Source organism: Desulfocurvibacter africanus subsp. africanus DSM 2603 (genome assembly GCF_000422545.1).
GTDB classification, from domain to species: Bacteria; Desulfobacterota; Desulfovibrionia; order Desulfovibrionales; family Desulfovibrionaceae; genus Desulfocurvibacter; species Desulfocurvibacter africanus.
This window is the reverse complement of sequence record NZ_KE383873.1, coordinates 285,576-343,246: the sequence shown is the minus strand read 5'-3', so window position 1 is coordinate 343,246 and position 57,671 is coordinate 285,576. Positions and strand designations below refer to the sequence as shown.

Here is a 57,671-nt window from a genome sequence, read left to right as displayed (position 1 = left end):
AGGATGCGGAAGCGCAAGGGCGGCGTGAGCCAGGTCAGCTCGCCGTCCAAGGTCGCGCGTACCCGGCGGCGGTTCACGCGCACCGCGCACTCGGGTACGAGGATGAGCCGGAAATCCTTCTCCGGGTCCAGGCGTCCGCGAAAAGTGCGCAAGGCCGAGGCCATGAGACCCATGCGCCCCAGCCGCCGGCCAAGAATCAAGGCCAGCAGTCCGTCGCTCAGGGAAGCCAGATGAGTCGGCACAGTCAAGGGATTCAGGGCGCTCAAGCTGTTGCCGGCCATGACGAAAGGAGTGCGCAGGACTTCACGGCGGCCCTCGTGCAGCACTTCCACCAGGAGCACGGGGTAGCGCACAAAGCTTTTCATGAGCGCCCACACGATGGCCAGCGGCTTGAACCAGCCCCGCGAATGCTGAAGCCGGATGCGCTCTCGCACGAAGCGGGGATGAATGCCCAGGGTGCAGTGGCTGACGAAGAAGCGGCCGTTGACCTCTATGGCGTCCACGGGGCCGAACCGGCCGGCGGCCATGACAGCTACCGCGCCATCGAGGTCCAGAGGGATGTTCAGCAGGCGGGCGAAATAGTTCCAGGTACCCATGGGCAGCACGGCCATGGGTTTGCCCGCTCGGGCCAGGATGCGCGCGGCGCTGCCTATGCTGCCATCGCCCCCGCCCGCGGCTACGGCATCCCAGGGGCCGGAGGCCGCGCGTTCCACGGCGGCCTCGAATTCCTCGGCCTGGACCAGTTCGATCTCGGCCTGCAGACCGTGCAGGGCAAAGGCCTGCTCCAGGCTCCCGGCGATATCCGCGCGTTTGCCGGCCGGCGTGATGCCGGCTCCGGCGTTGACCACCGCCTTGATATACAAGGGGCGCACAGGGTGCGTGGCCCGAGGGTCGAGCGCGGTCTGCTGCTCCACACCGTCCTTGTCCATGCTTAGCCTTTTCCGTCGCCCATCTGGCATTTGGTCTGACCCAGCATGTCCGCCACCTCTTCGCGGCTCAGGTCCCGCCAGTTGCGATAGGCCGAGGCCACGGCAAAAGGATAGTAGTCCTGGATGCTGATGCAGTAGACGGCGTCGCTGATATCCGCCATGCGCCTGGCTGTTTCCAGAGGAGCCGTGGGCACGGCCACGGTGATGCCTGCCGCGCCACGGGCGCGCAGGTCGCGCACGGCCGCCTGCATGGTGTAACCCGAGGCCAGTCCGTCATCGACAATAATGGCCGTGCGGCCATACATGTCCGGCAGCGGCCGGCCGCCGCGCAGCAGGGCGTTACGCTCGGCCAGCTCCGCCTCCACCCTGCCCTGCTCCGCCTCGATTTCGGCTTTTGTCAGCCCCAGGCTCGATACCAGCGGCTCGTTGAGCAGCACCTCGCCGCCCATGGCCATGGCCCCGAAGCCAGCCTCGGTGTTGCCGGGGATCTGCAGCTTGCGGGCTATGATCAAATCCAGGGGCAGGCGCAGCCGCCTGCATACCTCCAGGGCCACGGGCACGCCGCCCGAGGGGATGGCCAGCACGAGCCCGCCGGGCAAGCCCACATACTCCGAGGCCAGCATCTCGGCCAGCATCTGTCCGGCCTCGGCGCGATCGGCAAACACCCTGTCGCGGTTCCTGTACCCCTCACTCTCGAAGAATCGCCCCGACATTATTCACCTCTTTTACAGCAGGCTCTTGCAATTTGTCGCTAAAACGGCAATCCATCGATACCATACCGTACGCTGGAATAAATAACAGTAGCGGAGACATGATGCGATCAGGGAAGCAATCTACACCGCCAGCCGAAGTGCGGCTCTCCGACGAACCGGGCGGAGCCAGGCTCGTGCTGCAGGGGCGCCTGGACAGCCACGGCGTGGCCGCGGTCTGGAGCGAGTCCCTGCGCCTGGTCGGCACTTTGGCCGGCAGGAGCATCGTGGCCGATACAGCAAACGTGGACTACCTGGACGGCTCCGGCGCCTCGCTGATCCTGCGCCTGGAACTGGCCGCGCGGGATGCCGGCGGAAAGCTGGAAGTCCGGGGACTTGCGGGGGAACCGGCCAAACTCCTGGATCTCTACCGCCGGGAGATGCCCACACGGCCGCTGAACAACGTCGTGCCGGAACAGCACAGCTTTGTAAACGAGGTGGGCCGCAGGACCGCCCTGACCGCGCGCAATTTCGCAAACTTCCTGACCTTCGTGGGCCAATGCACGGCCGCCTTGGCTGCCGCCGCGCGCAACCCCCGGCTGGTGCGCTGGAAGGACGTGCTGGCCGTGGCCGAGGAGGCCGGGGTCAACGGCCTGCCCATCGTGGCGCTCATCGGCGTGCTCATGGGCCTGGTAATGGCCTTCCAGTCGGCCGTGCCCATGAAGCGCTTCGGCGCGGAGCTTTTCGTGGCCGACCTGCTCGGCCTGGCCATGTTCCGCGAGCTGGGCACCCTGACCACGGCCATCCTACTGGCCGGCCGCTCGGGCTCGGCCTTCGCGGCCGAAATCGGGACAATGAAGGTCAACGAGGAGATAAACGCCCTGGCGACCATGGGCATCAGCCCTGTGCAGTTCCTGGCTATTCCGCGCATCATCGCCGCACTCGTGGTCACGCCCATCCTGACCACCTTCTTCAACCTGTTCGCCCTGGCCGGCGGCTCGTTTGTGGTCATGGGCTTCGGCTATCCCTTCATCACCTACGTAAACCGCATCCTGTACATGGTCACGTGGCTGGACATCGCCGGCGGCCTGATCAAGGCCGCGGCCTTCAGCATCATCGTGGCCGCCGTGGGCTGCCAGAAGGGGCTGACCACCGGCACGGGCGCAAGCGCGGTGGGCAGCTCCACGACCTCGGCCGTGGTCACGGGCCTGGTGCTCATCGCCGTGGCCGACGGCCTCTTCGCCGTGGTCTTCTTCGCCCTGGGGGTCTAAAGCATGGCAGGTCAGGAGCAAGGCAAGGAGATCATCAGGGTCCGCGGACTCGACGCGGCCTATGGCGGCAAAGCGGTGCTCAAGGCTATCGACTTCAGCGTGCGCCAGGGCGAGGTGTTCGTCGTCCTGGGCGGCTCGGGCAGCGGCAAGAGCACGCTGCTCAAGCACATCATCGGGCTGTACAAACCGACCGCGGGCGAGATTCTCATCGACGGCGACGATATGGTCACGGCGGACGAGGCCATGCGCAAGCGCATCCTGGGCAAGATCGGCGTCTCGTACCAGTCGGGAGCCCTGTTCGGCTCCATGACCGTGCAGGAGAACATGCGCCTGCCCATGGAGGAGTTCACGCGCCTGCCGCGCGAGGCCATGGACTTCATCGCCTGCATCAAGCTGGCCCTGGTCGGGCTGGCCGGCACCAACCAGCTCATGCCCTCCGAACTGTCCGGCGGCATGCAGAAACGCGCGGCCATTGCCAGGGCCCTGGCCCTAGACCCCAAGATCGTCTTCCTGGACGAACCCTCGGCCGGACTGGACCCCATCACCTCCGCCGGGCTAGACCAGCTCATCCTGCGCCTGCGCGACAGCCTGGGCATCACCTTCGTAGTGGTAACACATGAACTGCCTTCCATTTACACAATTGCCGACAGAGTGATAATGCTCTCCTCGGAAACAAAATCCATCGTGGCCCAGGGTACTCCCCGTGATCTGCGCGACAGCTCGGACAACGAGTGGGTAAGACGGTTTTTCAAACGCGAGCCCGAGCAAACCTAAATGGCCAGGGATAGCAAATACTTCAGGCTCGGCCTGTTCGTCCTTACGGGCCTGTTGCTCATGGCCGGTCTGGCCATCGCCTTCGGCCTGGGCACCCTGTTCACCGAGACCATTCCCGCCGAGAGCTATTTCAACGAATCCGTGGAAGGGCTGGAGCAAGGCTCGCCGGTCAAGTACCGGGGCGTGACCATCGGCAGCGTGTCCGAGATCGGTTTCCTGGTCGATGCCTACCCCGGCGTGCAGGGCGCAGCCGAGCGCTATGTGCTGGTGCGCATGGATATACGCCAGCATGTGGCCGAGACCTTGTCCGCGGAAGACGTCGGCAGAAACCTGGAAGAGCGCATCGCCCGCGGCCTGCGCATCCGCCTGACCACGCAGGGCTTGACCGGCGTGGCCTACCTGGAAATCGACTACCTCGATCCCCTGCGCAACCCGCTCCTGCCCACGGACTGGCGGCCCGAGACGTTGTATATCCCCTCGGCGCCCAGCACTTACAGCCGTCTGGAAGGGGCCATCGAAAACATTTCCACCACCCTGGATGAAATCGCGCGCGTCGATTTCGGCGGACTCGTGAATTCGATCAACTCGGTCATAACCACCCTGGACCAGGCCCTCAAGGACGCCGACGTCGGCAGTCTCGGGGAACTTATGGCCCAAAGCCTGACCGAGTTGCGCGAGACCATTCGGCAAGCCAATAAGCTGATCTCTGCCCCCGAGACTTCGGCCATCATCACCGATGCGTCCAAAGCCATGGCCAGCATGCGGCGCATGTCCGAAGGAGCCGAACAGGACGTGCTGACCCTGGCCCGCAACCTGCGCCAGAGTTCCGAGAGCATAGGCCAGGCCTCCGAAGCTTTGAGCCAGTTGATGGCCAACCCAGACTTCAAGCGTGGTCTGGGCCGATTCCCTGAAGTCATGGATAGCATCCTGGTCACCACCAACGAGTTCAACCGTACGGCCAAGCACCTGAGCAGTGTGGCCGGCAACATTAACGACCTGACCCTGAGCCAGCGTCAGAATCTGGAAGCCGTGCTGGGTAATCTCAATACGCTTATGGACAACCTCAACGCCCTGGTCGAGGACCTGAACCAGAACCCGTCGCGCGCCCTTTTCGGACAGCCGCCGGCTCAGGTCCAAAGCCCCTTCGAGAACAGATGACACAGCCACGCGGCCTCACCCACACCCTGCTCGCCCTTGTGCTCTCCGTCTCGGCCGTCCTGCTGTCAGGCTGTCTCGGAGCCTTGCAGCAGGACCCGGAGCCCAAGAGCTACTACGTGCTCGAAGCCCGCCAGCCGGAGCAGCCCCTGCGCGAGCCCGCCCTGAAAGGCACGCTGCTGGTGCGCGACATCCGCGTAGCTCCGCCCTTCAACACGCGCAGCCTGACCTACCGCTCCGGCCCGTCGGAATACGCCGCCGACTACTACCACCTATACCTGGCTCAGCCGGGCGATCTGGTGACCCAGCAGGTGCGCACCTGGCTGGGCCAAAGCGGGCTGTTCCGAAACGTGGCCCTGCCCGGCAGCGGCCTGAACGCCGATTTCATTCTCGAAGGCCTGGTAACCGAGCTGTACGGCGACTTTCGGGACGGTAAGAATGCCAAGGCCGTGGTCGCGGCGCAGTTCTTCCTGCTGGATGAACGCGGAGCCGGGCGCGAGATAGCCCTGAGCCGCTCCTATCGCCGCGAGGCGCAACTGCCCGAGCGCACGCCCGAGGGACTCATGGCTGCCATGAACCAGGCTTTCTCCGCTGTCCTGCGGGCCTTGTCAGCCGACCTGGGCAGCCTGGACGCTGCACGCTGAAGCCGCGCCCGCCCAGGCCCTGCTGCCGCGCGCCCAAGCTTACCGCAGGCGCGGCCCGGATCGCCTTGCCATCGCCCCGAGTTGTGCTAGGATAGTCAAAAGCCTTCCAACCCTTTGCAGTAAAAAGGAGACTTTCATGGCCAACAGCGGCGAGACCTACAAGTGTGACGTGTGCGGGCAGGTGGTCAAGGTGCAGACGGGCGGCGCGGGCACGCTCGTGTGCTGCGAGCAGCCCATGAAGAAGGTAACATAGGCAAATCCCGGCGAGGGGCGCAGCCCCTCGCCTCCTCCCCCCGCACCCGCTCGGGCTGAATCAGCACAGGAGGGATATAGTATGAAAGCCACACAAGAGCTGCGCAACGAGCATGAAGGTATCCAGCTCATGCTCAAGGTGCTCACGATCCTGGCCCGGAAGGCAAGCAGCGGCGAGCCTTTCGACCGGGGCCAGGCCGGAAAGATCATCGAGTTCCTGCGGGTGTTCGCCGACAAATGCCACCACGGCAAGGAGGAGGACGTCCTGTTCCCGGAACTCGAGAAGGCGGGGATCGCCAGGCAGGGCGGGCCGATCGGAGTTATGCTACACGAGCACGTGTCCGGCCGGGAATTCATCCGGCGCATGTCGGAGGCGCTGCCGGCCAGGAACGACAAGGAATTCGCCGAGGCCGCGACAGGCTACATCGCCCTGCTGAGCGCACATATTCAGAAGGAGAACGAGGTTCTCTTCGTCATGGCGGACAAGGTCCTGCCGGCCGAAAAGCAGGAGGAGATGTTTCGGAGCTTCGAGCGGATCGAGGAGGAGCGGATCGGCCCCGGCGTCCACGAGTCCTTCCATAAGCTCATGGACGATCTGGCGGCGCAATACCTGGCCGCAAGCCCGGGCAGCGGAGCCTGAGCGGCATTGACCTCAAGGCCTGATTCAGCATTGCTGTTTTGGCTCCATAGCCATTGCCTGATCGGCTGATATCATACCGCCATGTATCTGCCTCGTACCTGCCCGGAGTCCTGACGCAGCATGCTTCGCCGCGGCTGCCCTGCTCCCGGATGCCATGCTGCTCTTATAGTGAGGGGCTAGCCCCATCCCAGGCAAGCCGTCATGGCTGCCACCTGTGCAGTCGACTGCACACAAGCAGATTCATGTGCATCGGACTGCACATAAACTTGCACATCCTGCCCCCACCTATACTAATTACCTTAATTTGCGTGACTTATTTCCTTGGACCTGTTTTTGCTCACAGGGGGCAGCTTCACCTCTAACCCGGAGTGCGCCCATGGCCCTCATTGAACTCAGCGACATCTCCAAGTCCTACACCATCGGCCACGTGTCGCAGCAGGCGCTCACGCACATCACCATCACCATCGACCAGGGCAAGCTGGTCACCTTTGTCGGCCCCTCGGGCAGCGGCAAGACGACCCTGCTCAACATCATCGGCTGCATGGACAAGCCCACGCAAGGCGAGGTCCGCGTGGCCGGAACGCGCGTGGACACCCTGGATCGCCGCCAGGCGGCCAGGTTCCGTGGCGAGCACCTGGGGTTCATCTTCCAGTCCTTCAACCTCATCCCCGTGCTGAGCGTCTACGAAAATGTGGAGTACCCGCTGCTCATGATCAAGCGCGTCTCGGCAACGGAGAGGGAGGCCAGGGTCTGGCGGGTGCTGGAGGCCGTGGGCATGATGGCCTTAAAGGACAAGATGCCCGACCAGATTTCCGGCGGCCAGAAGCAGCGCGTGGCCGTGGCCCGTGCCCTGGTCACCAACCCCGAAGTCGTGCTGGCCGACGAGCCGACCGCCAACCTGGACCAGGCCACCGCGCACAAGATCATCACGCTCATGCGCGAGATGCGCGACAGCTTCGGCACGACCTTCGTCTTCTCCACGCACGATCCAAGGATTGTCGAGCACGCGGATGTGGTCCACACCATCGAGGACGGCAGGCTCGTCCAGGACTCCACCTTTCTGAGCGGAGGTCTGTCCCATGCGTAGCATGTTCAAGATCGCGCTGCGGAACCTGCTGCGCTACAAACGGCGGACCATCCTAACCTCCCTGCTCATCGTGCTGGGCGTGACCATGGTCCTGCTCTTCTCTGGGCTAGCCGGGTCGTTCAAGGCCATGATGGTCGGCATCATCACCGACTCGACGCTCGGCCACCTGCAGATCCACCGCAAGGGCTACGTGGCGTCCATAGACAGCCTGCCGCTGAACCTGAACATGAGCGCCAAGGGCTACGAACAGCTCGCCGGCGTGCTCGACAAGGACCCTGACGTGGCTGCGTACGCGCCTCGGATCAAGCTCGGGGCCATGCTCAGCAACTACGCCGAGACCACCAACGTGCGCGTCACGGCCGTGGACCCGAGCAAGGAAACGGTCGTATGCCCCGCGCTGCCTGATCGCCTGCTCGACAAGTCGGTCCTGGTCGCCGCACCTCTGGTTTCGCCAGGCGAGATCGTCATCCCGCAGAGGGTGGCCGCTGCCATGGGCGTCAAGGCAGGAGATTCGGTGGTCCTGATCGCCACAAACAAAGACGGCTCGGTCAACGGCATGCCGTTCACCGTCGGCAACCTCATCGAGGACGTGGCCGGGCCAAGCGGCAAGGACGCCTACCTGCACATCGAGGATGCCCGGGAGCTTCTGCGCATCGACAGCGCCGAGGTCTCGGAAGTAGTCATCCGGGTCAAGGACTTCGGCTCCCTCGACAAAATTGCTGGCCGCATCAATATGCAAATCCAGCAGTTCACCAACAAGCAGGGCAAGCCGGCTTTCGAGGCACACACCTGGGCCAAGCTCTCCCCGTTCGCCAACATCGCGGGCATGATCGACCTCATGATCGTCACGGTGAAGATCATCATGATCGCCATCGTGCTCATCAGCGTGCTCAACGTCATGCTCATGTCCGTGTTCGAGCGCGTCAGGGAGATCGGCACCATTGCGGCCATGGGCACAACGCCGGGCAAGATACTAGGTCTGTTCGTGGTCGAGGGCTTTGTCCTGGGCCTTTTGGGAGCAGCCGTGGGCAGCGCCCTTGGCCTGGCCGGACTTTTAGCGGTCAAGTACGCCAACATCACTTTCTCCTTCGCCCGCATGGACAACCTGGCCCTGCGACCGACGATCGATATCGGCGAGTTCCTGGCCATAGCAATCATCGTCCTGGCAGCCTCGACACTGGCCGCGCTGCAGCCCGCCTGGAAGGCCAGCCGCATGGAGCCGGTGGAGGCCCTGGGCCATGTCTAACCGCCAAGGAGAATCACTCATGCGCAACGCCCATAAGTTCATCCTGGCGCTTATCCTGGCACTGGGCTTGGCCCAGCCCGCTTGGTCCGCCCAAGCCATCGATGGTGATGAATTGCTGCGCACCATCGACCGCAATCTGGCCCCGGAGAGCTACGAGTCCTACCGCAAGCTCATCAACATCGAGCCGGACGGCTCCAAGCGCGAGTACACGCTCTACACGGTCAAGAAAGGCCAGGACAGGATCGCCTCGGTCTTCCTCGCGCCCACCAGCGACAAGGGACGCGCCACGCTGCGCCTGGGCGAGAACATGTGGCTGCACATCCCCAACGTGGGCAAGCCCGTACGCATCACCAGCCTGCAGTCCGTGACCGGCGGCATCTTCAACAACGCCGACATCATGCGCCTCGACTTCCATGTCGAGTACACGGTTGAGGGCGTGGAGGACAAAAGCGAGTCCCACCTGCTGCGCCTGAAGGCCAAGACGCGCGAAGTGGCCTATGACCGCCTGGAGATGCTCGTGGACAAGCAGGCCCTCCTGCCCACGGAGATCAGGTGTCTGGCGGCCTCGGGCATGCTCATCAAGACCCTGTACTTCAAGAAGCCCACCGACTTCGGCGACGGCTTCATGCGGCCGGCGGTCATCGAGACCGACAGCCCCCTGCACAAAGGCTACAAGTCCGTGATGATTTTCGCCAAGGTCCAGCGTCGGGATTTGCCCGACGAAGTCTTCACCCTGAACTACCTGCCCAGGGTGGAGAGCCTTCGGCAGTAGCTCCCGACCTGTCCGCTTGCGGCCCTCCTGCACCGCCGGGAGGGTCGCCGAGCCAATGCAAGTGCGTTCCCAAGTGCGTTTACAAGGACGGAGCCATGCGCAGCGCTTTCTTCACGCCCATTGCCAAGCCGCTCATGGCGACCCTGGCGGCCCTGCTGTTCCTGGCGCACGCGCTGTGCCCTGCGACAGCCCTGGCCCAAGGTGCCCAGAATGCCGAAGGCGACGAATACGATCTGGACTTCGAGATTCCCGAGGCCGAGACTCCCAACCCCTTCAATCTCTGGGGCCGGGTCGAGCAGCGTTCGATCGCGCGCTTCCTGGACACGGACGCCTTGCTCTACAAGCAGCGCTTTTATAATGAGCCGCAGGACTCGCTGCTGGCGGACTTCCTGCTCAGCCTGAAGCCCGAGGTTTCCTACAAATGGACCGAGGTCGGCCTGTACGCCCGCCCGCGCTTCGATATTGCCTGGAGCGAGGCTAAGCGCGGGGGTACGGCCCCGGACGAGCCGTCGGAGGAGTTCCTGCGCGACGAGGAGCACTGGGCAAGCCAGGTGCTCCTTGAGGAAGGCTTCGCCACCTGGCGGCCCTCCCACGCGTTCACGCTTGAAGCCGGCAAAAAGGTCCTCAACTGGGGCAAGGGCTATGCCTGGAACCCCGTGGCCTTCGTCAGCCGGCCCAAGGACGTCGATGATCCCGATTATGCCCGCCAGGGCTATGTCCTGGCCTACGCCGACTACATCAAGAGCTTCCAGGGTCCATTGACCAACGTGGCCTTCACCCCGGTGCTCGTCCCGGTAGACGAGGACGTCAATGCCGACCTCGCCGACGATGGTTCCCTGGTCTATGCCGGAAAGCTGTACTTCCTGCTCATGGACACCGACATCGACCTGCTCTTTGCAACCGGCGAGGACTACGACACGCGCTATGGCCTGGATTTCTCCAGAAATCTGAGCAGTAACCTAGAGATCCACGGCGAGGCGGCCCTGCGCCTTGATTACGACAAGACGCTCACCGACGAGCAGGGCAACCTGCGCACGGAGCGCTACGATGCCTATAGCTTCCTGCTGGGCCTGCGCTACCTGAACGCCTACGACACGACCTTTATCCTTGAATATTACCACAACGGCGAGGGCTACTCGCCTGGCGAGATGGACGACTACTTCACGCTCATTGAGAACGGCTACCAGCAGTACCTGGAGACGGGCAACGACCGGCTCCTGAAACGGAGCACTCTGGCCGGCCAGGACTTTAACCAGAGCAGCGTGGGCCGGAATTACCTCTATTTCAGGGTTTCGCAGAAGGAGCCGTTCGACATCCTTTACTTGACGCCCACGCTGACGGTCATCGCCAACCTGGGCGACCACAGCTTCAGCATCAACCCTGAGGTGTCTTACCTGATCCGGTCCGACCTTGAGCTGAGGACCAGGCTCATCATGCCCTTTGGACCTGAGAAGAGCGAGTTCGGGGAAAAGCTGCAGGACGCCCGCACGGAGTTCTGGATCACGTACTTCTTTTAGAGCATTTTGCTTTTGAAAATGCTCTGCGAGCCATGCTTCGGCATGACTCGCCGCCGCGTAGGCGTAGGCGCAATTCACTTGCGCCGTCAACGCCGGAGCGGGCGTCTTAAAAGCAATCCGCACTAGGAGCCAGTAACAAAACCCAGCCGACAATCTCTACGGGCTTATGGTTCCCGGTGGAAGGAGCCATGAACCCGCCGAGTTCGAACGTTTGTGGGCCGTCATCCGGCCCCTGCTGCCCACGGAACCGCCAAAGAGTCCAAGGACGGACGGCTGCGCGTTGGTGACAAGGAGACCCTGCGAGCTCCTGTTCATCCTGGAAACAGGAACGCTCTGGGAGAGACTTACCAGACAGATGGGCTGCTGCTCGGACATGATCTGCCGACATCGACTGCGGCAGCAGGCATCCGGGACAGACTCCCGGGATTTTTCCGGCCACGCTCGACACGGCGGACAGCTTCGGCTGGCCGCGCTTTTCCGGCAGGACTGGGAGAGGGCGCTGCCCTCTCCCAGCTGATTTGCTCAACGCAGGCTGGGGCTCTAAGCCGGGTGGGCCTCAGCCCATGCGAGCTACTATCTCGTGATGATTGACCAGAATGCGGCTGACGTAGGTCACTGTGGATTCGATAGGCGGAAGTCGGCCGTAGGGCTCATAGCAACCCACGTCGCGGGTGCTGAACAGGCCGGCGTGGTAGCTGGCGGCTGCAGCTATGATGTTGCCACTGCGGGCGCGCAACCCCTCGGCCAGCATGCGCACCATAGACGAGCAAGGCTCCCGGTAGAAGACGCGGCCATCAAATGCCTTGAGGAAGTTGTTGTCCTCCTTGCGGAAGATGTCGCGGCCCTCGAAATTGGCGCGCATGTAATCCGTGAAGTCGTTCCTTGCGGCGTCCAGTTCCTGATTGTGCTTCTCGGCCAACTCCAGGTACTCCAGGTAGCGCTCTGCCTTGCTCGTGCCGCCGTCCAGAATCTCCCGGAGCGTTTCGCGCCAGGACTTCTCCCCGGCCTTTTCCGGGGGCAATATGCCCTCGGCCGCGTATGACCTGCGCAAGTCGCTCAGCTTGCTCCTGGCCTGCAGGTAATCCTTGTAGCGCGGGGCCAGCTCGGCCTTGGCGTATGGAGAGGCGAAATGCTCGGGCTTGTCGCCGGCCACGAGCATGCCGTACCCCCGGGCTGTGTCAGGAATGAATTGGCACGGGCCCACGGCAAAGGCCCAGGAAATGGCGAATTCATAGAAGAAGGACTCGGCCATCATCTGGGCCATGACCCAGGCCGGGTCCATGGGCCAGATGCCGGCGTGCTGCTCCACGCCAGCCAAAACCCAATAGGCGAGGTTGGAAACCCGCTTCTCCAGGTCCACCTGATCGAGCCGTTTGCCCCAAATGGGCATGTTGCGGCCTCCATAGCCCTGCTCCACGAATCTGAGCGTGGCTTTTGTCAGCTTGGCGCGGTAGGTGGTGCGGGAAGTACGCGCGAAGGGGTCGTAGTTGTCGGGGACGACGATGTTCACCCGGCCGCCTGTATCATGAAGCCCCCGTGAGGGCCCCTTGGTGGCCAGGGCTGCGGCGGGCGAAAGCAGGGGAGCCGCGGCGGCGATGACGAGAGTGGTGATGACCTGACGCCTGGACAGACCGGTCCCGACGCTTGCAGCTGTAGGCTCGATGTGCGAAGGCATGAACTTTCCTTGAGGCATTGCGCCCCTGCTGCCCGACGCTCGACGCACCTTGATACTGGCCGCAAAGCAGCAACGCTTCACGGTACGCCCGCGTGCCGGTGATGACTGATGATATGGGCAGAGCCGGGAACATGGGTACGATCCGCCAAGGACACCCATGCATGAAGGCCCGTCGACCTAAGGCCGTTGAGGGCAGGAAACGAAGCAGAACCGGGACGGCCGTGGAGAACGCATTGCGAGCATGAACTGCCGGAACCTTCTCTCCCTGATCACACCTGCCGATGCAAGCCTGACCGATTTGGCCGCACCGGTCAAGACTTTCCGGACGATCGGCTACTACAATCCGGCGCATGCCGCCTTGAAACCCAGCGCGGTGTCGAGTACACCATGCAGGCCACAACCAAAGCCAAGGAGTTCGTCATGGGCAAGATGATCGCCCGCAGAATAAAGAGCAATCCGCACTTCGACATGATCTACTACATGGAGTTGGCCGGTCAGACCCGTGTGGAGCAGAACCTGCTGGTCCAACTTCAGGAACGCTGGAACCGCTGGCGCGACCAGTATCTAAGCGTCTGGAAGCTCCTCCCGGAATTCGCCAAAGAAGACAAAGGTTACTTGCTCGTGTGGCTGGACAAGGCCGTGGAGGACGAGGTGGAGGTTGATTGGCAGAAGTCGCCGGCCCTGGGTTTGGCTTCGCACAACCTGGCCATATGTCTGTGCATGTCCACGGTCCAGAGCCTCACGCCGGAACTCCTGGACGGGGCCTGCGCCCCGCTGCCCAGGCCGGACAAGACCATGCGCTCGCAGCTCAAGCGCATGGGCCTGGAGTGGAACCCCGAGGGCCGCGTGGACCGGACCTATGCCGTGCTCACGAATCATCCCTACTCCGGTGGGTGCGAACTGTGCCTCATGCAGGAGAGCTGCATGAACAGCACTACACGCGGTGTCGCGCAAGGCGCTGAACCTGGAGCTGAACAAGACGGCCCTGAAGCCGCCGCACCCGCGGAACCCAAGCCCGAATAGAGCATTCTGCCCAGCTCTGTCCCGGACGAAAATGCAGGCAACTGCACCTGTAAAGCCGCAGCAGCATGTGCTCTATTGCCTATCCGCAAAGGCGTTTTACGCATGTGCCGCCGAGCGGGGTCTCGTGTGCGTTTTTCAGCGCTTTCCGCCGGGTCGTGACCGGATTGTGCCTGACCGGCTAGGCAGTTTGGCTGCGCCGGCAATGCGCGCCAGCGGGGACCGGTTCATCAACCTGCCGACCAGCACATAGGGGGCGGGCCTGGCGCAAGGAGACTCAAGTGAGCTTCAGGGATACTCTGTGGGCCTTGCTCGTCGTGGTGCTGTGGGCCTTCAACTTCATCGTCATCAAGACAGGCCTGGACGAATTTCCGCCGCTGCTCTTCTCCAGCCTGCGCTTCGTGGCCGCCGCGGTGCCCGCAGTGCTGCTGGTGGGCCGCGGGGGCATTCCCTGGCGGGTCATTCTGGGCGTGGGCCTGACACTCGGAGCGGGCATGTTCTCATTCCTGACCCTGGGCATGGCCCATGGCGTGCCGCCCGGGCTGGCTTCTCTGCTCATGCAGTTCCAGGCCCTGATCACACCGATTTTGGCTTTAGCAGTGCTGGGGGACCGGCCCTCAGGCTGGCAGAAGGCCGGAATCGGCGTGGCCGTCGCGGGCATCGCCTTCATCGGCTGGGAACTGTCGGCTTCGGCTTCCGTCCTTGGCATGCTGCTGGTTCTGGGCGGAGCCGCCTCCTGGGCCATGGCCAACATCCAGATCAAACAGGCCGGGAACATCGACGCTTTCCGGTTGATCATCTGGATGAGTTTGGTGCCGCCCGTGCCCTTGGCCCTGCTAAGCCTGTTCTTTGAGACCGGGCAGGCCGAAGCCCTGCGCGGACTGACCTTCACCGGTGTGGCGGCCGTGCTCTACACCGGCCTGGCCTCCACCGTGCTAGCCTTCGGCATCTGGAGCCGGCTCATCCGCAAGCATTCGCCGACCGTGGTCGCGCCGTTCTCCCTGCTGGTGCCGGTGTTTGGAATGGCCTTCGCGGCGCTGCTGCTGGGCGAGGATTTCGGGCCGTACCGGCTCACGGCGGCTGCCCTGGTCTTCTTCGGAGTTTTTCTGGCCGTTTTGGGACCCCGCCTGTCTCCCCTTCTGCAGAAAACCCGTCCGGCCAGACCCTTGACGACCAAACCATAGGTGTAAATCATTTCTTTAAAAGCAAGAGGCCCGGATGACCGGGCCTCTTGCTTTTTAGCGCCAAGCAGGAACAAACCTGCTGGGCCATGCGCAAACGTTCTTAGAGCATTTTGCTTTTGAAAATGCTCTGCAAGCCATGCGTCGGCATGGCTTGCCGCCGCGTAGGCGTAGGCGCAATTCACTTGCGCCGTCAACGCCGGAGCGGGCGTCTTAAAAGCAATCTGCTCTAAAAGCGTACGATGCCCATGACGCCCAATATGATAAGATACAGGGCCACGATGTAGTTGAGCAGCTTGGGCATGATGAGAATGAGAACGCCGCATGCGAGTGCGATGATCGCCTGCATGTTGTGCAAGTTGATGTACATGCCGCCTCCTGGCTGGGCTGAATGGGAAACGAGTTTGAACGTCAAACGCAGAATGTTTTGCAAAAGGCGTTCCCTTCAGCAAATTGAACTTATACGCCAAGTCGGCGGATTTAAACCTGCCAACACACAGCAAACCTTACGCAACTACTTCCAGCCCTTCGAGGCAGGATCAGGCCGGCAAACGTACACTGAGGCCCGAGCCGGGTGCGCCGGGCAAGGCCTCACCCGTCTCATCCTCGGGATTGCGGCGCAGCATGCCGAGCAGGTAATCGGCATCGATGCCCCGGCCGAGCTCGACCTCGCGGGCATGGTCCGCGTTCTCCGAGCCGGGCACCGGATAGGACAGGTGCAGGTTGGCGCCGGCCTCTATCTTGTAAATCTCCACCTGGCCCAGGCCCGACTCCAGCACCCGGCGGCAGACGCCGCGGGAGTAGTAGCGGTTGAACTCGTCCGCGGCCATGTTCTCGATGACATCTGTGGGGACCGCGTCCGGGCTCCTGCCCATGACCTCCGAGTTGGGCTTCTCTATGCGTTTCCTCTCGTGAGTCCCGTACCGCTTGCGTTGTGTCAGGCCCACGGCTCCGGAATCGGCCTCTTCGATGCGCAACAGGCCCGGCTTGTCCAGGCCGTGAGCCAGCCAGGCGTCATCGTGATGTTTGAGGGCTTCGCGCAGCAACCATCTGTACTCCTCGCGTCCTCGGTCCGTGAGCAGCGGGGGATAGTACAGGACGCCGCCCTGCTCGTCCTCGTCCAGTTCCACAAGCATCCAGCGCCGGGTCTCCTCGTCCAGGCTGTCGTAAGCATTTCCAATCCTGCGTGTGACCATGGCTCCTCCTTAATGGGCTCGCGTTGTGGGTTCGCGCCGCACACAGGCTGCGAAACTCCATGTTAGGCCATGATCCGCGGCAAAAGGCAAGGAGGAGCAGGCGATCAGGCAGCTCAACGCGAGCGCAGCTCGGGCGGGATATGCGCCATGGACAAGGGGCTGAGCACTGGAACCGCGTTCTCCTCGGACAGAACGATCCTCATAATCGAGCCATTGGGAATGAACAGCCCCGTGCGCAACCCCAGAAACATGCTCATGGCCCGTCCAGTGTCCTGGCGGTAATCAAGAAAGCCCTCGAAGAGCAGCATGAAAAAGGCGCGTATGATCTGCCCATGGCTGAAGAGCAGCGTGAATCCCTGCATTTGCCTGAGCCGCTCCCAGGCGGCTTCCACCCGATCGAGCATGCCCAGGAAGCTCTCGGTGCCCCGACCTTCCACATAGGCTGGATCTAGCCTGCTCCAGTATTCGTTTTCCATGGGCCTGCGCTGCTCCAGAGTCGTGCCGTTGTATTTCGCAGGCAAGAGGTAGGTGAACTCCTGCAGCGGCCATTCCTCCACGGCCGTGTCCGGGAAACGCGCCATGCTCGGCCTGGCGGTCTGGCGGGTGCGATCATACGGGCTGACGATGATACGCTCCGGCTTCCTGGGGATGGCCTTGGCGATCATGGCGGCCTGACGCCTACCCAGATCGGTCAAGCCGGCCGAGCCTGGAGCAGTGGTCATCTCGCCCGCATTAGCCATGCTTTGGCCATGGCGAATGAGCCAGATCTCATGACCTATGTTGTGCATTGACCGCGTCCGGCAGTATCCCGGAGCATTGCTGGCAAGCAGCGTCCAAGATATGCTCTCGCGAGGGCATGGTATGTTGCAGGATGATTTTTGACATGTCCTTGGGCTGCTTGTATGGTTACTACACAATAAGAATCAAAGCTGACAACCCCACGGGAGGGACGACATGAGAAAGTCCATTGTGCTCTTTGCCGCGATCCTTGCGATGGTGCTGACGACTTGTCCCGCATTCGCCCAGGTCCTGGTTGTCGAGGCCGCTCTATGCGAGGATGTTGTGAATCGAGAGCCAGTGGACCTCATCACCTCAACCGACCAATCCATGCTGCCCGTGGTGGAAGCAGGCAAGACCGGACAGATTTTCTTATGGACCAAGATCAAAGCATCCGAGGAAACCGTGGTGGTGCATTCCTGGTACAAGGAGAATCCTGACGTGGCCGAACTCGGACCGGATCTGCACCCCATGACCGAAATCGAGTTGCGGATACACCCAAGCGACGGATTCCGCACCTGGAGCACCACAAGCCTTATGCCCGGGGTCTCCGAGGGTATGTGGCGCGTGACCGTGACCACTGCCGCCGATCCGAACAATATCCTTTACCAGGAAGCCTTCCAGGTAAAGTAGTCCTGCACTCGGGTCGATAAGGCTGGTGCGGCGCCAGGGTGGTGTAAGATACGCCCCGCCTGCACGCTTTGCGCTCCGTACAGGCCATGATAACGAGCATGATACCAATTTAGGGTTTCCCGACTTGACCTGTCACAGGGCGGACACGGCATACCCGGACTTCATGAACTTATTGCCAAGGCTCCCGGGAAGACAAGTCCAGGCGGCCGATTAGCGCACTATATCAAGAAGGACATCATGAACAAAAAGCGACTTGTGGGCGTGGGAATCCTTGTGGCGATCATCGGCATCCTCGGCCGCTTCCTGGCCGAGGATTACCTGCAAAAACATCCCGGCAGAGGCATCCTGGGCACGGTTCTTGGCAAGCTGGGCAGCGATGTGCCCTGGCAGACGCAGCTTGCGTTGTTCTTCAACGAATACGGCTTTATTCTTGCTGGCGTGGGCGCAGCGCTCTTCTTGGTGGGCTTCGTCACCAAGCGTTAGAGGTTGTCACGAACCGCCGCGATGTGACGATGTGGCGGCTACGAATTCCTTCCGCTGAATTTTGTCGCTACTACGAATCACCGAAGGGGCAAGGTTATTGCCAGATCACTGATGGAATGGAGTTTCTGGACTCGAGTCTCAAGCCATGTAGTTGAGCACGCCAAAATATTGCAGCATACCGATCTACCATGAAAGTCTCCTGCGTGATCGTCAGCTTCAACAGCGAAAAGTGGCTGCACAAGGCTATTGCCAGTGTTGTTGCGCAAAATTTCGACTTGCATGAGATCATCATAGCCGATGATGGCTCCACGGATTCGTCCAGGGACATAATCCAGGCCTGGGCCAGTGCGAATTCCCGCGTAAGGGGGATACTCAGGGAATCCAATCTCGGGACATCCGCAAACAGGGACTTGGCTATTCGTGACTGCCAGGGGGATTTCGTCAGCACACTGGATGGCGATGACTATTACTACCCGGACAAGATCTCTTCCGAGGCGGCATTGGTCAGGGCGCATGGCGGGCAATGCGTGGCTTGTTCAGCATTTCATTGGGTGGACTTGGAAGGGCGGGTGCTCAAGATTATGGATTTCGAGTTCCTGAACGCCCTGTCAAGATTGGACCAGCTTTCCGGATTCGTGCTGCGAGCCTTCCCCCTGCCTCGGGACATGCTGTTTTCAAAAAAAATCTATCTCGAGTCGGGTGGGTTCGACCACAAGGCGGCCCTGTATGAGGACTGGGATTTCAAGCTGCGGCTGTTTCGCGCGGGCGCCATATGGAAAGCCAGCAACGTCCCGGGGCTCGCCTGGAGAAGACATCCAGGTGGTGGCTCCAATACGGGTCCCGAGGATCATCTCTATTGGACGCTTGCCACGCTGTATAAGAATCGCGACTGGCTCGAGAAAGAGCTAGGACGCAATCTGGTCAAGCAGGCAGTCGTGGCCAGATTCGCCCCTTTCCTGCCCGCCTGAAGTCAAGGATATCTGATGGACCATTCCCCGTATTCCGGGTTCTCGGCGGCCAGCTCGGCGAAGCGGTACATGAATTTATGCTGATTGGGCCCGGTGTGTGCGTAGTGGGTCTCGAATGAAACAGTATTGATGTTTTCCGTATCGCAAAAACACGTCTTTCTGGTGCAGGGCCTCGGAGCGTCGTACAAACGCAAGCCGGGGCTTTGCAGGAAGTTGCCGAGCGATTCCCCTCCTCGCCCCATTCCGCAAGGCCGGACCTGGCCGGTGATGTCCACGAAAACGCTTTTATGGCCGGCATTGCAAAGCCCTGCGCGTTTAGCCTCCACGAAATATGCATAATCGTGGCGAGATGTCGAAATCGTGCGCAGGATTCTCTGCTCCTCCGCGCTGTATGAAAACGGATACTCGCGGTCATTGAATTTGCCGACAAAACCCTGCACGAAGGCGTGTATACCGAGTTCGCCAAGCTTGGAGACGAGGGTTGGCAGTGTGGGGATGAGCGGGGGGTAGGCGACCAGCGCGACAGAGAAATCAACAAGCTCGTTAAGACGCCGCGCCGTATCGAACCAAGCCTCGAAATCCTTGATTTCAGTCGGATGCAGGCTGGCCACTAGGCCCAACTTGGATTGATCGAAGTTCTTGAGATCGTCGGAGTATTTTTTGAATGGAAAGCTGAGGTTGGTGATCAAATTCAGGGTCTTAATATTGGGCGCGTGCGAAAGCTGTTCCGCAACGCCCACCAACGCCGAGCTCAGGAAGAATTCGCCCAATACGCCCAATCTGATGTTAATTCTGCTTTCGATTTGCGTAATATGCGTGGCAATTCTGCTTAACGCGTTCTCATTGAATACATCATATCTCGGGTCACCTTTCATGGACCCGACAATGCAATAGGGACAGCTGTAATTGCATTTGATATAGTTGGTAAGAAACCTGATGTTCAGGTCCGGAAGCAAGCTCATTGGCATCCTCTCGCCCAGATCTAGAAAGTTCTCGCGGGCTCACTTGGAGCAAGCGAGCAAGCGCGGTCTCGCACCCCCTTACCCTGCAAGCCGCGAAATCGCAAAGGTGACTAGAGGGTTGCTCTCTCTAAGCTCAACAGCCGCGCGCGCCTTGAAAATCGGAGAAAAGCGCGAAGATCTGCCGCTCGACCCGGAAGGTGCAGCGGTCCAGCTCGAGGGCCTCGTCGTCGCCGATGCGAACCAGGCCGCTTTCAAAGCGCAGGCGCAGGGGCACGGGATCCACGACGTTCTCTTCGCACAGGTTTTGCCGCTTGCCCGGAGCAAAGCGTCGGCCTTGGCCGCCGCAAGATACAGCCACGGCGCAATCCACACTGGCCAACTCCTCCAGCTTTCCGTCAGGGGCGAAGACCAGTGAGTTCGCATCGCCGCTCACGCCCAGCGCGTCGCTGTCGAAAGCTCTGAGCGTGCCGATGGGCGTGGGCACGGCCAAGGGTTCGGCCGGCTCCAAGGAGCGCAATGCGCCATTTTCGTGAAAAGCCAGCCCCAGCCGTGCCTTTACCCGGCCCAAGGGGCTGTCCACCTCCACTTCCTCGCCACGCCACAGGGTCAGGCTGCGTAATGCGCCGGACGGATGAAAGTGCACGCAAATCAGCCTGGCCTCCACGCGACCGGCGGGAGTTTTCAGGGCCAAAGGCTCGGCCAGCCGCTGCTCGTCCTCCCAGGTCCAGGGGCCCGAGAGTTTGCCGTTGAGCGGAAAGACCCGCCGCACGGTCCCGGACGGATGGAAACTCACCAATTCCGCCGGGATTTCGCCCAGTGGCGTAGATACGCGCGTCTGAGTTTCCAGCGGCAATGATCTGAGCGTGCCGTCCGGATGGAACGTCACCGGCTCGACCCTGGGCTTGCGCAGGTCCTCGCCCGTGTGCTGCGGCACGAGACGGCCAAGAGGCGTCTCCAGAGGGCTGGCCTGCCCCGGCCAGATCTCGCTGGGCGAGCCGTTGCCATGAAAAACCGCGAAAGTCGCGCCTAACAGCGTCCCATATCTCGTGCGTACATCCTGGGCCATTGTCTCTCCGGATTCCAAGGGATAAAGGGGCATGAAATCGGAGCATACGGCAACCCCGCGCGAGTCACAAGAAGCGCCGCCGCAGACTATTCAGCGCGGCGGCTCTGGGCTATGCTCAGCACCATGACCACGTGGCCACATGGCCACATGGCACCTCAGGTCAGGGAGTCGCGCCATGCCAGCCATTTCCCGTTTCAACGTCAGCCTCGTCTCGGCCCTACTGCTCGTCTTGGCAGCCTCTGCGTCTGCGCCGGCCCTGGAGTTCGCGCCCGCGCCGGGCTGGGAAAAAGACGGGGTCTACGACCGGCACTATAATCCCGCCAAACACGAGACCCTGAAGGGCGAACTGCTCGGTTACGAAAATATCCGGCCTTTGCCGGGCATGAGCCCAGGCTTGGCCGCCAAGCTGCGCACCAGGGACGGCAAGACCGTGACCGCGCACCTCGGTCCCGAAACCTACGTAGGTTTTCTGCCCGAGGTCATCCATCCTGGCGCGAACCTCAAGCTCAAGGGCGCGTTCGCCACCATCGCGGGCCAATCCGTGTTCATGGCGTCCAAGGTCCGCAACGCCGAGATCTTCGAACTCAAGCTGCGCTCCACGAGCCACGGCGCGCCCTACTGGGATCTTGATCGCGCCGAAATGATCGAAGAGACGCTGGAGGACTAAGGGGCGCGCACCTAAGGGCGATACCCGCTCAGCCCCTCGTGCCCAAGGGCTTGCGGGCGATTGTCTTTGTTTCGTAATTTTATGTCCGCCGCAGGCCTGGATTCTCTCCGAGGCCCCTCGGCAACAACTTAAATTATACCAGAAATCCATCCAAGTCCCAAGCTTACCGCCATGGCCCGCAGGGCAATCACAGCGCACATGCATAAGAGCCGGAAATCATTCTCTGCTTCCCCATTCAGTTGGCACGCAGCTTTACTATCGGCCATTCGGGCCTCTTGCACGAAGACCGACCCGTGTAGGTAGCTGGCGGCCTGCCACTGATGGGCCGTAAGCCCTCAGCATTCCCGGCGCCGTACACGCTAAATCAGTTTGCAAATGAAATGAGGTTCCAGGGAAATCATTTCCTTGGCGAGTGGACCTGGGGATGGCACCGCCCTCTCTTAGTTCAAATGCAAGCTGCTTTAATATTAAACACTTCTAATGGAAGGGCTTTCCTGAACAGCGAAAGGCCCCACGATCGATCACCTGGAGCCGGAATCCGCGGATTCCATAGGCAGTCTGCGACCAGATCTATTCTATAGACGTTCAATTTGGCCGGCAGGTGGCACAAGTTTCACATTCCACTCCTTCGTTAATAATATATCCTACCTTGCTATACGGCGTTCGGAACTAAGTGGGAGGTAATTTTAATAATTAGATTGCAATTGAAGGAGGAATTGTAATGCATTGCAAGAGTATATTTTCTTATCTCTCTGAACCTATATTTACCGCCATAGACCTGTTTGGCGGCATTTACCATCCGGCCTTCAACATGTCTTATTTGCGAATGATCCTCACAAGAGGACTGATAGTTACCATATGGGCCATCCTTGCTCTGATCTTGGCTGTCCAGGCCCATGCAGGCGGAGTTCAGGGGACTGCACATAAGCACTCGGGAACGTCCACCGAAGAGGCGCACGCCTCCAAGGCGGCGCTCAATGCGGTTCGACACTGGAATGCCATCGCGCTCGATGCCGTGGTCGTCGACCACTCCTATGTCGAAGAGGAGGAGGATCTTGTATTCGGGGATCAGTTCGGGCCGGCGCGAACGAGTCGGGCCCTGGCCATCGTGCATATCGCGATCTTCGACGCGGTGAACGCCATCATGGGCGGCTATCAATGCTACACCGACCTGCCCCCAGCGCCCCGCCATGCCTCTGCTGGAGGCATATCCCTGGAGGCTGCCGTAGCGCAGGCGGCGCACGACACACTCATCGCCCTCTACCCAAGACAACTGGAGCGCCTTGACGCGCTGCTCGCCACAGACATCGAGGGGATCAAGGACCAGGACGGCTCCGCCAAGGCGGCCGGTATCGAACTCGGACAGTGCGCGGCCACGGCGATCCTGGAGGAGCGGGAGAACGACGGCTCGCAACATGACGAGCCTCTCTACGGGGAGGACTACAAGCCGGGCCACCAACCGGGCCAGTGGCGACAGGATCCCATCAGCCAATTTCCGTACTGCATAGGCATGTATTGGCATCAGGTCAGGCCGTTCGTCCTGGCCTCGGCCGACCAATTCCGGTCGTTGCCGCCACCCGCGTTGGATAGCTGGGAGTATGCGCAAGCTTTCAACGAGGTGAAGAGTTTGGGCGGGGACGGCGTCGTTACTCCCACGCAGCGAACCGAAGACCAGACCCTTGCGGGCATATTCTGGGCCTACGACAAAACCCCTGGACTGGGTTCGCCGCCACGGCAATACAACCAGATCGCTCTGACCATTGCCGAGACCATGAGTGCGGACGGCATCGAGCTCGCGCGCCTTCTGGCCCTGGTGAACGTTGGCTTTGCCGACGCGGCCATCGCGGCTTGGGATTGCAAGTGGTTCTACGAGTTCTGGCGTCCGGTGAACGGAATCCGCGAGGCCGATCCGGGCACCGGCCCCAGCGGCGCCGGCGACGGCAACCCCGAGACAAGCGGAGACCCGACCTTCACCCCGCTTGGCGCTCCGGCGAGCAACCTCCCCGAAGAGCCCGACTTCACGCCGCCCTTCCCGTCCTACCCGTCCGGGCATGCCTGCTTCGGGGGAACTCTCTTCCAGATGTTGCGCCATTTCTACGGCACCGATGACATCGCCTTCACCTTCGTATCCGATGAACTCAACGGCGTGACCACGGACAACGACGGAAGCGTACGGCCGTACGCTCCGCGGCACTATTCGTCGCTTTCCGAGGCCGAGGAGGAAAACGGCCTGAGTCGGATCTATCTTGGTGTGCACTGGGGATTCGACAGTACCGAGGGCATTGTCCAAGGCAGGCAGGTGGCGGACTATGTGTTCGAGCGCACTCTCAAGCCGAGCGAGTGACGAAAGTTCGATGCGCACAAGAATCGGGGAGGCAAAGGCCTTCCCGTTTCTTGGGGCAAAACGCCTTCAAGGCTGAACTGTCCGACTTGGACCCGTCAGCATAAGGTAGACATAAGGCGCAGCCACCTTTCAGCGACTGCGCCTTATGCTTTTTCCGCTTCAACCGAAGCGGCCTATTTGCCTCAGCTACGTCCGGGCTGCTCCGCAAGGGGAGCCGCCGCGATCCCGAACGAATCCGAGGGTTCCGAGGGCCCCACTACCGCCTGGGTTACGCGCCCGAGGGTGTTGCGGATGCGTGTCGCCTGGATCGTCATGGCCACGGCGGCTGTTTCATCAAGCTCATCCTGGGAAGCTCCGGCTTCCTTCGCGCCCGCCAGGGCAAATTGCGCGCAGGGATCACAGCCAGCCGCCAGCGAGGCTCCAAGGGCGATGAGGAACTTCGTTTTCTTGTCCAAAGCGCCACTGCCGTAGGTGGCGTTGAAAAAGCTTTGAAACAGTGCGGACAGGTCCGGCATGGCATTCTCCTCGTCCGTGCCCTCAATGGGGCCGGTCTTTCTCAGGTACACGGTGAACAGGTCGCGGGGAAGACTGCCCTCCTCCATGCGGCCGATTTGTACGATTTCAAACCCTCGGGCAAAGCGGCGGATCATCTCCTCGCTGAAGAAGTGAACGACGAAGCCGCCTATCTCGTATATCTGCTCGCCCAGATGGCGACCGACTCCGTAATGTTTGTCGAAGATACTGCGTACCGAATAGACGGCCAATCCGCCCGCACGCAGCACGCGATGGATTTCCCGCAAGGCAAAGGCGATTTCCTGCCTGCTCAGGTGCATGCACAACAGCATGTGCGAATAGCAGGCGTCGAAGCTCCCATCCGGGAAGGGGATCGGCTGGCGCACATCGTGGGGCTGGGCTTTGATGCGCGCTGAAAGCGCCCGCGCCTGTGCCTTGGCGCTCAACTCGGCGACGGACTGCTGCGAGTAGTCCAGGCCCACGACTTCCAGGCCATTCTCCGCAAAGAACAGAGTATCCCGCCCCTGGCCGGGACCCAGCTCCAGCACGCTTTTCACGCCGTTCTGCCGGAAGATGCCAAGCGCCTCCTGGCCAAAACCGCTCGGCTCCTCCCCGAAGAACTCCTCGTTCTTGCCGTAAACCTCATCCCAGTTTTGTTGCTGGTCTGTTACCGCATAACTTGCAAACACCGCTACCTCCAGCCTCGGGCGAGGACTCTTTTCATCTCATGGAAAGCTTACTTGCTGATATCGCCGCTAGCTTGCGCTCGCTGGCCATGGCCGGACTTCATCTTCCGTCTTTTTCGTTCCCTTGAAAAGCAGTCCCTTAGAGCTACAGGGGGGCAATAACGACCCTATGGCAATACCGAAGGCTCGTTCACAAGCAGATCCCGCAGCATACGCATCGCGCGTTCCGCAGGGCCCCATGCCATGGAAACAGACGCTTCCTGGGAAGGTCGTGAGCCTGCGGTTCTTCCTACCCGGTCAACTCCCCGGCCAGCCTGCCCAGGGTCTTCAGCCCCTTCTCCATCTCCTCGGACCAGATGTTGCCGCAGCAGATGCGCACGAAGCTGCGGAAGCCATCCCGTGCTGAGAAGATGCTCCCTGGACATACGCCGATGCGCTCGGCGCGGGCGCGGCGGAAATATTCGATGCCGTCGGCCTCGCCCGGCAGTTCCAGCCACAGCTGCATGCCGCCGCGCGGACTGGTCACGCGCGTGCCGGGCGGAAAATGGCGGCCGATGGCCAGACGCATGGTCGCGGCCTGTTCAGCCAAGCGCTGGCGCAGGCGACGCAGATGGCGGGTGTACGCGCCCGAGCGCAAGTATTCGGCCACGGCGATCTGCATGGGGCTGGCCGTGCACACGTTGGTGGTGATCTTCACGGCCAGGGCCTGCTCGTGGAAGCTGCCGGGCCGCAGCCAGCCCACACGGAAGCCCGGGGCCAAGGTCTTGGAGAAGGACGAGCAGGTCAGTACCAGACCTTGCTTATCGTAGCGCGCGCAGGAAGGCGGACGGCTGGGACCGAAGTGCAGCTCGGCATAGACCTCGTCCTCTATGAGCGGGATGGAGCGCCGGGCCAGCAGTTCCACGATCTCTGCCTTGGCCTCCTCGGAGGTCAGGCTGCCATCGGGATTGTTGAAGTTGGGTGTGAGCACGCAGGCGGCCACGGAAAAGGAGCGTAGAGCCTGGTCCAGGCTGGCTGGATCAATGCCGCCCTCGGGGCAGGACGGTATCTCGATGGCCCGCAGCTGCAGGCTTTCCAGCAGTTGCAGGAAACAGTAGTAGGTGGGCGACTGAATGATCACATTGTCGCCCGGCCGCGTCACGCAACGCAAGGCGATGTGCAGGGCCTCCATGGCGCCGTTGGTAATGACCAGTTCACCGGGCGCGGCCGGGCCATTGTCCATGTCCAGCATGGCGATCTGGCGCAGCAACTCGGGGTAGCCGGTCACGGGCTCGTAGTCCAAGGCACGGCTTGCGCGCGAGCGCATGACCTCGGTCAGGCAACGCGACAGAGCCTTGATGGGCAACAGCTCGGACTGGGGCAAGGATACGCCGAGCGGCAACAGGTCCGTGCGGCCCAGGGCGTCGAGCACGCTACGGATGAGCGCGGCGCGCGTGACCTCGCGCGGGGTCGAGGCCAACGACGGGCTGCACACCGGAGGCTTCGGCTCGCGCATGGCCGGACGCACGAAGTAGCCGGAGCGGGGCCTGGCTTCGACCATTCCTTTGCGCTCCAACTCGGCATAGGCCTGGGACACGGTCGCCAGGGACATGCCCATGCGTCTGCTCAGGGCGCGCAGGCTGGGCAGGCGCTGACCCGGCAGGAGCGCGCCACGGCGGATGCGCTCGACGATGGCCTGCTCGACCTGGGAATAAAGGAACTGTTCACTGCTCATGGCCGATCTGTCCTGGTCGCTTTTTTAAAAAACTGCATCTGTGCAGGTAGCAGATTTCATGGTTGATTCCAAGCCATGAACGCGGATGTCATGCATACGACCGTATCGACGGAAACAGCTCGCCGTAGCGCGGCCTTCACGGCCGGCGCGCGTGCCAGCTTGGGGGTGGGAGTCGCCGTGGCTGTCTACGGACTGGCTTTCGGCATCCTGGCCCGCCAGGGCGGACTGTCGCTCACCGAAGGCGGGCTCATGAGCCTGCTGGTGTTTGCAGGGGCCTCGCAGTTCGTGGCCCTGGACATGTGGGGGCCGTCCATGTCCCTGGGCGTGGTGGTGCTCACGACGCTGGTGGTCAACCTGCGCCACGTGCTCATGGGCGCGTCGGCCGCCAGTTGGTTCGAAGGCTGCTCCAGGGGCAAGGCCATGCTGGCCTACTTCGTGATGATCGACGAGAGCTGGGCCATGACCGCAGCCTCGCGCGTGCCCGTGCGTGACAAGGCGTCCTTCCTGCTCGGCAGCGGCGTGCTGCTCTACCTGTGCTGGGATCTGGCCACGCTGGCCGGCTTCCTACTGGTGCCCGAGATGGACGATCCGGCGCGCTGGGGGCTGGATTTCGTGTTCTGCGCATGCTTCCTGGCCCTGCTGGCCGGCATGTACCGGGGTCGCGGCGACCTGCCGGCCTGGGCCGTGGCGGCCTTGTGCGCGGTGGCGGCAGCGGAGTTCCTGCCGGGCAAATGGTACATCCTTGTCGGCGGAATGGCCGGCGGATTCACGGAGGCGATCAGGCATGGACGCCGCAATTAAGCCTTTCCTGACTATTGTCGGCATGGCCCTGGCCACCTACTCGACACGGGCCCTCGGCCCTGCCCTGGCCGCGCGCCTGCCCATGGGCGGCAGAGTGGAAGCTTTCCTCAAAGGTCTGCCCGGCGCCATTCTCGTGGCCCTGGTGGCTCCCACCGTGTTTACCGCCGGCCCGGCCGAGGCCTTGGCTTCGGCGGTCACGCTGGCCGTGGCCTTCCGCTTCGGCGGACTCGTGCCCGCCCTGGCTTCGGGCCTGGGCAGCGTACTCCTGTTCCGCTGGCTGCTCGGATAAGTCTCGCGTAATAACCGGGCAGGGCAAAGCCCTGCCTGGACCCCACCCGCTGGGGCCATTCCACCAATTCGCCAGTCCACCAGTCCGAACAGGGTACGCCCCTCGACCCGCTGCAAGTGCTTCCCTGCCTGACGCAGCTGGTTGCCGGCCTGAAGCACCTTCCTCATTGCAGTTCGCCCTTGGTAAAATGCCATACAGCTCATACTGTATCGGCCTGAGCTGTTTACCGGGGGAACGCCAATGGCCGAACAGGAGCATAAAGACCACATCATCGAGGATCTGCGGGCAAAGCTTGCGGAGTACGAGCGCCGGGAGGCCGAGCGCTCCACCTTCGAGCAGGCCCCCATGGGCATGGCGCACCTGGACCTTGAGGGACGTTTCCTGCGCGTCAACCGGCGCCTGTGCGAGATCCTCGGCTACTCGCCGGACGAACTGACGCAGCGCACATTGCGGGAGATCACCCATGCCGAGGATCTGAGGAAGAATCTGGCACGCATTGACCAGCTCATGCGTGGGGAAATCGACCGCTTCAGCATGGAAAAGCGCTACCATCGCAAGGATGGACGGATCATCTGGGCCATGCTCACAGCCACCCTGACCAGGAACGAGCACGGCGAACCCCTCTTCCTTCTGGCCGTGGTCGAGGACATTACGCGGCGGAAGCAGGACGAGGCCGAGCTACACCTCCGCGAAGATCTCTTCCGCACCCTGGCCGAGAACTCACCCGACGTCATCTCGGTCTATGACCGGGACCTGCGCCGCGTCTACGTAAGCCCGGCTATCGAAATGGAAACCGGGCTCTCTCGGGATGATCTCGTCGGCAAGACCTTGCGGAAGCTGCAGGCGGAGAGTGCGGTCTACACCCAGGAAATGGTCGATTCGTTCGAGGAAGGGGTCCGGCGGATCTTCGAGACGGGCGAGCTGGTAACGGTCGATTTCACCTATCTCACTACGGCGGGCAAGAGGAAGTTCCACCAGTTGCGCATGGCGCCCCTGCGCTCCCCTGACGGTGAGGTCAGGCAGGTCATGTCCATCAGCCGGGACATGACGGCGCTCAAGGAGACCGAGGCCGACCTGCACATCCGGGAAGAGCACTACCGCGCCCTGGTCGAGAACTCGCCGGATGGGATTGTCCGTTATGACAAGGACCTGCGCTACCTCTACGTCAACCCGTGCTTCGCGAGGATGACAAGGCTCCCGGCCCAGGCCATCGTCGGCAATAAACTTGGAATATTAGGCTTATCTCTGGAGATGCAACAGAGAGTCGCAGGGGCAGTCCGTGAGGCCTTGGCGACCGGCCAGGAGCAGTCCTGCGAAATAGCCTGGGAGGGGCCGCAGGGAATCAAGCTCATCGATATCAGGTTCGTCCCCGAGGTCGGGCGGGATGGCGAAATGAAAACCGTGCTCGCGGTGAGCCGCGATATCACCGACCTAGCGCAGGCCAAGCGGGAGGCCGAGCGGGCCAACCGGGTCAAGAGCGAATTTCTGGCCAGCATGTCCCACGAGATCAGGACACCCATGAACGGCATCATCGGTCTGACCGAGCTTGCGCTCATGCAGAGGCCCAAGCCCAAGGTCCGCGACTACCTCGGCATGGTCAAGCAGTCAGCGGACTCGCTACTTGGCATCATCAATGATATTCTCGATCTGTCCAAAATCGAGGCGGGGCGCATCGAGCTGGAGAAAAGCTTTTTCAGCCCGCGCGAAATGCTCGAAGGACTCTTTGAAACCATGCGTATCGAGGCCGAGCGCAAGGGGATCACCTTCTCGACCAAGATCGACCCACGCGTCCCTGCAAGTCTTTTTGGCGACGAGGGGCGTCTACGACAGATCTTCGTCAATCTCATCAGCAATGCCCTCAAGTTCACCGAGGCCGGGAGCGTTTCCGTGCAGGTAACTGCAGAAGATCATTTGGATTTGGCCAAGCCTGGACCAGTGGAGATCATTGCTTCCATCCGCGACACAGGCATCGGCATCCCGGCGAACAGGCTGGAGTCGATCTTCGAGCCCTTCGACACCGGGACGCGAAGTACCAGGCATGGCGGTACGGGGCTTGGACTGACCATCACCAAGGGGCTCATCGATCTCATGGGCGGCCGGATCACAGTCAAAAGCCGACCCGGCAAGGGCAGCACGTTCAGCTTCTCGGTCATGCTCGAACTTGCAATACCGGAAGAGAAGCCCGAGATGGCCGCACAACCCGCTGCCGAGCCGGAACTCCGGCCGCTCAAGATCCTGCTTGCAGAAGACAACGAGATCAACCGCTTCCTGGCTTTGGAGCTGCTTAAGGAGCGCGGGCACGTGGTCACGGCCGTGGAGAACGGCAGGGATGCCTTGGATATGCTGGCTAAAGAGCGTTTCGACCTCGTGCTCATGGACGTGCAGATGCCGGAGGTCAACGGTGTGGAGGCGACCCGGCGCATCCGAGCAGGCAAGGTTCCGGGCACTGACCCGCGCATACCCATCGTCGCTCTGACCGCCTATGCCCTCAAGGGAGACCGGGAGAAATTCATGTCCGCCGGCATGGACGATTACCTGTCCAAGCCCATCGATATGGAAGAGCTGGACCGGGTGCTGGAGCGGATCGGGTCGGCTGGAAAAAGCGTAGAATAAGTTGAATAGGCGTTGCGCAGAAAGGCCCCAGGCGAGAAGTGATATGCCCCCCGTCAAGAGCCAATCTTCCTGGGGTTTGCGCGGATCGTGTTGAGCGAACTGTTCGCAATTCTTCCGGAAGAGCGGAAGAGTCTATTCCCCTTCTCGGACAGGAAAACCAAAGGCTACTTCAGCCAAGAGCAACCTTCCAGTTTGTCAGGTATGTCCGAAGGCGCGACCCTAACTGTCCAATAGCAACGCTTTACAAGCACCCTAAAACCATTACTTATGCTATCTTTGATTTTTTTATAATTTGGTGCTCATCTCCATGGGCAACCCCAAAGCGATAGGGATTGGCCGCTCACGGCCAAGGCAAACAGCGACGCGTAATGGCAACAGCTCTCCATTGAAAAGGTGTCTGGATAACTTTTACAGGCAGGATAACTCAAATTGCGATGCAAGGCCCTAAGCAATGCTTGTAAACAGATGGGAATCCTGAGCTTTTCCATGTTGGTTCTGTCCCTGGGGTTCGCTTTTAGCGGATGCCAGGGGGGACAGGAGGCGAAAGAAGAGCTCATCAAAATCTCTCTGGCAACGACTCCCGTAATCTACACAGGGCTCATTGCCGTTGCCGATCAAGAAGGCTTTTTCAGGCAATCTGGCCTGGATGTGTCGATCCGAAGCGACTATCCAGCCGGGCTGCAGAGCATGCAGGCGCTTGAACGCGGCGAGGTCCAGATGGCCACGGGGGCTGCTTTTGTCTTCTCGGGGATGATGGAGGATGACCCCTCCCTGCGCGTCCTGGCCTCTGTCGGATCCACGAGCGACCATGAGATCGTGGCCAGAAAGGACAGAGGAATCCTCAGGCCGTCCGACCTGCAGGGCAAGCGGATCGGCGTTGTCTTGGACACGGTGAGTGAATACGCCCTGTCCATGTTCCTTCAGATGAACAACATTGATCCCGCCACACTGACGTTGGTTGACATCTCCCCGCCCGAGATGCCCGAGGCCCTGGCCCGTGGCGAAGTGGACGCAATCTCCGTTTGGGGCAAATTTTCCTACCTGGCGATAAAAAGGTTAGGGGAGAACAGCGTATCCTGGCCTTCTCAGTATTCCCTGGACTACCATTGGGTATTGGCGGCCAAGGAGGATCTGTTGGCCAACTCGCCGGAGGTAGCCAAACGGTTTCTCCTGGCGCTCAAACAAGCTGAACGGTTCGTCTTGAGCAACGAAGAAGCGGCAAGAGCCATAATTACCCAAAAATGGGGCCTTGAGCAGGATTTCGTCACGCAGGTTTGGAGCAAGAACAAGCTGCGGGTTGCTCTCGACCAGCCCCTGATCATTTCGCTTGAGAACGCCATTCGCTGGAGAATGCGTAACAAGGGCAAGACGGAAGAGATGCCGAACATCCTGAGCAAGATCCATCAGGCTCCCTTGGAGGAGATCGATCCGAAGGCAGTCACGCTCTACAGGTAGGCCTAGGGGAAGCAATGCATCGAAAGCGCATAACATATTTATTTGCTTTGTTAGGTATAGGGACCGCTCTCGCGTTTTTCCTGTACCGTCCGCATTGGCAATCCCACACATCACCCATCCCAATCGCCATTTCAAGGATGGATGTGCCGCATTCCGGGCTGCTGCACATTGCAGAGGCCAAAGGCTTCTTCACCGAAGAAGGGCTCGCGGCGATCATGAGGACCTCGTCTACCGGTTACGAGGCGATCCAGGAACTTTTGCGAGGCGAAACCGATGTCGGAGCGGCAGCCGAAACCCCGATAGCCAAGACCTTGGCGGAGGGAAAGCAGATCAAAGTCATCGCCACAATTTTTACCTCATCCATGAATGTGGGCATTGTTGCGCGCAAGGACCGCGGCATCACTGAACCGCAGGATCTGAAAGGTAAGCGGATCGGTGTCGTATTTGGAACAGCCACGCATTACATGCTGGAAACCTTTCTGGCATTCCACAGGATTCCCGTGGATGCGGTCACAATTGTCGCCACCAAGCCGGAGGCCATCGAAGCCGACCTGACTTCCGGAGAGCTGGATGCAGCCGCGACATGGAACCCTCACTTGACTCAGGTGCAACAGCAACTGGGGGGCAACGCGCAAACCTTCTATCCCGACAAGTTCTACGCCGAGACGTACAATTTGGTCGTGCGCCCGGATTACCTGTCGAAAAAACGGGAAACGGTGGACAGGTTGCTTCGCGCGCTGCTCAAGGCGGAGTTGTTTGCCAGCAGCCACCCGAACGAGGCCAATCGGATAATCGCCTCGGCTTCGGGAGCCGACCCCAGTCCCCAGCGTGGATCAAGAGAGCCGTTGACCTATGAATTGTCGCTTAAACAGTCACTGCTGCTGGCCACGGAAAACGAGGTAAATTGGCACTTCCGTCGCGGCCTCGTGCAAGAAGGTCCCTTTCCTGATATATTGAATGCCTTCGCGCCGGAGCCGCTGCGCGCACTCAAGCCGTCTGGCGTAAGCATCCTGAAGTAAAATCATGAGCATTCGAAGAATCCTTCAGATAGCCGCAGTTGTCGGTATTGCCAGTGTCTTGATGGTATCAGCGACCATCTTCGCCTTGAGGACCATGGAAGATCGGCATGCTTCGGAATCGCAACATCTGAATAGCGCGGTGCGAAAGATCACCTTACTCCTCGGTCTGGTGCAAGAGCCCTCAGGTTTCCAGAATCTACGCGCAGCCTTGCAGTGGCAAACCCATTATGCGGATCTGGCATCGGTACTCAAGGCCCTGCCGACGCTTGATGAACAGTCACGAATCCTGAAAATCCGAATTCTTCAGGAACATGCCTCGATAGGCGCCCTGTTCAAGAATCTGGCGGTGACCGGTCAAGCCGACGTTGAGATGGATGTCAGGCAGATGATCCAGGGGCAACTGGTTGTCAGAACCGCATCCATGGTAGCCGACGTGCTCGCCATCAATGACCTGACGGATAAGTATATGTACCGCGAAAGGCGATGGATGCTGGTTTGGACGGCAAGCGCGGTCGCATTCCTGGCGGGGGTCGTCGTGTCGCTGCTGTACACTCTGCAACGCAGGGTCGTCTCCCCCGTCGTGAGCCTGGAAGCGGCCACGAAGGCTTTGAGTATCGGCCGCCTCGATCATCCGATCCGGGTGTCGGGAAACGATGAGGTCGCAAAGCTTGCGGCAAGTTTCGAGGACATGAGGGTTGCCCTGCGGGAGCGGTTGGCTGACCTTTCGGAAGCCAACCGCCGGGCCCAAGAGGCCCGAGATGAGTCCGAGAAGCGGGCGGCCGAGCTGGATGCAGCGCTTATGTCACTGGCTGAGGGCATCATTTTCTATAACACGGAACATCAAATCACGTACCTGAACCCTTCGGCTGAGAAGATCCTAGGCTTCTCCCTGGAGAATGTAAGCGATTTGCCAGCGGATGCGCGGGTCAAGCTTTTCACAGTTCGCAAATTAGACGGGAGCATCCCCACCAAAGAGGAGCTGGTGGGCTGGAGGGCGCTCCATGGCGCAACTGTCCACGGCGAGGAGTTCATCATCTACCCACAAGGCTCCTCTCTTTCGTCCAATATCCTCTCCAGCGCGGCTCCTGTCAGGACAAGCGATGGCAGAACCCTCGGAGCGATCCAAACACTGATCAACATCACCGAGCGCAAGCGGACCGAAGAGGCTTTGCGCGAGAGCGAGGAGCGCTACCGCTCCATCTTCCATAACAGCCACGCAGTCATGCTGCTAGCTGATCCCCAAACAGGGGAACTCGTGGACGTCAATCCAGCCGCATGCGCCTACTACGGCTACTCGCCAGAAGAGTGCCGGCGCATGACCATCGGCCAGATCAATACCCTGCCCATTGAGGAGTTTCGCGCCAGGATGATGGAGGCTGCGTCCAAGGAGCAAAACAAGTTCGAGTTCAGGCACAGGCTGGCTTCGGGTGAGGTTAGGGATGTGGAAGTCTACAGTGGTCCCGTGCGCGTCGAGGGCAGACTGCTTCTCCACTCCATCGTCCACGACATCACCGAGCGCAAGCGCCTGGAGGAGGATCTGTTCCAGGCCAAGGCTGAAGCCGAAGCCGCCAACCGTGCCAAATCCGAGTTTCTGGCCAGCATGTCCCACGAGATACGCACGCCCATGAACGGAGTCATAGGCCTGACCGAGCTTGCGCTCATGCAGGAACCCAAGGGCAAGGTCCGCGACTATCTGGGTCTGGTCAAGCAATCCGCCAACTCGCTGCTCGACATCATCAACGACATTCTCGACCTGTCCAAGATCGAGGCGGGTCGCGTGGAGCTGGAGCATGCCGACTTCGACCTGCGCGACATGCTCGACAGCCTGTTCGAAACCATGCGCCTCACGGCCGAGCGCAAGAGACTGTCTTTCACCGCAGCCATTGATCCGGGCGTTCCTGACTGGATCAAGGGCGACGAGGGCCGGCTGCGGCAGATATTCGTCAACCTCATCGGCAACGCGGTCAAATACACCGAGACGGGACAGGTCTCCGTGCACGTGGGTCTGGAGAACGCCCATGATTCGCCGGTCGCGGGGGATAGCGACAAGCCCGAGCACATATGCCTACTGGCCTCTGTCAAGGACACGGGCATCGGCATCCCCAAGAATAAGCTAGAAAAGATTTTCGACCCCTTCGACACGGGCGCCCGCGGGGCCAAACACGACGGCACTGGCCTGGGACTGACCATTACCAATCGGCTCGTGGAACTCATGGGTGGCAGGATCATTGTCAGAAGCGAGCCCGGCCAAGGAAGCACTTTCACCTTCTCGGCCGCGCTCGAACCGGCAAGCAATACGGCGACCACCCAAGAGTCCGTACAGGCGGCGGTTCTGCCGGACGCCCGGACGCTACGGATTTTGCTCGCCGAGGACAATGAAATCAACCGCTTCCTGGCCCTGGAACTGCTCAAGGAGCGCGGGCACGTGGTCACGGCCGTGGAGAACGGCAGGGATGCCTTGAATATGCTGGCTAAAGAGCGTTTCGATCTCGTGCTCATGGATGTGCAGATGCCGGAGGTCAACGGTGTGGAGGCGACCCGGCGCATCCGAGCAGGTAAGGTTCCGGACACTGACCCGCGCATACCCATCGTCGCTCTGACCGCCTATGCCCTCAAGGGAGACCGGGAGAAATTCATGTCCGCCGGCATGGACGATTACCTGTCCAAGCCTCTTGACCTGAAGGAGCTGGATCGGGTTCTTGAGCGACTTGGATCGGATAAAGGAGCCGCGGATTAGACGGTTCGCTCGCGCTACGCCCCCGGAAGCCTACCAGCCAAGCATCGCCAATGTCTCGTCGAAGCGGGCGTCGAGATCGGCCTCCAGGCCGGCCAGGTCTTCCGCGGCCAAGCCCAGGGACTCCCAGACACCGGAGTCCAGAGGCTGCACGAAAAAGACAGGCGTGCCGCCATATCCTAAGGCCTTGCTCAATATGTCCGCTAGATGCACCACGGCTGCCTCGCCGCGAGGTTCGCCCCTGCTCGGCTCATGATGATGGAGCACGGCCAGGGCCAGATTGAGCGGGAAATTCCATTTGCGCAGCAGAATGGCCCCGAGGCGGGCGTGATCGAAGCCGAGCACCTTGCGCTCGGCTTGCACGACCTGCAGGTGCTCGGCCTCGGCCAACTCCAAAACCTCGCGGGCCAGGTCGGGGATGGCCTCGAAGATGGCCAGGCGTCCAAGGTCGTGCAGCAGGCCGGCCACGAAGTAGCGCTCGCCATCCTTCCTGCCGCTGCGCGCGGCTATGGCCCGGGCCAGGATGGCGCAGGCGATGCTGTGCCGCCAGAAATGCTCCATGTTCAGCAACTGCACGGGCCGCTGATTGTAGGACTTGAGCACCGATACTCCCAGCGCCAGAACCGAGACTTGCCGCGTACCCAATAGGGCCACGGCTCGTGAAACAGTGTCGATGCGGGAAGGGAAACTGTACAGCGCGCTATTGGCTATGCGTAGAAGATAAACGGAGAGTCCGGGATCAAGGCTGATGATCCTGGCCAGGTCCTCGGCCGAGCTGGCAGGGTTGTCGATAGCTCTTTGCAGCTCAATGATTACACGGGGCAGAGAGTGCAGCTTGATCTCCCTGGAAACGATTTCCATGGGATCGACGCCTGCACCTGCAGTGGCTGCCTTGTGTCGCAAAGCTTCGGAAGCCTCATCCACACGCGGCTTGGGATGAGTGAAAAGACCTGGCTTGGCTTCAGCTCGTCTCATCGCCATGGCACGGAGTTCCTGCATGACCGGATGGCTGATACCGGCATGCCTGAAAAGATCCGTAACGTTTAGCTGACCGTCGTTGATCATCCTGTGCGCCGTGTCTGAAGTCAGGTTTCCGGTCATTTTGCCTCATCGCCACCCGGCAGGAAAGATATCCTTTAAGCATTATCAGCGCTACACCTAGCACGATACTGACAATAAATCATTTTCATCTTCCATACCAGCCTTCAATAAAAATAGTCTGCTCCATGGCATATATCACCCGTATTCACCTCTCAATAAATTTTCTGCCGGCCAATAATCCACGATTGCTGGACACTTGCACTTAAACACGCCACTTTGCAAGGAAGACGAGACTTGTTCCCGGCCTGAGAATTGACTAAAGACAGCCGAATACCTTTGTAGACCAGTGGAGTTTGCCTGATGCCAGACAGAATTCTCGTCGTGGATGATGATGTAGCGTTCGGGACCATGCTTTGCGAGGCTATTGTCGAGCGAGGCTATGAGGTCGAGCGCGCCACCTCGGCCGAGGAAGGCATCGGCAAGATCGAGCAGGGCCAGTTCGACATTATCCTCCTGGATGTGCGCCTGCCGGGCATGTCCGGCCTGGAGGCCCTGCCTATCATCCGCCGCACCGATCCCCAGGCCGACGTCATTGTCATGACCGCCTACAGCGAGAAGGACCCAGGCCTGGAAGCCATCAGGAATGGAGCCTACGACTTCTTCACCAAGCCGTTCAGCCTGGCTGAAATGGAGATAGTCATCAAGCGTGCCGTGGAAAAACGCCGCTTGCAGGAACGTATCCTGGCCCTGCAGAAGACGCTTCGCCGCGAAGGCCCCTCCTCCAGGATCATCGGCCAAAGCGAGGCAACCAAACGAGTGGTGGCGCTGGTCGAGCGTCTGGCCAGGCTGGATACCACGGTGCTCATCACCGGCGAGTCGGGCACGGGCAAAGAACTCATCACCGACACCCTGCACGCCCTGAGTTCGAGGGCCGAAGGCCCCTGCGTCAAAATCAATTGCGCGGCCATACCCGAAACCCTCATCGAGAGCGAGCTGTTCGGCCACGAGAAGGGAGCCTTCACCGGCGCAAACGCGGTCAAGAAGGGCAAGTTCGAGATGGCCAAGAACGGCACCATCATGCTCGACGAGATCGGTGACATGCCACTGCACCTGCAGCCCAAGCTCCTGCGCGCCGTGGAGCAGAAGCAGATGGAACGCCTGGGCGGGGTCAAGCCCGTGGCCTATGACGTGCGCATCATAGCCGCCACCAACCAGGACCTGCCCGCTCTCATACAGGAAAGGAAGTTCCGCGAGGACCTTTACTACCGTCTGAACATCGCCACGATTCATCTGCCTGCCTTGCGCGAGCGCAAGGAGGACATCCCCCTGCTCATCAACCACATCCTCAAGGAAGTGAACCTGAAGATAGGAACGGACATCTCCTCCGTATCCTCCGAGGCCATGGACATACTCTTCCGTTACGACTGGCCCGGCAACGTGCGCCAACTCGCCAACGCCATGGAACGGGCGGCCATCTTCTGCCAAGGCTCGATCATCACGGCTCAAGACGTCAATATAGCTTTGCAGAAAAGGCCTCAGGCAGAGCCGGATGTCCTGACCATCACTCCCGGCGAGGCCATGTCCCTGCGCGATACCTTGCAGCAGATGGAGAAGAATCTCATCCTCGGCGCGCTAAAGAGATCCAGTGGCGTGCAGACCAAGGCCGCACAGCTTCTGGGCATCAGCCCCAAGAATCTGTGGAACAAGCTCCAGAAGCATTCCATAGGATCCGACGAATACGAAGCGCAGTAGCCTGAGGTTTCCAACCCGTCTCACGCCTGAGCCTCCGTTCCCATAAAGCCGTCTCGTTTCACGCCCGGACGACGGAACCATAGGCCGGCTCAGGATCGAAAGTTGCTGCCGGCCGTTTTCCCTGCCTGATTCAATACAAATGAATAGCGGACCAGGGATTCTCCTGGCGAGCCTCGCCGCCTGGATCACTCGTGAACGGAGCGGATTGCCCTTGCCCCTTGAGCAGCGCGGCAGCCTTGCCGCTCAAGGCTATCCCGGACCACATGCTTGCGAGCAGCGGAGTCAGCGGCTTGTAGGCCATCTCTATATGCACCAGGATTTTTTCCCCCGCGCGGTCGGGATCGCACTCCTGAAGCGACCCTTCCGCCGCAGCCCCAGGCTCGTGGCTTACCCGCACGACGGACGTTCCGGCCTTTAACCAGGAAGCTTTATTGCTGACCACGTCCATGATGCGCGCCACGCGCTCGGAATCCGTCCCGTCGGCGTGCTGTAAGGCGGTCATTGCCCCTTCGCGGGCAGCAGTCTGCAAGGTCATCCAGGTCAACATCATGTTTCCCCCTTCCAAGGCTCCCCAATAGACCACCAAGAAGAGGGGAAGGATAAACGTCATCTCTCTCAGCAAAACAAGGCTGCGAGGAATTACTTTATGTCCTTTTCTCTTATCTTCGCTGATACGCATTTGATTATGCATCTTCAAAGCGCTCCTTGAATGCCACACAGCAACGTGCATGCCAAAGCATTTTCAATGCATGCATAGAGACGCTGATTGCTCCACTGCACTACTTTCCGATTTTCCGAGTGGCGAGGCACCACGATTTATCCTTTATGCATTCGCACTATTCAACTCGCCCTTTTTCATCTCCACTGCCCATGGATACAGCAAAAATTATTCAACCGGCTATCCGCGCCAACCCGCTTCCCATTCCGCCGAAACAGACAAGAACCCATGCGGTCCAGACCATCCAGGATGGATTGCCGCTGCCGAGAGCGGCTTACTTCCCATGCACCCTAGCGGCCTTCAGCCTACCCTCCTCCACGAAGCATGTATTATCCGCCAGGCAGCCCGATGGCACACGCCTTTACTTTCACTGGCTTTTCTGCTCAAGCAAAGCCATGTCCCTTCGCATCAAGGCGGTCCTGATACTGATACTGCTCACGGCCGCCTACGCCGTGATCACTCTCAGCGTACAGCGTTTGTGTGTTTCCCCGGAGTTTGAAAAACTCGAACAGGAACACGCCAGGAAAGACCTGTTGCGTTGCGTCTATGCCCTGGAGGACGAACTCGCCCATCTGGCGTCCGCCGCGGCGGACTGGGGTATCTGGGACGATACCTATGCCTTCGTATCCGCACCTGACGCCCGCTTTATCGAGTCCAATCTGACGCAGACGGCCTTCGCCGAATTGCGCGTGCACATGATCCATATCTATGATGCCAAGGCCGAATTCGTGACCGGCGGAGCCTGGGACTGGCGCAGCGGCCAGGCCATGGATCCGGGCGACGCCTTCCACCTCCAAATGAAAAAAATGCTGGCCGCCCGCAAAGGGGAGCAGCCCCTGACGGGCATCTGCTCGACGGATCAAGCGCCTCTGCTCCTGGCCGTATCGCCCATCCTGAACAGCCATAAGCAAGGCCCCAGCCGAGGCTGGCTGGCCATGGGCCTGTACCTGGATCAGGAGTACCTGGAAGCACTGCGTCGCAAGGTTCAGGCAGGCTTCCATCTGGACCGGCTTGACGCGCCGCCATTATTACAGGCTTCGCTGCGCTCTCCCTCGTCACGGGCCGAGCCGGACTTGCTGGTGGAAAACACCTCTTCCGCGCTCAAGCGCGTCTCCATGCTCAAACCCGATCTCTTCGGCCGGTCTACCTTCGTGCTCTGGGCCGAAGTGCCCCGCACGATTACCGACGTGAGCGAGTCGGCCTTGCGCATGAGCCTCACCGGAGGGTTGCTGGCGGGCATCGTGGTGCTCCTGTGTCTATGGATATTCCTGGACCAGACAGTGCTCAGACCCCTCGGCGACATCCGCAGGCACATGACGGGCATGCGCCAGGATGGCGATCTGTCCCGGCGACTGCCCACTCGGCGCAAGGATGAAGTGGGCCTGCTGTCCCGCGAATACAATGCCATGCTCGACCGCCTGGGCGACTCGCGCCATGAGGCCCTGCGCCAGACATACCGCCTGGGCATGGCTGAGATGGCCTCGGAGGTGCTGCACAACGTGCGTAACACCTTCAGCCCGCTCAAAGCCGGGCTGTTCATGCTTCGCGAGCGGCTGGCCCGGGAAGGCGCTCTGGCCGCCCTGCCTCCAGAATCCGCCCGCCCTGACCACGTGCGCCCGGGCCTGGGGCTGCGTAACGCCGAGAACAAGACCGCCGAGTTGTACGAGCAGGCCCAGGCCCTGGAAAAGGATCTGGATTCCCTGCAGCGCTTCAACCTGGGCGCACGCTCCACCGAGCCCCTGGCCTTGCGCGTCATTCTCGCTGACTCATTTCTCTTCGTGCCGGACCCGTTGCGCCAAATGCTTGAACTGAAGGCCGACGAATCCCTTGCCGCCATGCCAACGGTCATGGCCAACCGAGTGACATTGCTCGAGGTGTTCTCCAACGTGCTCAACAACTCGGCCCAGGCATACGGTCAGGCCGGTCAACAGTCCGGTACAGTCGAGGCCAGGGCCGAACTCGAAATGCACGGCAACCACGGCATTGTGCACCTGATTCTGTCCGACCGGGGCCCTGGACTTCCAGAGCCCGAGCTTGCACGCATCTTCCAGAGAGGATACACCTCGAACAAAGAAAAACGGCTGGGCCTCGGACTGCATTGGTGCTCCAATGCCATCAACGAAATGGGCGGGCGCATCTGGGCCGAGAGCCCAGGTCTGGGCCAAGGCTTCGCAATTCACATCCATCTTCGGGCGGGCTGATGCGCCCTCACAAGACATGAACGAACAAATTCCTGTCAACGAGACTCCCATGAGCCGCTATCGCCTGCTCGTCGTGGACGACGAGGAGAGCATCCTCGGCTTATACAAGGAAATCCTCTCGCCGGCCGAGGACCTCGGCGGCGACCTAGATGAGGAACCCCTGCTGCCGGATTTCGAGTTGACCATGTGCAATCAGGGCGATCAGGCCGTGGATGCCGTGCGCGGGGCCATGGCCGAAGGCCGCCCCTACAGCGTGGCCTTGCTCGACGTGCGCATGCCTCCCGGCCCCGACGGGGTCTGGACCGCGGAAAACATCCGCGCCCTGGACCCCAACATTGAGATCGTCATCGTCAGCGCATATTCCGATGTGAATACGCGAGAGCTGAACCGCAGGGTGACCCCGCCCGAGAAGCTGCTGTACATCCAGAAACCGCTGCACCCCGAGGAGCTGCGTCAGCTCGCCAAGTCCCTGTGCGCCAAGTGGAAGACGGCCCGTGACCTGATCATGCTCAACGCCACGCTGCAGAAGCAGGTGGACATGCGCACCAATGCGCTCAGCGAGGCCAACAAGCGCCTCAAGCGCGACATGGCCGTGCGCATGCGCATGCTTCAGGAGCTGCTGGAGAGCGAAGAACGCTACCGACTGCTCTTCGAGGAGGACATCACCGGCGACTTCGTGGCCGCGCCGGACGGCGTTCTCAAGGCCTGCAACAAAGCTTTTGCACGCATCTTCGGCTTCGGAACGGTGCCGGACGCCATGAGCGTCAACATTTTCGACTTGCAGTTGACCGGCTCGGACGACTCCCTGCGCGATCTGATTCTCACGCGCAAAAAACTGGAAAACTTCGAAGGTGTGTTTCGACGGCGCGATCTGCGCACGGTGCATGTCATCGGCACCATCATTGGCATCTTGAATGTGCGCGGCCAGATCGTGGAGATCCGCGGCTATCTGCTGGACGTGACCGAGCGCAAGCGCCTAGAGGAGCAGTTGCGCATCGCCCAGAAGATGGAGGCCATCGGCACGCTGGCCGGCGGCATAGCTCACGACTTCAACAACATTCTGGGCGTCATCACCGGCTATACCGAGATAATCCTGGAGAATACGGACAAGGGCTCGTCCCTGGAGCGCAGACTCAAGGAAATCCTGGGCGCATGCCGTCGGGCCAAGGATCTCATAAACCAGATCCTCAACTTCAGCCGCCAGGGTACCCAGGAAAAGAAAGCCCTGCGCGTCTCACCGCTCATCAAGGAGACGGTCAAGCTCCTGCGCACCTCGCTGCCGGCGAGCCTGGATATCCGCGAGAACATCATGACCGGCAACGACACGGTCATGGCCGATCCTTCTCAGATCCACCAGATCCTGCTCAACCTGTGCACCAATGCGGCCCATGCCATGCGCGAGCGCGGCGGCCTGCTGGAGATCAGCCTGGCCGAGGTGCATCTTGACGAGGCCACCGTCTCCAAGACGCCTGGCCTGTCCGCCGGTGCCTACGTGGTCATCACCGTCACGGATTCAGGCCATGGCATCCCAAAGACGATCCAGGAAAAGATCTTCGACCCATTCTTTACCACCAAGAAACCGGGCGAAGGCACGGGCATGGGGCTGGCCGTGGTGCACGGCATCGTCAAGCAACACAACGGCGTGGTCTACGTGCAAAGCGAAGAGGGCAAGGGCGCGTCCTTCCAGGTGCTCCTGCCTCAAACCGGGCTTATGGATGATACCGTTACCGATGAGGAGTCCAGGATGCTGCCCATTGGCAAGGGGCGCATTCTCTTCGTGGATGACGAGAAAGCCCTGGTGGACATCGGCCGAGAAATCCTGGAAGGCCTGGGCTACGAGGTGGTGGCCCGCACGAGTTCCGTGGAAGCCCTGGAGGCCTTCCGCTTTCAGCCTGACAAGTTCGACCTCATCCTCACGGATCAGAACATGCCCAACCTGACAGGCATGGAACTGGCCGAGAAGGCGCTGCAGACGCGCCCCGATGTGCCTGTCATTCTATGCACGGGCTTTTCGGAGATCGTCTCCTACAGCAAGGTTCGCGAGATGGGCATCAGGGAAATCGTCATGAAGCCCATTCTCAAACGCCAACTCGCCGAGTCCATTCACCGGGCGCTAACCTCGGACAGCACGGCTCGCGCATAACGGTTTACCGCGCGGGTCGGCGTCGCATCCGTTAACCCCGCGCCATGCCTTGCGTACAGACCCGTTGTCTTGAACAGCGACGCCACTCGGATGCTTCCGGGAGCCACCCTACATCCAGTGGCCGCTCGCAATGTGGACTCTCTCCCAGGTTGCAACAGCCTTTTCACCGCCTGGACGCCGTTATCATCTCAACAAATGGTTGAGGTGCCGCTTCGGTATTCCCCTGACTGCTCCAGTCATGCCATTAGAGCATTTTGCTTTTGAAAATGCTCTGCAAGCCATGCGTCGGCTTGGCTTGCCGCTAGCTTCGGCGTAGGCGCAATTCACTTGCGCCGTCAACGCCGGAGCGGGCGTCTTAAAAGCAATCCGTTCTAAATTAAAAATCAAATTTAAAATTTGACTAGTAATTCAATTTTGCATATTCCTCTGCAGCCATAATGAGGTCATACTCGCACATATTGCGCAGCTTCTGCGCAAGCTCAAGGACAAGACCCCGTCAACCGGGACTCGCACGGCGTCCAGATTACTGAGTATGCCTCAGTCATAAGAGGCGACCAGTTCTAGTCCCATATACATCGCCAACCATGCTGAACACGATGCGTAGACCATACATGGCTACCCTCCCCAGGCCTGCGCGCGCAACGCTGAATCTCTGCCACGGCTTGTGGCTTTTCGCGTTTGTCCTGCTCAGCTTCCCCAGCGTAGCTTATGCCCAGGACGAAGACGATAAAGGCACCTTGAGCCTCATCTATGAAAACGACGTCTTCTACAACACGGACCAGCATTATACCAACGGCGTGCGTATTTCCTGGCTGTCGGGCCTGAATGACGTGCCTGAGTTCCTGCGCGAGGCGGCCGCCAAGTCCCTTCTTTTTCCCGAGGAAGGGAACGCGCGCGTGGAGTTCGCCCTTGGTCAGAACATGTACACGCCGTCGGATATCACGCTCACCACGCCGCCTGAAGACGATCGGCCCTATGCCGGCTGGTTGTATGGCTCCGTCGGCTTGATCGCGGAGAACGGCAAGCGCCTGCATCAGCTGGAACTGCAGGTCGGCATGGTCGGGCCGGCTTCCCTGGCCGGCAAGACGCAGAAGTTCGTGCACGAATACATAACCTACTCCGACGAACCTCAAGGCTGGGACACGCAGCTGCCCAACGAACCAACCCTCCAGCTGACCTACCTGCGCAGTTGGCGCGCCCTGGCCGCGATCGGCGACCAAGGATTCGGCGCGGATTTGACGCCACAGTTCGGCCTGGCCCTGGGCACGGTCTACGACCATGTCGAGACCGGAGCCATGCTGCGCCTGGGCCAGAACCTGATGCTGGACTATGGCCCGCCGCGCATCCAGCCCAGCCCTCCAGGATCAGGCTATTTCCTATCCAGTCCGTATTTCGGCTTTTACCTGTTCGGCGGAGCCATGGGCCGCGCCGTGAGCCGCAATATGTTTCTGGACGGCTCCTTGTTCCGGGACAGCCGCAGCGTGGACAAGAAATACTTCGTCGCCGACTTCATCACCGGAGCGGCCGTGACTTGGCGGGATTACCGCCTGGCTTACACCCACATATTCCGCACCCCGGAGTTCGACGGCGAGACAGGGCTCCACGAATACGGCTCCCTGACCCTCTCTGTTAAATTCTAAAGCAGATTGCTTTTAAGACGCCCGCTCCGGCGTTGACGGCGCAAGTGAATTGCGCCTACGCCTACGCGGCGGCAAGCCATGCCGACGCATGGCTTGCAGAGCATTTTCAAAAGCAAAATGCTCTAATCCGCGCCCGGCGGGCCCGCCGGGCAATTCCACGTCGTCGTCCGCCGGCTTACTATATCCCGACCGTCATCCAGGCCCCCGTCGCCCCGTGGGCGAGCCCAACATTGTCGTCATCTCTGGCCCTTCCCTCCTGAGCACCTACTGCCGGTTGAACCGACTGAAACGCCTGTCGGAGAGAGCCCACCCCCGTTCGGCTTTCCGCATTCCAGAACGAGCAACTACCCTGTCCACCCGCCTTCATGTCACCAAAATTATTTTAAATCGCGATTCACATCTGAGCATACTGAACAATATCAAATAAATCCTGTCATGTGTTTGACAAGAATTTCTGCGTACTGTATACATATTCGACCCGTCTAGAGAAACCAACTGTGCCTTGATTTTTCCATCAAGGCATGCTGATGCGTCATGCATTTTTTCTGCATCTTCATGCAAGACACGTTTATTGCTATGATGCTTTAACTGTAACTAAGCACTACATCATTGGAGATTGACACATGATGCCCTCAACTTACGGCCATCCGCCGATGATCGGTTCCATTGGGGCCGAAGCTGCCGCCCGCGCGCTCCGCGAGGCTCTGGAGGGGTTCCCGAAGCATGGCTGAGCAAGCGATCATCCGCATCCAGAATCTCTACAAGATCTTCGGCACCCATCCCGAAAAAGCCATGACGATGCTCCGGGATGGCCGCTCCAAGGACGAAATCTTCCGCTCCACCAAACAGGGCGTAGGCGTGGCCGACGTAAGCTTCGAGGCCAGGCGCGGCGAGATCGTCGTGGTCATGGGCCTGTCCGGCAGCGGCAAGTCCACCCTGGTGCGCTGCATCAACCGCCTTATCGAGCCCACCGCCGGCAGCATCTTCATCGACGGCCAGGACATCACGACAATGACCGCCGAAGAGCTGCGCAAGCTCCGCCAGCACAAGATGAGCATGGTCTTCCAGTCCTTCGCCCTGTTCCCCCACCGCACCGTGCTGGACAACGCGTCCTTTGGCCTGGAAATCCAGGGCGTGGCCGAGGAGGAGCGCCGCAAGCGAGCCCACGAAGCCTTGGAGCTCGTGGGTCTGGCCGGCTGGGAAGGGAGCTATCCCGCGCAGCTCTCGGGCGGCATGCAGCAGCGCGTGGGTCTGGCCCGCGCCCTGGCGGTGAGCCCGGACATACTGCTTATGGACGAGGCTTTCAGCGCCCTGGACCCGCTCATCCGCAAGGACATGCAGGACGAGTTGCTGTCCCTGCAGGAATCCATGCGCAAGACCATCGTGTTCATCAGCCACGACCTCGACGAAGCCCTCAAGCTCGGCGACCGCATCGTGCTCATGCGCGACGGCCGCATCGAGCAGTGCGGAACGGGCGAGGAAATCCTGGCCAATCCGGCCACCGAATACGTGCGCCGTTTCGTGGAGGACGTGGATGTGACCAAGGCCGTGACCGCCGGCCAGGTCATGAAGCGCACCGAGGCCGTGGCCTACGGCAGTGACGGACCGCGCACCGCCCTTCGGCGCATGCAGAAGGCCGGCCTGTCCAGCTTGTTCGTGGTCTCGCGCGACGGCCTGCTCAAGGGCTGGGTCACTGCCGATATGACCGACATCGCCCTCAAGAACGGCAACGGGCGCATCGACGAGATCATGCAGGCCGAGGTTTCCACGGTGCGGGTCGAAACACCGGCCGCGGACATCATCCCGCTCATGGCCGCTGGCCAGTCGCCCCTGCCGGTCGTTGATGATCGCGGACGCCTTGTCGGCGTGGTCGTGCGCGGCTCGCTCATAGCCGGCCTGGCCGAAAGAGGAGGCAACGCGCAATGACCATGCCGATCATCCCCAAAATTCCCCTGGGCGCATCCATCGAAACGAGCATCGACTTTTTGGCCGAGCACCTGTCCTTCGCCACCAAGGCCTTTGCCAAGGTGGTGGAAAGCGGCATCGACCTGCTCGTGGGAACCATGATGTTCCTGCCGCCCTGGCTGCTTATCCTGCTTGCCGCCGGCCTGTGCTGGCGTCTGAGCAAAAGCCGCGGCGTGGCCCTGTTCACCATGCTGGGCCTGGGCCTGATCTGGAACCTGGGCTTCTGGAGCCCCACGATATCCACCATCGCCCTGGTGCTTGTGGCTACGAGCTTGGCCATCATTATCGGCATGCCGCTTGGCATCCTCACGGCCTTGAGTCAGCCGGCCTATCGCCTGATCATGCCGGTGCTGGACTTCATGCAGACCATGCCGGCCTTCGTCTACCTTATCCCGGCCATCCCATTCTTCGGCCTGGGCAAGGTGGCGGCCATCTTCTCCACGGTGATCTTCGCCATGCCGCCGGCCATCCGCCTGACCTGCCTGGGCATCCGCCAGGTGCCACGCGAGCTGGTCGAGGCCTCCGACGCCTTCGGAGCCACGCGCGGGCAGAAGCTGTTAAAGCTGCAACTGCCCATGGCCGCTTCCACCATTATGGCCGGAGTGAACCAGACGGTCATGCTGGCCCTGTCCATGGTGGTCGTCGCAGCCATGATCGGCGCCAAAGGCCTGGGCGGCGAAGTCTGGAAGGCCATCCAACGCCTGGACCCGGCGCGCGGCTTCGAGGCCGGCCTGGGCATCGTCATCGTGGCCATGATCTTCGACCGTGTCATGCAGCGGATCGTCGTGCGCAAGCGCAGCTGATCCGCCATCCAGTTATCACACCAACTACAATAGGAGGCTCCATGCGCTTCACCCTGAAGGTATTCCTCACGGCCATGGCCGTGCTTTTGATCTCCGCGCCTTCGGCTTTCGCCGCCAAGAAGGTCACCCTGGCCTATGTCGAATGGGACTGCGCCGTGGCCAGCACCAACGTGGCCCGCGCCGTGCTGCAGGAAAAGCTCGGCTATGATGTCGAGATCCTGCCCGTGGCCGCCGCAGCCATGTGGCAAGCCGTTGCAACCGGCGATGTGGACGGCATGGTCACGGCTTGGCTGCCCGAGACGCACAAGAATTACGCCGACAGGCTCAAGGGCAAGTTCGAGAATCTCGGCCCCATCGTGGGCGGAGCCAAGCTCGGTTGGGCCGTGCCCAAGTATGTGGACATCGATTCCATTGCCGACCTGAACAAGCACGCCGACAAGTTCGACGGCCGCGTGTACGGCATCGATCCCGGCGCCGGCCTCATGCAGCTCTCGGAAAAGGCCATGGAAGAGTATAAGCTTAACAAGTTTGAACTCATGGAAGGCAGCGGCGCGACCATGACCGCCGCCCTGGCCGACGCCATCAAGCACAAGCAGTGGGTGGTGGTTACGGCCTGGTCGCCACATTGGATGTTCGGCCGCTGGGAGCTGAAGTACCTGGACGATCCCAAGGGCATCCTGGGCGGCGAGGAGCACATCGACACCATCGTGCGCAAGGGCCTCAAGCAGGACATGCCTAAGGTGTATGCCTTCATGGACCGCTTCCAGTGGGATAGCCCGGACCAGCTGCAGATGGTCATGGCCTGGAACCAGGAGCCCGACGCGGATCCCTACAAGAATGCCGTGCGCTTCATCAACGAGAATCCGAAGCTCGTGAACGGGTGGCTGGGCAAGTAAGTCCAGCCCCGCTACACTCGATAATAAAGGCCCGGATCAGCATGTTCCGGGCCTTTTCTTGTCCTCTGCGCCAGGCCAAATTGCCAGCGCCCCGCAGCTCGTTTATAACCTCCCGGCGACACGGCCTTTTCTCGTACCCCATAAGCCAACCCACCGCCGCATCGTCGCGTCCGGTCCAATCCGTCCAGCGCAAATTGCACGGATGGCGCAAACGGCGCGGGCGGCACAGCAGGAGGACCGCCATGCACGTCGGCAAAGCCATTCGGCTTGAACGCATTTTCAATCGCAATACCAACCGCACCATCATCGTACCAATGGACCACGGCGTGAGCGTCGGGCCCATCAAGGGACTCGTACACGTCCGCGACGCCGTGACAAGGCTCGTGGAGGGCGGCGCCAACGCCGGGCTGGTCCATCGCGGGCTGGTGGCCTGCGGCCACCGCACCCAGGGCCGCGACTTCGGCCTCATCGTGCACCTGTCGGCCTCCACCTGCCTGTCGCCCTTCCCGCACGCCAAGGTCCTGACCACCACCGTGGAGGACGCCATCCGCCTGGGCGCGGACGCCGTGTCCATCCACGTGAACCTGGGCGACGAAACCGAACGCCACATGCTGGCCGACTTCGGCAAGGTGGCCTCCAGCGCCGCCAACTGGGGCATGCCGCTGCTGGCCATGGTGTACGCCCGCGGCCCCAAGGTGCAGGGCGAATTCGATCCCGAGATGGTGGCCCACTGCGCGCGCATCGGCATGGAGCTGGGCGCGGACGTGGTCAAGGTGCCCTATACCGGCGACAAGGCGACTTTCGCCCAGGCCATCGAGGGCTGCTGCATCCCGGTGCTCATCGCCGGCGGCCCCAAGCTCGACAGCACCCGCGACCTGCTGCAGATGGTGCGCGATTCGCTCGACGCCGGCGGCTCGGGCCTGTCCATCGGCCGCAACGTGTTCCAGCATGAGGATCCCGTGAATCTCGTGCGGGCCTTGAACGCCATCGTGCACGAGAACAAGGGCGTGGAGGAGGCCTTTGCAGTGGTGGGGAGGTAAGGCTGTCTGCATAGGAACGGGGAAGGGTCCTGCCCTCCCCTGCCCTTACTCGCCAGGGCTAGTCCGAACAGGGCGCGGCCCTGGAGTCGCGCAGAGCACTTGCATGGGGTTCAAGGGGCCGGAGGTTCACATCCTCTCATCCCGACCAGGAATTGCAAATATCAAGAAAGAGTTAGAGCCATCACGGTTCTAACCCTTCTCTCTTTGGTATACATACTGGTACAAAACCCTACCGAGCACATCTCTAAACAAGAGCTTATCGGCAACGGCTAAGCCGTCCTCGCCTAGGGCCGGTCCTGTCCCAGGTTACTGCTACCCATTTTGGCTTCCTGAGGTCCCGCCCGTCTGTGCTCACCCGCAGGTATGCGATTGCCCGGCCCATGTTCTAGCTCCTTTCTGTCGATCTCGATGAAACACTGGTCCGGGGGTTATTTATCAAGATACTCGCGGGAGAAGGCAGGCGGTTTTGTGGAGAGGGAAATGTCGAGAAAACGAACAGATTTACCCTGATAAAGCCAAACTATTGCTGAATTTACTTGACTAGATGGCGAAAGGATTATTCAGTACGAACAAAGGCAGCAGACATGTATATACCAAAAGTAGCATTTATTCAGGATTCTTGCTTCATGCATGCAACCATCAATTAAATAAACACGCACAGGACGAAGTTCAATCATACTTTAAGCTATCTAAATTTGGAAAAGCGAACAAGCAGCTACACTAGGTGATTCACATGTATTCAAGACTATTAAAGATAAGTTTGCCAAGCCGAGTAGAGTTTGGTTTTGTATGCTTAACAGCCTTGGGCATATTCTTTGTCTACTTACACTTTAGTAGATTTGTTGGATTCTTAGTTGCCAACAGATATCACTTCTATATTGCGTTCAGCATCCTCTTGTCGGCGCTGGCGCTGTATTACTTTGTAAAGCTTGCTATTAATCTTATCCGCATTCGCTCAAAAGAAAATCAAAATAATACTAATAGCTTTTGCCTAATGGATAGACCAGTAGAACAATTAAGTGATGACGAATTTGAGAGATACTCCTTTGCAAATTCACTATCCAAATATTTGGTATCAAAACGCGACACAAATAGCTTTGTTATTGCCCTGGAAGACGACTGGGGTAGTGGGAAAACGTCACTGATAAATATGACGAAGCAACTAATTAGAAGCCAGTACCCAAGATGTATATTTATAAATATTAATTTGTGGATGGCCAGTTCGTTAAATTCTGTATTTGAAGTCTTTTTAACTGAATTTGAAGCAGCTCTTAAGCGCAAAAAATTGAATACAAATATTTCAAGTGAAGTGCTAGATGCATTTCAAGAGTTTTCTACTGCCATTCTTAAATTGAAAGCCGGAAGCATTGACGGCATTTTAAAGATAGGATGGGATTTACTAAGAGGTAAGAGCGTTTTAAATGACAATACGGATATTTATCAAAAAAAGGAAAGGTTGAGCTGCCTATTAAAATCAATAGACCAACCAATTGTTATATCAATTGACGACATTGAAAGATTATTTTCATCCGAGGTTAAAGTGGTTTTCCAACTTGTAAAAATAATCTGTGACTTCCCGCAGGTCTCATATTTACTAGCATATGATCCAAAACAAACCGGGATTCTGCTTAAGAGGGAGGGCATAAAAAAGCCTCATGAGTTTCTAGACAAGATAATTGATTTACGACTGCATTTACCGGCAGCAACTTACCTACAAAGAAAGCAATTCTTTAAAAAATCTTTAGATAAATTACTTCACGAATATGAAATTCAACTGGATGATTCAGAAGCCAGACTAATAGGATCCTCTACTGTCATAGCGTCATCTATGCTATCTACCCCACGCAAGATTACTAAAGTGTTAAACAGATCTATATTTATTGGAATGCCACTAAGAGGAGAGGTCAACATTGCGGATATAATTTTGATGCAAGTTATTCAAAATGAATTTCCGGATCTATATAATATAATTAAATCCACTCCTAAATTGTTTTGCTTTGATACAAAATTTACAGAGGTAGATAACTATACAATGAACATTGGTCTTGAATCAAAGAAAAGATATGAACAAGTTAATTGCCTTATATCGCCATATTTAAAAAGCTTGATCGTGCTGAAGAGAGTGAACTGATCTCTTTGCTGCAGATTTTATTTCCTGGTGCTATTAATGAGTTCAGCCATGCAAGTCATGATTATAACGTAGAGAATAGGATTAGTTCTCTTCAAGCTTTTACTAAGTATTTTCATGCCGATTTAAGCTCAAACACGTTTTCTTCGCAGATGGCATATACATTTCTCCAATCAGTGGATGAACGTATTCGTATTTTGCAAGAGATTATGAGATCTGTGGATAGCAAAAACTTTATATCGTGGTTGGATTTCCTTTTTCCTTTTCTTACAAGGGTAGAGGCAAAAAATCCATTAGATTTGGCAAAATTGATAACTAAACGGGCTAAGCCTTTATTTGTTCATCATTTGCATGAAGACCTTTCTAGATTTATTCTGCAGCTTATTGATAACGCTAAGCCGAAAGACAAGTCGATATTAATTGAAAGTATAATCAGAGATTGCAGCTATCTTGCGGTGTCAACGAGCCTGCTTATTACCTTATTATCTAAAGCACAACTCTACAGCGATGGTGAGTACAAAGCAGAATCAGAGGCACAAGACATCTTCCATCAAAGCCTTAATCTTTCTACCAGAGATATTATATTGTTAAAGAATCACTGGTGCGAGAAAATTAATAGCATAATTAAAGTTCATAAAACATTTTCAGATGCGGTCGATTCTGAAGAATCTTTCATTTGGGTTCTTCACATATATGGCCAGTTGCAATCTTATGACAAAGTATCGGCCGCGCTTTGCAGATTTATACAAGCTGAAGGTGGTATTGGTCGATTCATTAACTTACAACATGGCCGTAATGTTTTGCCTATTGGGATTAACGATCTTTTTTGTTCATGCTGGAAAGAATTTATGTTCTATGTTGAAAACGACGCCACTCTGGATTGGTTCTTCAAGAAGATAGTTAAATACGGTCTTTATAAATAACATATCATTCGTGAAGTGATTTGACTTACTACCTCCTGAGCTTTGGAACATATTATCCTCAATCTAACTAAAGAAATGTTGGCGACCCTCTCTCCCAGGGAGGTTTACAAATAGAATGAGTTATAACTGAGTACAGCTTAGATATGGCTTTGAACGCTCGACAATGCTCAGTAGATAGGTTGGCTTAATAATCAGGTTTAATAACCTCTTTTAGTTCATCAATGGAGATGATGGGGCTGGATCTATGTATCATTGCATGACAATTGGGGCATAAGGGCCTTAGGTCATTGGCTGGATCTAGTGTATACTCTTTCCCTATCTGTGAAATGGGTTTTAAGTGATGTACATGAATGAATCCTGCGCCGCGCACGCCATACTTTTTTTCAAAGTCTAAACCGCAGGCAGAGCATTTTACTCCCCATTTATCAATGCACTTTTGTCTAGCTGTGGAGTCGCGCTCGTATGTGTTCACCAGTATTTGTCTTTTCGCACCTTCTGTTATGAGTATATTTTGAGGCAACTCATCGGGAAAATCTTGGCCTTCACGAGCCTGCGCGCTCAGGGACCAATAGCGAATTATAGGGTTACCCCATCCATCAGGCGCGGGTCGGTAGTCGAGCTTATCAAGATACCCTTTCTTAGTAAGCTCATTAAGATAATGTGCCACACGACTAAATGAGCTATAATGTGTGCCAGCGCCTTGACCACCAGTCCCGTATTCCTCTTCTAACTCAACCCACACAGCTGGAAATGCATCCTGAAAAGCTAAGATATAGTCATACGTGGAAAAGGATTTACCTCCGAAGGACTCTGCAACCTGCTTAAACTGGGATTCTACGAGAGTGGCCATGAGCATCTCCGTGGACTATCGTGAGTGAAACACCAATGTAATAGAAGACAATTTAACTAAAACCTATAATCTTTTCAATCCACGGCTTAACTGCGCATTAGGTATCGAGCATGCGCGGCAGGCTTTTTCATCCCCCAGGCAGCCCAGGATCTCGGCCTTGCTGCGCACCACGGCAAAGTCGGCCTGGGCAACTACCCCAGGCGATCCAACCCGCTAGGCGCCGGAAAGTCGAAGAAGCGTTCGAAGGCGAGTTGACCTGCTATACCGCTCCCCTGGAAATTCTGGTCCTTCCGGCTTTACCGTGGGTAGGGAGTTCGTAACCGTCCAAGGTGCGGCGGGCGTATTCCCCTTGCGGGTCTTGTATTGGCCCGCTCCCGGAGACAACGCGGAATGCGGCGAGGAGACGACGATGCCTGAAGCCCTTACTCGCAGCGGCGGGAACCGCCCTGCAGGTGGCTGTCCAGCACGAACTTGATGAGCGCCTGGCGCGACACGCCCAAGCGGTCGGCTTCCTTGTCCAGTGCACGCACCATCCAGACGGGGAAGTCCACATTGACGCGCTTCACCTCGCGGTTGGGGCGGCGGGCGGCATCCCAATCGACAGAGGCGGACACGTCCTCGCCTTCGTCGAAGCGGCGATCGAACTCCTCAGTGGAGATGGTTTTGCTTTTCATAGTGCGCGACCTCCTCTTTACGGGCGCGTCGTACGGAAATGATGCGGATGGCGTCGCTCCGGTAGGTGATGACGCCCGTCCACATGACGGTCCCGATACGACCCACCACCAGCCAGCGAGGCTCGCCTTCGCACCGGACCGGGGCTTCCAGCAAGTCCAAGTCCTGCCACAGCTCCTGCGCTTCCTCGAAGTCGATGCCGTGCTTGGCCTTGTTGCTTTCGCTTTTGGCTGGGTCGTACTCGAATTTCATACTCACAAGGTATATCTTTTATACCATTTTCGCAAGGCAGCCTGCCATAGCTGATTACATCGACCTGCGCATTAGGGCGTGGAGGAGGCCTTTGCGCAGGTGGCCAAGTCAGGGGCAAGTAAGGCTGTTTGCACGGACGGGGAAGGGCCCTGCTCCGGGCGCCTGGAAGACGCGAGGTGGCGGCGTGGAGTCAGAATGACGAAACGGCCGGGCAAGCCGCTGCGGGAAGGAGTCCGCCCGGTCCGGACGAGGCTCGCAGCCGGATCGCCGGGCGCTGCTCAGGCCGGCTTGTGGTTCTCCCTTCTGGCTTGCAGCGCGCCGTACACGGTGAAGAGCATGTTCGGGGGCACCATGAGCAGGCTGAAGGCCACGAGCGGCACGAGCACGGCATGGCCCTGCGGGCTGGCGTTGGCCATGGCCAGGCACAGCGCGACGTTGCGCATGCTCGTGGCCGTGGCCATGACCTGCCTGGAATCGCGCGCGGGGCCGCCCAGAACCCAGCCTGCGACCAGGGACAGAAGGAAGAAGACCAGCATGGCCCCGAGGGCCATGCCTTCGATGTCCGCCATCGCCTCCCGGCGTGCGCCCCCGGTATACACCATGAAGGCAATGAAGGACACGGCTCCTGCCAGGGCCATGGGCCTGGCCAGCCTCGCCGCGAGGCCGGGCTGCCAGGCGAAGAGGAGCATGCCCGCCACGAGCGGCAGGAGAAAGTAGGCTTTCAGGTAGATCATGGCCTCCCAGCGGGGAACCACGGGCTGGATGCCTGCGGCCAGCACGAGCCGCAACAGCCAGTCGGAGACGAACACCGCCAGGAGCGTGAGCAGGAACGTGAGCACCCCGGCCAGTGCGGTTGTGCCCTCGGCCTGCTTTGTGAACTGGAGCGCGCTGGGCCCTCCCGGAGTGCAGGCCAGGATGAGCAGGGCGGCTGCCGCGGGCGGATCGAGCGGGAGCAGCAGGACAATGGCGGTCCCCACTGCCGGAACCACGATGAAGTTGACGAGCAGCGCGCGGGCCAGGAGTCCCCTGGCTGCGAAAACGGCCCTCAGGTCCCGCATGCCGGTCACCAGGCCGATGCTCAGCATGGAGAGTGCGAGGAAGAGCAGGAACAGCACTTTCTGGAACGTGTCCAGCAGGAACATGGTGCGACTCCTTGCGCCGCTGCGCGGCGGTATCGCCAGGTGGCTCAGAGCGATCTCGTGATCTCCTCGTCGATCTGGCGCCTGATGTGCTCCTCGGGGCTCACGTCCACCTGCCGGGCGGCCTCGGCAACGGGATTCCGCGCCTTCTGCCCCGCCCCGGCGTCCCGGGCCCTTTCCCCTGCGCGCCGAAGCGTGATCTCCTGCTGGGGAGAAGGCATCCTGATGCCCGCCTCGTCCAGGGCCAGCTTGAGGATGCGCTTGGCCTCGCTGCGCACCTTGCGGAAACTGTAGGTGCGCTGGTCCACCCAGACGTGGAAGCGCACGAGCATGGCATACTCCCCGAATTCCTCGACGCGCATGAAGGGCTCGGGGTCGTGCAGGACTCCGGTCATGCCGGCCAGCGCGCCGCAGCCCACCGCCCGGACGTGGTCGAGGTCTTCCCCGGTATCGACGCCCACGCTGAAGTTGCACTCCCGTTGCGGGTTCCTTGAGTAGTTGACGGTCACGCTCCTGAAGACCTCGGCATTGGGGATGCGCACGTGGTTGCCCTCGTAGGTCATGAGGATGAGCTCGCGCATGCCCATGCGCACCAGCTTGCCCTCGTGCGCGCAGATGTCCACGCGGTCACCCACGGAGAAGAGGCTGCGCGAGGAGAGCAGGAACCCGGCGAGATAGTTTTCGGCGATGTCGCGAAAGGCGAAGCCGAGCGCCAGGCCGATGAGTCCGGCCGCGCCGATGATGGCGCCCACGAGGGCGGCCAGGTCCAGGACGTAGAGGCCCAGGACGATGCCCACGAGGAGCATGAGGCGCGACACGAACGCGCGCAGGAAGTACTGCCGCAGCCGCTTGCCGCTTAAGCGCGAGAAGAGCCAGTCCCAGCGGGCGATGGCCCTGCCCAGGAGCCAGAAGGCGCCGACGACGGCCAGGGCGAGGGCGAGCACGGGGAGCAGGCGCAACAGCCCCTCGATCGCGCTCTCAAGCTTGCGCAGCATGGGCTCGAAACGTATGTCCACCTGGGGCTCGATATGCATCTCGTCCACCACGAACGCCACGCCCTCGAGGCGCGAGGCCAGCCGCTCCGCCTCCTTGGCGCCGGCGAGGTTGTCGGTCCGGCCGGTGAGCCTGACGACACCCCCCCGCGCCTCGGCCCGGATGTCCCGGTAGTCCGGAATGTTCGCAAACACGGCGTTGAGCCGAGATTCCAGCAGCTCGTCCGGCACGGCCTGCAGGGGGATCGCGGCTGGCTGCTCCCCGCCATCATCCAGCTCGCCGAGCACTGGCGGCACATCCTGAGCCGTGATGACGGATGCGGGCATCGCCGTGATGAAGGCCGCTGCGAGCAGCACCGCCAATCTCCAGCGCCTCACCCCATGAGTCCCTCCTGGAACAGACTGCTTTTTAGAGCGTTTTGCACAAGAGCTGGCAGAAACTGGGCAGGGCTTTGCCCTCCCAGACCCTCCCACCAGGGAAATGATTCCCCTGGACCCCCCATTTCAAATGCAATCTGCTCTAGAACAAAGCCTTGAACAGCATCCCGAGGAGCTCCTCGATGGGAATCTCGATGAGCACCAGGGGAAGCATGGGCCCGAGCGCGACAATCACGAGACCGAGCACCTGCCGCAGCGTGAAGGGAAACGGGTGCATCTTGCGTATGATCTCCAGGGTCGTGTCCAGCGCCGCGAGGGTCTGGATGTCCCCGGTGCCCAGGATCGCCGCCTTTTCGTAAGCCTGCC

51 protein-coding genes (2 of these 51 cut by a window edge) are annotated in these 57,671 nt (G+C 59.7%); 33 read left to right on the top strand and 18 right to left on the bottom strand.

The window, feature by feature from the left end:
• Positions 1 to 929 carry the 5' portion of a diacylglycerol/lipid kinase family protein gene (locus H585_RS0119260; protein WP_027369032.1) on the bottom strand. 91 nt of this gene lie to the left of the window's left edge, so 929 of the gene's 1,020 nt are visible here — the first part of the coding sequence; its start codon is at positions 927 to 929; its stop codon lies off the left edge, out of view.
• 2 nt (positions 930 to 931) lie between these two features.
• The gene (locus H585_RS0119255; protein ID WP_027369031.1) at positions 932 to 1,642 is read right to left on the bottom strand and encodes a phosphoribosyltransferase; all 711 of its coding nucleotides are present in this window, start codon (positions 1,640 to 1,642) and stop codon (positions 932 to 934) included.
• A 98-nt stretch (positions 1,643 to 1,740) separates the two neighbouring features.
• Here H585_RS0119255 and H585_RS0119250 point away from each other — a divergent pair, with 98 nt between their 5' ends.
• The 10 genes from H585_RS0119250 to H585_RS0119205 all read left to right on the top strand — a co-directional run bounded on the left by H585_RS0119250 (position 1,741) and on the right by H585_RS0119205 (position 10,976).
• Positions 1,741 to 2,889, top strand: a complete 1,149-nt coding sequence (locus H585_RS0119250; RefSeq protein ID WP_244432654.1) for an ABC transporter permease — start codon at positions 1,741 to 1,743, stop codon at positions 2,887 to 2,889.
• Between the two features lie 3 nt (positions 2,890 to 2,892).
• Positions 2,893 to 3,663, top strand: a complete 771-nt coding sequence (locus H585_RS0119245) for an ABC transporter ATP-binding protein (protein ID WP_027369029.1) — start codon at positions 2,893 to 2,895, stop codon at positions 3,661 to 3,663.
• Positions 3,664 to 4,821 (top strand): MlaD family protein, encoded by a 1,158-nt coding sequence (locus tag H585_RS0119240; protein ID WP_027369028.1) that lies wholly within the window; start codon positions 3,664 to 3,666, stop codon positions 4,819 to 4,821.
• Complete coding sequence (locus H585_RS0119235) at positions 4,818 to 5,462, top strand: ABC-type transport auxiliary lipoprotein family protein (RefSeq protein WP_027369027.1); 645 nt, start codon at positions 4,818 to 4,820, stop codon at positions 5,460 to 5,462. Before H585_RS0119240 ends, H585_RS0119235 begins: the two co-directional genes overlap by 4 nt.
• A gap of 136 nt (positions 5,463 to 5,598) precedes the next feature.
• Positions 5,599 to 5,715 (top strand): desulfoferrodoxin FeS4 iron-binding domain-containing protein, encoded by a 117-nt coding sequence (locus H585_RS0119230; protein WP_027369026.1) that lies wholly within the window; start codon positions 5,599 to 5,601, stop codon positions 5,713 to 5,715.
• Between the two features lie 81 nt (positions 5,716 to 5,796).
• Positions 5,797 to 6,354 carry a hemerythrin domain-containing protein gene (locus H585_RS0119225; RefSeq protein ID WP_027369025.1) on the top strand — a complete coding sequence of 186 codons (558 nt, stop codon included), beginning with the start codon at positions 5,797 to 5,799 and terminating at the stop codon, positions 6,352 to 6,354.
• A gap of 376 nt (positions 6,355 to 6,730) precedes the next feature.
• Positions 6,731 to 7,441 carry an ABC transporter ATP-binding protein gene (locus H585_RS0119220; RefSeq protein WP_027369024.1) on the top strand — a complete coding sequence of 237 codons (711 nt, stop codon included), beginning with the start codon at positions 6,731 to 6,733 and terminating at the stop codon, positions 7,439 to 7,441.
• Positions 7,434 to 8,687, top strand: coding sequence for an ABC transporter permease (locus H585_RS0119215; RefSeq protein WP_027369023.1), 1,254 nt, complete (start codon positions 7,434 to 7,436; stop codon positions 8,685 to 8,687). The genes H585_RS0119220 and H585_RS0119215 overlap by 8 nt, the downstream gene beginning before the upstream one ends.
• Before the next feature lie 19 nt (positions 8,688 to 8,706).
• Positions 8,707 to 9,459 (top strand): outer membrane lipoprotein-sorting protein, encoded by a 753-nt coding sequence (locus tag H585_RS0119210; protein WP_027369022.1) that lies wholly within the window; start codon positions 8,707 to 8,709, stop codon positions 9,457 to 9,459.
• 95 nt (positions 9,460 to 9,554) lie between these two features.
• Complete coding sequence (locus tag H585_RS0119205; RefSeq protein WP_027369021.1) at positions 9,555 to 10,976, top strand: hypothetical protein; 1,422 nt, start codon at positions 9,555 to 9,557, stop codon at positions 10,974 to 10,976.
• Positions 10,977 to 11,532: 556 nt separating this feature from the next.
• Here the strand turns inward: H585_RS0119205 and H585_RS0119200 are convergent.
• Positions 11,533 to 12,651: a lysozyme family protein gene (locus H585_RS0119200; RefSeq protein ID WP_027369020.1), complete on the bottom strand. Its 1,119-nt coding sequence runs from the start codon at positions 12,649 to 12,651 to the stop codon at positions 11,533 to 11,535.
• 387 nt (positions 12,652 to 13,038) lie between these two features.
• Here H585_RS0119200 and H585_RS0119195 point away from each other — a divergent pair, with 387 nt between their 5' ends.
• Complete coding sequence (locus H585_RS0119195; protein ID WP_244432652.1) at positions 13,039 to 13,674, top strand: hypothetical protein; 636 nt, start codon at positions 13,039 to 13,041, stop codon at positions 13,672 to 13,674.
• Positions 13,675 to 13,952: 278 nt separating this feature from the next.
• Positions 13,953 to 14,855 (top strand): EamA family transporter, encoded by a 903-nt coding sequence (locus H585_RS0119190; RefSeq protein ID WP_027369018.1) that lies wholly within the window; start codon positions 13,953 to 13,955, stop codon positions 14,853 to 14,855.
• Positions 14,856 to 15,081: 226 nt separating this feature from the next.
• On the opposite strand, the gene H585_RS22795 is transcribed toward H585_RS0119190, so the two are convergent.
• The 3 genes from H585_RS22795 to H585_RS0119175 all read right to left on the bottom strand — a co-directional run bounded on the left by H585_RS22795 (position 15,082) and on the right by H585_RS0119175 (position 16,836).
• The gene (locus H585_RS22795) at positions 15,082 to 15,222 is read right to left on the bottom strand and encodes a DUF3096 domain-containing protein (protein ID WP_014260626.1); all 141 of its coding nucleotides are present in this window, start codon (positions 15,220 to 15,222) and stop codon (positions 15,082 to 15,084) included.
• Between the two features lie 169 nt (positions 15,223 to 15,391).
• Positions 15,392 to 16,048, bottom strand: coding sequence for a hypothetical protein (locus H585_RS0119180; RefSeq protein ID WP_027369017.1), 657 nt, complete (start codon positions 16,046 to 16,048; stop codon positions 15,392 to 15,394).
• Positions 16,049 to 16,161: 113 nt separating this feature from the next.
• Positions 16,162 to 16,836, bottom strand: coding sequence for a histidine phosphatase family protein (locus H585_RS0119175; protein ID WP_027369016.1), 675 nt, complete (start codon positions 16,834 to 16,836; stop codon positions 16,162 to 16,164).
• A 166-nt stretch (positions 16,837 to 17,002) separates the two neighbouring features.
• On the opposite strand from H585_RS0119175, the gene H585_RS0119170 reads away from it, so the two are divergent.
• From H585_RS0119170 to H585_RS0119160, 3 genes are all read left to right on the top strand, one after another.
• Positions 17,003 to 17,458: a DUF2914 domain-containing protein gene (locus H585_RS0119170; RefSeq protein WP_014260623.1), complete on the top strand. Its 456-nt coding sequence runs from the start codon at positions 17,003 to 17,005 to the stop codon at positions 17,456 to 17,458.
• A 237-nt stretch (positions 17,459 to 17,695) separates the two neighbouring features.
• Positions 17,696 to 17,941 (top strand): hypothetical protein, encoded by a 246-nt coding sequence (locus H585_RS0119165; RefSeq protein WP_014260622.1) that lies wholly within the window; start codon positions 17,696 to 17,698, stop codon positions 17,939 to 17,941.
• Between the two features lie 188 nt (positions 17,942 to 18,129).
• The gene (locus H585_RS0119160; RefSeq protein WP_027369015.1) at positions 18,130 to 18,909 is read left to right on the top strand and encodes a glycosyltransferase family 2 protein; all 780 of its coding nucleotides are present in this window, start codon (positions 18,130 to 18,132) and stop codon (positions 18,907 to 18,909) included.
• A 2-nt stretch (positions 18,910 to 18,911) separates the two neighbouring features.
• On the opposite strand, the gene H585_RS0119155 is transcribed toward H585_RS0119160, so the two are convergent.
• The gene (locus H585_RS0119155; protein ID WP_027369014.1) at positions 18,912 to 19,871 is read right to left on the bottom strand and encodes a hypothetical protein; all 960 of its coding nucleotides are present in this window, start codon (positions 19,869 to 19,871) and stop codon (positions 18,912 to 18,914) included.
• A 133-nt stretch (positions 19,872 to 20,004) separates the two neighbouring features.
• Positions 20,005 to 20,937 carry a hypothetical protein gene (locus H585_RS0119150; RefSeq protein ID WP_027369013.1) on the bottom strand — a complete coding sequence of 311 codons (933 nt, stop codon included), beginning with the start codon at positions 20,935 to 20,937 and terminating at the stop codon, positions 20,005 to 20,007.
• A gap of 175 nt (positions 20,938 to 21,112) precedes the next feature.
• Between H585_RS0119150 and H585_RS0119145 the strand changes: the two genes are divergently transcribed.
• Positions 21,113 to 21,604, top strand: a complete 492-nt coding sequence (locus tag H585_RS0119145; protein WP_027369012.1) for a MamS/MamX family magnetosome protein — start codon at positions 21,113 to 21,115, stop codon at positions 21,602 to 21,604.
• 811 nt (positions 21,605 to 22,415) lie between these two features.
• Complete coding sequence (locus H585_RS0119140; protein ID WP_244432650.1) at positions 22,416 to 23,948, top strand: vanadium-dependent haloperoxidase; 1,533 nt, start codon at positions 22,416 to 22,418, stop codon at positions 23,946 to 23,948.
• A 182-nt stretch (positions 23,949 to 24,130) separates the two neighbouring features.
• On the opposite strand, the gene mduS is transcribed toward H585_RS0119140, so the two are convergent.
• Entirely contained in the window at positions 24,131 to 25,150 is a 1,020-nt protein-coding gene (mduS, locus tag H585_RS0119135; protein ID WP_027369010.1) for a methyltransferase domain-containing selenoprotein MduS, read from the bottom strand.
• A 286-nt stretch (positions 25,151 to 25,436) separates the two neighbouring features.
• Complete coding sequence (locus tag H585_RS0119130; protein WP_027369009.1) at positions 25,437 to 26,861, bottom strand: aminotransferase-like domain-containing protein; 1,425 nt, start codon at positions 26,859 to 26,861, stop codon at positions 25,437 to 25,439.
• Between the two features lie 90 nt (positions 26,862 to 26,951).
• On the opposite strand from H585_RS0119130, the gene H585_RS0119125 reads away from it, so the two are divergent.
• The 6 genes from H585_RS0119125 to H585_RS0119100 all read left to right on the top strand — a co-directional run bounded on the left by H585_RS0119125 (position 26,952) and on the right by H585_RS0119100 (position 35,775).
• Positions 26,952 to 27,662, top strand: a complete 711-nt coding sequence (locus H585_RS0119125; protein ID WP_014260614.1) for an AzlC family ABC transporter permease — start codon at positions 26,952 to 26,954, stop codon at positions 27,660 to 27,662.
• Positions 27,646 to 27,951 (top strand): AzlD family protein, encoded by a 306-nt coding sequence (locus tag H585_RS0119120; RefSeq protein WP_014260613.1) that lies wholly within the window; start codon positions 27,646 to 27,648, stop codon positions 27,949 to 27,951. Before H585_RS0119125 ends, H585_RS0119120 begins: the two co-directional genes overlap by 17 nt.
• A gap of 240 nt (positions 27,952 to 28,191) precedes the next feature.
• On the top strand, positions 28,192 to 30,564 hold the full coding sequence (locus H585_RS21840) for a PAS domain S-box protein (RefSeq protein WP_244432648.1): 2,373 nt from the start codon (positions 28,192 to 28,194) through the stop codon (positions 30,562 to 30,564).
• Between the two features lie 465 nt (positions 30,565 to 31,029).
• Positions 31,030 to 32,019 carry an ABC transporter substrate-binding protein gene (locus tag H585_RS0119110; protein WP_338032542.1) on the top strand — a complete coding sequence of 330 codons (990 nt, stop codon included), beginning with the start codon at positions 31,030 to 31,032 and terminating at the stop codon, positions 32,017 to 32,019.
• Between the two features lie 14 nt (positions 32,020 to 32,033).
• The gene (locus tag H585_RS0119105; protein WP_027369008.1) at positions 32,034 to 33,038 is read left to right on the top strand and encodes an ABC transporter substrate-binding protein; all 1,005 of its coding nucleotides are present in this window, start codon (positions 32,034 to 32,036) and stop codon (positions 33,036 to 33,038) included.
• Positions 33,039 to 33,132: 94 nt separating this feature from the next.
• Entirely contained in the window at positions 33,133 to 35,775 is a 2,643-nt protein-coding gene (locus tag H585_RS0119100; protein ID WP_027369007.1) for a PAS domain S-box protein, read from the top strand.
• Between the two features lie 30 nt (positions 35,776 to 35,805).
• On the opposite strand, the gene H585_RS0119095 is transcribed toward H585_RS0119100, so the two are convergent.
• Complete coding sequence (locus H585_RS0119095) at positions 35,806 to 36,753, bottom strand: HDOD domain-containing protein (protein WP_237707593.1); 948 nt, start codon at positions 36,751 to 36,753, stop codon at positions 35,806 to 35,808.
• A 420-nt stretch (positions 36,754 to 37,173) separates the two neighbouring features.
• Between H585_RS0119095 and H585_RS0119090 the strand changes: the two genes are divergently transcribed.
• A complete protein-coding gene (locus tag H585_RS0119090; RefSeq protein WP_027369006.1) occupies positions 37,174 to 38,565 on the top strand; it encodes a sigma-54-dependent transcriptional regulator in 1,392 nt (463 codons plus the stop codon).
• Positions 38,566 to 38,695: 130 nt separating this feature from the next.
• Here the strand turns inward: H585_RS0119090 and H585_RS0119085 are convergent, their stop codons facing one another.
• The gene (locus H585_RS0119085; RefSeq protein WP_027369005.1) at positions 38,696 to 39,256 is read right to left on the bottom strand and encodes a TadE/TadG family type IV pilus assembly protein; all 561 of its coding nucleotides are present in this window, start codon (positions 39,254 to 39,256) and stop codon (positions 38,696 to 38,698) included.
• A 422-nt stretch (positions 39,257 to 39,678) separates the two neighbouring features.
• Here H585_RS0119085 and H585_RS0119080 point away from each other — a divergent pair, with 422 nt between their 5' ends.
• From H585_RS0119080 to H585_RS0119040, 9 genes are all read left to right on the top strand, one after another.
• Positions 39,679 to 41,484, top strand: a complete 1,806-nt coding sequence (locus H585_RS0119080; RefSeq protein ID WP_027369004.1) for a CHASE4 domain-containing protein — start codon at positions 39,679 to 39,681, stop codon at positions 41,482 to 41,484.
• Between the two features lie 49 nt (positions 41,485 to 41,533).
• A complete protein-coding gene (locus tag H585_RS0119075) occupies positions 41,534 to 43,627 on the top strand; it encodes a hybrid sensor histidine kinase/response regulator (RefSeq protein WP_014260604.1) in 2,094 nt (697 codons plus the stop codon).
• Between the two features lie 611 nt (positions 43,628 to 44,238).
• A complete protein-coding gene (locus H585_RS0119070) occupies positions 44,239 to 45,267 on the top strand; it encodes a lipid A deacylase LpxR family protein (protein ID WP_027369002.1) in 1,029 nt (342 codons plus the stop codon).
• A gap of 723 nt (positions 45,268 to 45,990) precedes the next feature.
• Entirely contained in the window at positions 45,991 to 47,193 is a 1,203-nt protein-coding gene (locus H585_RS0119060; protein WP_027369001.1) for a quaternary amine ABC transporter ATP-binding protein, read from the top strand.
• Complete coding sequence (locus H585_RS0119055) at positions 47,190 to 48,035, top strand: ABC transporter permease (RefSeq protein ID WP_014260601.1); 846 nt, start codon at positions 47,190 to 47,192, stop codon at positions 48,033 to 48,035. The genes H585_RS0119060 and H585_RS0119055 overlap by 4 nt, the downstream gene beginning before the upstream one ends.
• A gap of 41 nt (positions 48,036 to 48,076) precedes the next feature.
• A complete protein-coding gene (locus tag H585_RS0119050; RefSeq protein WP_027369000.1) occupies positions 48,077 to 48,931 on the top strand; it encodes a glycine betaine ABC transporter substrate-binding protein in 855 nt (284 codons plus the stop codon).
• Positions 48,932 to 49,173: 242 nt separating this feature from the next.
• Positions 49,174 to 49,971: a 2-amino-3,7-dideoxy-D-threo-hept-6-ulosonate synthase gene (locus tag H585_RS0119045; RefSeq protein ID WP_027368999.1), complete on the top strand. Its 798-nt coding sequence runs from the start codon at positions 49,174 to 49,176 to the stop codon at positions 49,969 to 49,971.
• Positions 49,972 to 50,704: 733 nt separating this feature from the next.
• Positions 50,705 to 52,102: a KAP family P-loop NTPase fold protein gene (locus H585_RS22790; protein WP_138708219.1), complete on the top strand. Its 1,398-nt coding sequence runs from the start codon at positions 50,705 to 50,707 to the stop codon at positions 52,100 to 52,102.
• Positions 52,048 to 53,022, top strand: a complete 975-nt coding sequence (locus H585_RS0119040; RefSeq protein ID WP_027368998.1) for a hypothetical protein — start codon at positions 52,048 to 52,050, stop codon at positions 53,020 to 53,022. The genes H585_RS22790 and H585_RS0119040 overlap by 55 nt, the downstream gene beginning before the upstream one ends.
• 184 nt (positions 53,023 to 53,206) lie before the next feature.
• Here the strand turns inward: H585_RS0119040 and H585_RS22785 are convergent, their stop codons facing one another.
• The 6 genes from H585_RS22785 to H585_RS22290 all read right to left on the bottom strand — a co-directional run.
• Positions 53,207 to 53,872, bottom strand: coding sequence for an HNH endonuclease (locus H585_RS22785; RefSeq protein WP_211221636.1), 666 nt, complete (start codon positions 53,870 to 53,872; stop codon positions 53,207 to 53,209).
• A 422-nt stretch (positions 53,873 to 54,294) separates the two neighbouring features.
• Positions 54,295 to 54,546, bottom strand: a complete 252-nt coding sequence (brnA, locus tag H585_RS0119035) for a type II toxin-antitoxin system BrnA family antitoxin (protein ID WP_027368997.1) — start codon at positions 54,544 to 54,546, stop codon at positions 54,295 to 54,297.
• Complete coding sequence (locus H585_RS0119030) at positions 54,521 to 54,796, bottom strand: BrnT family toxin (RefSeq protein WP_027368996.1); 276 nt, start codon at positions 54,794 to 54,796, stop codon at positions 54,521 to 54,523. The genes brnA and H585_RS0119030 overlap by 26 nt, the downstream gene beginning before the upstream one ends.
• 278 nt (positions 54,797 to 55,074) lie before the next feature.
• Positions 55,075 to 55,938, bottom strand: coding sequence for a bile acid:sodium symporter family protein (locus H585_RS0119025; protein ID WP_027368995.1), 864 nt, complete (start codon positions 55,936 to 55,938; stop codon positions 55,075 to 55,077).
• 44 nt (positions 55,939 to 55,982) lie between these two features.
• Complete coding sequence (locus H585_RS21835) at positions 55,983 to 57,305, bottom strand: mechanosensitive ion channel family protein (protein WP_138708218.1); 1,323 nt, start codon at positions 57,303 to 57,305, stop codon at positions 55,983 to 55,985.
• Positions 57,306 to 57,447: 142 nt separating this feature from the next.
• A protein-coding gene (locus tag H585_RS22290) for a hypothetical protein (protein WP_138708217.1) crosses the window boundary here: on the bottom strand, positions 57,448 to 57,671 show its end. 1,024 nt of this gene lie beyond the right edge of the window; the window shows 224 of its 1,248 coding nt (coding positions 1,025-1,248); the start codon falls outside the window, past its right edge; it ends in the stop codon at positions 57,448 to 57,450.

Bases quoted from the DNA above. Each gene is read 5' to 3' on its own strand.
- H585_RS0119255 (WP_027369031.1), bottom strand. From the start codon at position 1,642: ATGTCGGGGCGATTCTTCGAGAGTGAGGGGTACAGGAACCGCGACAGG.
- H585_RS0119250 (WP_244432654.1), top strand. From the start codon at position 1,741: ATGATGCGATCAGGGAAGCAATCTACACCGCCAGCCGAAGTGCGGCTC.
- H585_RS0119245 (WP_027369029.1), top strand. From the start codon at position 2,893: ATGGCAGGTCAGGAGCAAGGCAAGGAGATCATCAGGGTCCGCGGACTC.
- H585_RS0119240 (WP_027369028.1), top strand. From the start codon at position 3,664: ATGGCCAGGGATAGCAAATACTTCAGGCTCGGCCTGTTCGTCCTTACG.
- H585_RS0119235 (WP_027369027.1), top strand. From the start codon at position 4,818: ATGACACAGCCACGCGGCCTCACCCACACCCTGCTCGCCCTTGTGCTC.
- H585_RS0119230 (WP_027369026.1), top strand. From the start codon at position 5,599: ATGGCCAACAGCGGCGAGACCTACAAGTGTGACGTGTGCGGGCAGGTG.
- H585_RS0119225 (WP_027369025.1), top strand. From the start codon at position 5,797: ATGAAAGCCACACAAGAGCTGCGCAACGAGCATGAAGGTATCCAGCTC.
- H585_RS0119220 (WP_027369024.1), top strand. From the start codon at position 6,731: ATGGCCCTCATTGAACTCAGCGACATCTCCAAGTCCTACACCATCGGC.
- H585_RS0119215 (WP_027369023.1), top strand. From the start codon at position 7,434: ATGCGTAGCATGTTCAAGATCGCGCTGCGGAACCTGCTGCGCTACAAA.
- H585_RS0119210 (WP_027369022.1), top strand. From the start codon at position 8,707: ATGCGCAACGCCCATAAGTTCATCCTGGCGCTTATCCTGGCACTGGGC.
- H585_RS0119205 (WP_027369021.1), top strand. From the start codon at position 9,555: ATGCGCAGCGCTTTCTTCACGCCCATTGCCAAGCCGCTCATGGCGACC.
- H585_RS0119200 (WP_027369020.1), bottom strand. From the start codon at position 12,651: ATGCCTTCGCACATCGAGCCTACAGCTGCAAGCGTCGGGACCGGTCTG.
- H585_RS0119195 (WP_244432652.1), top strand. From the start codon at position 13,039: ATGCAGGCCACAACCAAAGCCAAGGAGTTCGTCATGGGCAAGATGATC.
- H585_RS22795 (WP_014260626.1), bottom strand. From the start codon at position 15,222: ATGTACATCAACTTGCACAACATGCAGGCGATCATCGCACTCGCATGC.
- H585_RS0119180 (WP_027369017.1), bottom strand. From the start codon at position 16,048: ATGGTCACACGCAGGATTGGAAATGCTTACGACAGCCTGGACGAGGAG.
- H585_RS0119175 (WP_027369016.1), bottom strand. From the start codon at position 16,836: ATGCACAACATAGGTCATGAGATCTGGCTCATTCGCCATGGCCAAAGC.
- H585_RS0119170 (WP_014260623.1), top strand. From the start codon at position 17,003: ATGAGAAAGTCCATTGTGCTCTTTGCCGCGATCCTTGCGATGGTGCTG.
- H585_RS0119165 (WP_014260622.1), top strand. From the start codon at position 17,696: ATGAACAAAAAGCGACTTGTGGGCGTGGGAATCCTTGTGGCGATCATC.
- H585_RS0119160 (WP_027369015.1), top strand. From the start codon at position 18,130: ATGAAAGTCTCCTGCGTGATCGTCAGCTTCAACAGCGAAAAGTGGCTG.
- H585_RS0119155 (WP_027369014.1), bottom strand. From the start codon at position 19,871: ATGAGCTTGCTTCCGGACCTGAACATCAGGTTTCTTACCAACTATATC.
- H585_RS0119150 (WP_027369013.1), bottom strand. From the start codon at position 20,937: ATGGCCCAGGATGTACGCACGAGATATGGGACGCTGTTAGGCGCGACT.
- H585_RS0119145 (WP_027369012.1), top strand. From the start codon at position 21,113: ATGCCAGCCATTTCCCGTTTCAACGTCAGCCTCGTCTCGGCCCTACTG.
- H585_RS0119140 (WP_244432650.1), top strand. From the start codon at position 22,416: ATGTCTTATTTGCGAATGATCCTCACAAGAGGACTGATAGTTACCATA.
- H585_RS0119130 (WP_027369009.1), bottom strand. From the start codon at position 26,861: ATGAGCAGTGAACAGTTCCTTTATTCCCAGGTCGAGCAGGCCATCGTC.
- H585_RS0119125 (WP_014260614.1), top strand. From the start codon at position 26,952: ATGCATACGACCGTATCGACGGAAACAGCTCGCCGTAGCGCGGCCTTC.
- H585_RS0119120 (WP_014260613.1), top strand. From the start codon at position 27,646: ATGGACGCCGCAATTAAGCCTTTCCTGACTATTGTCGGCATGGCCCTG.
- H585_RS21840 (WP_244432648.1), top strand. From the start codon at position 28,192: ATGGCCGAACAGGAGCATAAAGACCACATCATCGAGGATCTGCGGGCA.
- H585_RS0119110 (WP_338032542.1), top strand. From the start codon at position 31,030: ATGGGAATCCTGAGCTTTTCCATGTTGGTTCTGTCCCTGGGGTTCGCT.
- H585_RS0119105 (WP_027369008.1), top strand. From the start codon at position 32,034: ATGCATCGAAAGCGCATAACATATTTATTTGCTTTGTTAGGTATAGGG.
- H585_RS0119100 (WP_027369007.1), top strand. From the start codon at position 33,133: ATGGAAGATCGGCATGCTTCGGAATCGCAACATCTGAATAGCGCGGTG.
- H585_RS0119095 (WP_237707593.1), bottom strand. From the start codon at position 36,753: ATGGCGATGAGACGAGCTGAAGCCAAGCCAGGTCTTTTCACTCATCCC.
- H585_RS0119090 (WP_027369006.1), top strand. From the start codon at position 37,174: ATGCCAGACAGAATTCTCGTCGTGGATGATGATGTAGCGTTCGGGACC.
- H585_RS0119085 (WP_027369005.1), bottom strand. From the start codon at position 39,256: ATGCATAATCAAATGCGTATCAGCGAAGATAAGAGAAAAGGACATAAA.
- H585_RS0119080 (WP_027369004.1), top strand. From the start codon at position 39,679: ATGTCCCTTCGCATCAAGGCGGTCCTGATACTGATACTGCTCACGGCC.
- H585_RS0119075 (WP_014260604.1), top strand. From the start codon at position 41,534: ATGAGCCGCTATCGCCTGCTCGTCGTGGACGACGAGGAGAGCATCCTC.
- H585_RS0119070 (WP_027369002.1), top strand. From the start codon at position 44,239: ATGGCTACCCTCCCCAGGCCTGCGCGCGCAACGCTGAATCTCTGCCAC.
- H585_RS0119060 (WP_027369001.1), top strand. From the start codon at position 45,991: ATGGCTGAGCAAGCGATCATCCGCATCCAGAATCTCTACAAGATCTTC.
- H585_RS0119055 (WP_014260601.1), top strand. From the start codon at position 47,190: ATGACCATGCCGATCATCCCCAAAATTCCCCTGGGCGCATCCATCGAA.
- H585_RS0119050 (WP_027369000.1), top strand. From the start codon at position 48,077: ATGCGCTTCACCCTGAAGGTATTCCTCACGGCCATGGCCGTGCTTTTG.
- H585_RS0119045 (WP_027368999.1), top strand. From the start codon at position 49,174: ATGCACGTCGGCAAAGCCATTCGGCTTGAACGCATTTTCAATCGCAAT.
- H585_RS22790 (WP_138708219.1), top strand. From the start codon at position 50,705: ATGTATTCAAGACTATTAAAGATAAGTTTGCCAAGCCGAGTAGAGTTT.
- H585_RS22785 (WP_211221636.1), bottom strand. From the start codon at position 53,872: ATGGCCACTCTCGTAGAATCCCAGTTTAAGCAGGTTGCAGAGTCCTTC.
- brnA (WP_027368997.1), bottom strand. From the start codon at position 54,546: ATGAAAAGCAAAACCATCTCCACTGAGGAGTTCGATCGCCGCTTCGAC.
- H585_RS0119030 (WP_027368996.1), bottom strand. From the start codon at position 54,796: ATGAAATTCGAGTACGACCCAGCCAAAAGCGAAAGCAACAAGGCCAAG.
- H585_RS0119025 (WP_027368995.1), bottom strand. From the start codon at position 55,938: ATGTTCCTGCTGGACACGTTCCAGAAAGTGCTGTTCCTGCTCTTCCTC.